Below are 57671 nucleotides of genomic sequence, written 5' to 3'. Positions count from 1 at the left end.
CAGGAGTAACTACTTCAACTTTGAAGTATGGCTCTAGTAAGCAAGGTTCTGCTTTTCTCATAGCTTCTTTAAACGCCATAGATGCTGCAACCTTGAACGCCATTTCTGAAGAGTCAACTTCATGGTAAGATCCATCGTATAGCTCAACTCTAACGTCAACAACTGGATATCCTGCTACAACCCCAGCTTCCATAGCACCTTGGATTCCCGCATCAACAGGTCCAATGTACTCTTTAGGTATAGCACCACCTACGATTTGGTTAACAAATTCATATCCAGCACCAGGTTCTTGAGGTATAACTCTGATCTTAACGTGACCGTATTGTCCTCTACCACCTGATTGTTTAGCATATTTGTACTCAACGTCAACTGGTTTAGTAATTGTCTCTCTATAAGCAACTTGAGGTGCTCCAACATTAGCTTCTACTTTGAACTCTCTTAATAGTCTGTCAACTATTATTTCAAGGTGAAGCTCACCCATACCAGATATAATAGTTTGTCCTGTTTCTTCATCTGTACGAACTCTGAAAGTTGGGTCTTCTTCAGCAAGTCTTTGAAGAGCTATACCCATCTTTTCTTGAGCTGCCTTAGATTTTGGCTCTATAGCAACAGATATAACTGGCTCTGGGAATTCCATTGACTCAAGTATTATAGGATTTGCAGGATCGCATAGAGTATCTCCAGTTGTAGTATCTTTTAATCCTACAGCTGCCGCTATATCTCCTGCGTAAACTTCTGTTATTTCTTCTCTAGCATTAGCATGCATTTGTAGTATACGTCCGATTCTTTCTTTTTTGTTCTTAGTAGCATTTAGAACGTAAGAACCAGAGTTTAAGATTCCTGAGTAAACTCTAAAGAACGCTAACTTACCTACGAATGGGTCTGCCATTATTTTGAATGCTAAAGCTGAGAATGGCTCTTCATCACTTGAGTGTCTTTCAGATTCTTCTCCATTTGGTAGTACACCTTTTATAGAAGGAATATCTATCGGAGCTGGCATGTAATCAACAACAGCATCTAAAAGAAGCTGAACACCTTTGTTTTTGTAAGCACTTCCGCAGAACACAGGGTTCATTTCGCAAGCTATAACTGCTTTTCTTATAGCTGCTTTTATCTCTTCTTTTGTTAATTCTTCTCCATCTAGATATTTCATCATTAATTCTTCATCAGCTTCAGCCGCAGCTTCAACTAATTTTTCTCTCCACTCTTGAGCTATCTCAAGCATATCAGAAGGTATTTCAGTAACTTCTATATCTTTTCCTAAATCATCTTTATATATTCTAGCATTCATTTCTATAAGATCTATTATTCCTACAAATGTCTCTTCCTTTCCTATAGGAAGCTGAACAGGAACAGCATTAGATCCTAATCTATCTTTCATCATTTGAACAACATTAAAGAAGTCTGCTCCTAGGATATCCATTTTGTTTACAAAAGCTATTCTAGGAACTCTATATTTATCTGCTTGTCTCCATACATTTTCTGATTGAGGCTCAACTCCACCTTTTGCACAGAAAACTGCAACAGCTCCATCAAGTACACGTAAAGATCTTTCAACTTCTACTGTAAAGTCTACGTGTCCAGGAGTATCTATGATGTTTATTCTGTGACCATTCCACTGACAAGTTGTAGCAGCAGAAGTTATAGTTATACCTCTTTCCTTCTCCTGCTCCATCCAGTCCATAGTAGCTCCACCTTCGTGTGTTTCTCCTATTTTGTGGTTAACTCCTGTATAGAAAAGAATTCTTTCAGTAGTAGTAGTCTTACCTGCATCTATATGAGCCATTATTCCTATGTTTCTAGTTTTTTCTAAAGGAAATTTTCTTGGCAATACAATCTCTCCTTTCTGATGTTAAACATCAGTTTCTGTATACTACCATCTGTAATGAGCAAATGCTTTATTAGCTTCTGCCATCTTATGAGTATCTTCTTTCTTCTTAACAGATGCTCCAGTGTTGTTTGCAGCATCCATTATTTCTCTAGCTAGCTTTTCAACCATTCCTTTTTCTCCACGAGCTCTAGAATAGTTAACAAGCCATCTTAATCCTAAAGTTTCTCTTCTTTCTGGTCTAACTTCTATTGGTACTTGATAGTTAGCTCCACCAACACGTCTAGCTCTAACTTCTAATACTGGCATTACATTGTTCATAGCCTTTTCAAATACTTCTAAAGCATCTTCGCCAGTTCTTTCTTTTATAAGTTCAAACGCACTGTAAACTATATTTTGCGCTTTTCCTTTTTTACCATCTATCATAAGGTTATTTATTAATTTTGTTACAACCTTGCTTCCATACACTGGATCTGGTAAAACTTCTCTCTTTGGAACATTTCCTTTTCTTGGCATTTCGCTTCCCTCCTTAATCTGTTTTTAGATCATCGGTACTCGACAACTAAGAATTGCCGTGATGCCTAAATATATCTATATATTTAAAGCACCGAACGATTAATTAATTATTTCTTAGCAGCCTTAGGTCTCTTAGCACCGTATTTAGATCTTCCTTGCATTCTCTTTTCTACTCCAGCTGTATCTAATGTACCTCTTACTATGTGATATCTAACCCCTGGAAGGTCCTTAACCCTTCCTCCTCTTATAAGAACAACACTGTGCTCTTGTAAGTTGTGTCCTTCTCCTGGAATATAAGCAGTTACTTCTATTCCATTAGTAAGTCTAACTCTGGCAACTTTTCTTAAAGCTGAGTTAGGCTTTTTAGGAGTTACAGTTTTAACTGAAGTACATACACCTCTTTTTTGAGGAGAACTCATTTCTATAGTTCTTTTGTTTAGTGAGTTAAAACCTTTTTGTAATGCTGGAGCAGTAGATTTAGTTTCTACAGCTTTTCTTCCTTTACGAACTAATTGGTTAATTGTTGGCACTACGTGCACCTCCTTCCAAAATTTTTAAATCTTATTCTTTTAATATTCCAGCTACAGCAGCTCCTACATCTATCGAGCAGGCTTTGCCAAGCTTTTTGACTGAATCAACATAAATTATATTTATGTTTTTTTGTTTTGAAATTTCTTCTACATTTCTTACTACATGTTTTTCTGCATCTTCTGCTATGAACACTACTTTAACCTTGTCCTCTTTTAAGGCTCTTGTTGTTTGTTTGGTGCCTACTACTTTTTTAGAAGTTTTTAATTCTTCTAAGCTCATAAAGTTTCCTCCTTATTAAATACAAGGGGAGATATCTCCCCGTGTATTCAATAGTCAACTTTTGATAAAATTACACACTTTTATATTTTATACTATACACTTTTTAGTGTCAATACATGTTTACTAAAGGTTAACTTTAAAGTTTATTCGCATTTTTCAACAGCTATATTCTTATATCTTCTCATTCCTGTACCAGCAGGAATAAGTTTACCAATAATTACATTTTCTTTTAATCCTATAAGCTCATCTTCTTTTCCTTTTATAGCTGCTTCTGTTAATACTCTTGTAGTTTCTTGGAATGATGCAGCTGATAAGAATGATTCTGTTGCTAAAGACGCTTTTGTTATTCCTAGTAAAACTCTCTTTGCAACAGCAGGTTTTCCACCTTCTTTTATTGCTTTTTCATTTTCTTTGTTAAACTCTAATATATCTACAAGACTACCTGGTAGTAAAAGTGTATCTCCTGATTCTTCTATTTTTACCTTTGACAGCATTTGTCTTACTATTACTTCTATGTGCTTGTCGTTTATATCAACACCTTGCATTCTATAAACTCTTTGTACTTCTTTTACTATATAGTCTTGTACTCCTAGTACTCCTTTAACATTTAATATATCATGAGGATTTATTGAACCTTCTGTTAAAGGATCTCCTGCTTCTACATACATTCCATCTCTTACTTTTAGTCTTGATCCATAAGGTATTGTATATGTTATTGATTCTCCATTTTCTTGAGTTACTATTACTTCTTTTCTTCTACCTGTTTCATCTACGCTAACTTTACCAGATATTTCTGTTATAACAGCTAATCCTTTTGGTTTTCTAGCTTCAAATAGCTCCTCTACCCTCGGAAGACCTTGGGTAATATCTCCACCTGCAACTCCTCCTGTATGGAACGTACGCATTGTAAGCTGAGTACCTGGTTCACCTATAGATTGAGCTGCTATTATTCCTACTGCTTCTCCTATATTTACTTCTTTTCCTGTAGCTAAGTTTCTTCCGTAACACTTAGAGCATACTCCATGAGCTGTTTTACAGTTAAGAACAGTTCTTATTCTAACTTTTTCAAGACCTGCTGCAATTATCTTTTCAGCATCTTCTTCTGTTATCATCTTGTCTGCTTCAACTATAACCTCTTTAGTGTTAGGATCAACTATTTCATCTAGAGTATATCTTCCAACTATTCTTTCACTTAATTCTTCTATTACTTCATTTCCATCTTTAAATGCGCTAACTACTAATGACTCTTTTGTTCCACAGTCAACTTCCCTTACTATAACATCTTGGCTGACATCAACAAGTCTTCTAGTAAGATATCCTGAGTCAGCAGTACGAAGAGCAGTATCTGCTAGACCTTTTCTTGCACCGTGAGAAGATATAAAGTATTCAAGAACTGAAAGTCCTTCACGGAAATTAGATTTAACTGGTATCTCAACTGTTTTACCAGCTGCATTTGCCATAAGACCACGCATTCCACCTAGCTGTCTTATTTGGTTTTTACTTCCCCTTGCTCCTGAGTGCGCCATTATAAATACATTGTTTAATCTTCCAAGACCACTCATTAAAGCTTCTGTTACACTTTCAGTAGTTTCAGTCCATATTTGAATAACTTTTTCGTATCTTTCATCATCAGAAATTAGTCCTCTTCTGAATGCTCTTTCATATTTTTCTACTTTTTCTTCAGCTTGAGCTATAAGTTCTTGTTTTTCTTTTGGTATTTCCATGTCTGAAACTGATATTGTTATAGCTCCTTTTGTAGAGAACTTAAATCCTAATTCTTTTATGTTATCTAGCATTTCTGCTGTTACTGTATTTCCATGTTTTCTAAAACATCTATCTATTATTTTTCCAAGTTGCTTTTTATCAACTAAAAAGTCTATCTCAAGAGAGTATTTATCCTTAGTTCTATCTACATAACCTAAGTCTTGAGGTATATTTTCATTAAATATAAATCTTCCTACAGTGCTTTCAACTAATTGTCCTTTATCGTCTGGAGTTAGTTTTCTTCTAACTTTTACTTTTGCATGAAGGCCTACTGATCCATTTTGATATGCAAGAAGCATTTCATTGTAATCTTTAAATACAGATCCTTCTCCTTTTTCTCCAGGTATATCTATTGTTAAGTAATAACTTCCTAATATCATGTCCTGAGTAGGCGTTGTTATAGAAGAACCATCTTTAGGTGCAAGGATGTTATTAGTTGATAACATTAAAAATCTCGCTTCTGCCTGTGCTTCTACTGATAGTGGTACGTGTACAGCCATTTGGTCTCCGTCAAAGTCTGCATTATATGCAGTACATACAAGAGGATGAAGCTTTATAGCTTTTCCTTCAACTAAAACCGGTTCAAATGCTTGTATACCTAGTCTGTGAAGAGTAGGAGCACGGTTTAGTAAAACAGGGTGTCCTTTTATAACTTCTTCTAAAACTCCCCAAACTTCAGGTTTTAATTTTTCAACCATTCTCTTTGCACTTTTTATATTGTGAACATAACCTTGTTCTACAAGTTTGTTCATTACAAATGGTTTAAATAGTTCTAATGCCATCTTCTTTGGAAGACCACATTGATAGAATTTAAGTTCAGGTCCAACTACTATAACAGAACGTCCTGAGTAGTCAACACGCTTTCCAAGCAAGTTTTGACGGAAACGACCTTGCTTTCCTTTAAGCATATCAGATAATGATTTTAAAGGTCTATTTCCAGGACCTGTAACTGGTCTTCCTCTTCTTCCATTGTCTATTAGTGCATCAACTGCTTCTTGAAGCATTCTTTTTTCATTTCTAACTATTATATCTGGTGCAGATAATTCTAAAAGTCTTTTAAGTCTGTTGTTTCTATTTATTACTCTTCTATATAAATCATTAAGATCTGATGTTGCAAATCTTCCTCCGTCTAACTGAACCATAGGTCTTAAATCTGGTGGAATTACTGGTATTACATCTAATATCATCCACTCCGGTCTGTTGTTAGATTGTCTAAATGCCTCTACAACTTCTAATCTTCTTATAGTTCTTATTTTCTTTTGTCCTGTACTATCTTTTAGTTTAGCTTTTAATTCTTTTGATAATTCATCAAGATCAAGTTTTGAAAGTATTTCCTTTATAGCTTCCGCACCCATTCCAGCCTTGAATGTATTTCCATATTTTTCGATAGCTTCTCTATATTCTTTTTCCGTTAGAAGCTGTCTTTCGCTTAGTCCTGTATCGCCTGGATCTATTACTATATAAGAAGCGAAGTATAATACTTTTTCAAGTGATCTTGGTGACATATCAAGTATAAGTCCCATTCTACTTGGTATTCCTTTGAAGTACCAAATGTGAGATACAGGGGCTGCAAGCTCTATATGCCCCATTCTCTCTCTTCTTACTTTAGATTTTGTAACTTCAACTCCACATCTGTCACAAACTACACCTTTATACCTAACCCTTCTATACTTTCCACAGTTACACTCCCAGTCTTTAGTTGGTCCAAATATTCTTTCACAGAATAGACCATCTTTTTCTGGTTTTAGTGTTCTGTAGTTTATAGTTTCAGGTTTTTTAACTTCACCTTTTGACCATTGTCTTATTTTCTCTGGAGATGCTAATCCAATCTTTATAGATTCAAAATTGTTCAGTTCAAACAAGGAGTCTCTCTCCCTTCTTATATAAATTTGATAAGCTTATATTAAAAATCTAAGTCATCGTCATCAAAAGCATCTTCTAGCTGTGTTTCATTAAAGTCTATATCAAAATCTTCTTCATCTATATCTTCTTCGATTTCATTGATTTCTTCTAGTTCCTCTATATCATCATCTGTTGGGATATATTCAAAAGTTTCTATCATTTCATCGTCATCATCTGATTCTCTTACTTCTATTTCTTCATCTTCCTCAGTTAAAACTTTTACATCAAGACATAAGCTTTGTAATTCTTTTATTAAAACTTTGAAAGATTCTGGTATTCCAGGCTCTGGTATGTTTTCTCCTTTTACTATAGCTTCATATGTTTTAACACGTCCTACAACATCGTCTGATTTAACAGTTAAGATTTCTTGAAGTGTATGAGCAGCACCATATGCTTCTAATGCCCAAACCTCCATTTCTCCGAATCTTTGTCCACCGAACTGCGCCTTTCCTCCTAGAGGTTGTTGAGTAACTAGTGAATACGGTCCTGTACTTCTTGCATGTATCTTGTCATCTACTAAGTGGTGAAGCTTTAACATATACATGTATCCTACAGTTACATCGTTATCAAAAGCTTCTCCCGTTCTTCCATCATAAAGTGTAAGCTTTCCGTTCTCTGGATATCCTGCTTGTTTTAAAGCTTCTCTTATATCACTTTCTCTTGCACCATCAAATACAGATGTAGCTACATGCCATCCAAGAGCTTTCGCAGCAAGTCCTAAGTGAACCTCAAGAACCTGTCCGATGTTCATACGAGAAGGAACCCCAAGCGGATTTAGGACTATTTCTATTGGTGTACCATCTGCCATAAATGGCATATCCTCTTCTGGTAGTACTCTAGAGATAACTCCTTTATTACCGTGACGACCAGCCATTTTATCTCCAACGCTTATTTTTCTCTTTTTAGCAATGTATACTCTTACAAGCTCATTAACTCCTGGAGAAAGTTCATCTCCATTTTCTCTAGTAAATACTTTTACATCTACTATTATTCCCGATTCTCCATGAGGAACTCTTAATGATGTATCTCTAACTTCTCTAGCCTTTTCTCCAAATATAGCACGAAGTAGTCTTTCCTCTGCTGTAAGCTCTGTTTCTCCTTTAGGAGTAACTTTACCTACTAGTATGTCTCCAGATTCAACTTCAGCTCCTATTCTTATTATTCCTCTTTCATCTAAGTCCTTAATAGCATCTTCACCTACATTTGGAATATCTCTTGTTATTTCTTCAGGTCCAAGTTTTGTATCTCTTGCTTCTGATTCATATTCTTCTATGTGTATAGTAGATAGTCTATCTTCTCTAACTAATCTTTCGTTTATTAGTATAGCGTCCTCATAGTTGTATCCTTCCCATGTCATAAACGCTATAAGACAGTTTCTTCCAAGAGCTATTTCTCCCATATCTGTAGATGGTCCATCAGCTATTACTTCTCCTTTTTCTACTTTGTCGCCTTTATTTATTATAGGAGTCTGATTTATACAAGTTCCTTGGTTAGATCTTTTAAATTTAAGAAGTTTGTATCTATCTTTGTTACCATCTTCTCTTCTTATTATAATTTCGTCTGCCGTTACTTTCTCTGCAATACCGGCATTTTTAGCTACCACAACTGCTCCAGAGTCTTTAGCGGCTCTATACTCAACTCCAGTTCCTATTACAGGAGCTTCTCTTCTAACAAGAGGTACTGCCTGACGTTGCATGTTTGAACCCATTAATGCACGGTTAGCATCGTCATTTTCAAGGAAAGGAATCATAGCAGTAGCAATAGAAACTACTTGTTTTGGAGAAACGTCCATATAGTCAACTTCGTGTGCTGGTGTTATTTGTATAACTCCATTTCTAGCTCTACAAGTAACTCTTTTGTTTACAAATCTTCCTTCTTCATCTAAAGGTTCATTTGCCTGTGCTCTTATATATAAATCTTCTTCATCTGCTGTTAGATAATGTATCTCATTTGTAACTACTCCTGTAGCTTTGTCAACTTTTCTATATGGTGATTCTATAAAACCATACTCATTTATTTTTGCATAAGAACTTAAAGAGTTTATAAGTCCTATGTTTGGTCCTTCAGGAGTTTCTATAGGACACATTCTACCATAGTGAGAATTATGAACGTCACGAACTTCAAACCCTGCTCTTTCACGTGAAAGACCTCCAGGTCCTAATGCTGATAGCCTTCTTTTGTGAGTTAATTCAGAAAGTGGGTTTGTTTGATCCATGAACTGAGATAATTGAGAACTTCCAAAGAATTCTTTTATAGCAGCTGCAACAGGTCTTATATTCATAAGAGCTTGTGGAGTAACAGCTTCTATATCTTGAATTGTCATTCTCTCTTTTATAACTCTTTCCATTCTTGAAAGACCTATTCTAAATTGGTTTTGAAGTAACTCTCCAACTGATCTTACTCTTCTGTTTCCAAGATGATCTATATCGTCTACATATCCTATTCCATTTAATAAATTGAATTGGTAACTTATAGAAGCTATAATGTCATCTAATATTATGTGTTTAGGAATAAGCTCCTTCATTCTATCTTTTATAGCTTCTTTGATTTCTGTTTCAGTATTGTAAGTGTCTAATATTTCTTTTAATACTGGATAATAAACTTTTTCTCTTATATTTAAGTCATCTATATCAAATTTTATGTGAGCCTTTATATCAACAAAGTTATTTCCTATAACTTTGACAACTTTTTCGTCTTCTGTATATATTTTAACTTCCTTTATTCCTGCATTTTGAATTTCAGTAGCTTTTTCTAAGGTAATCTTTTCACCTTTATTTACTAAAACTTCTCCTGTTTCAGTGTTAATTATATCTTCTGCTGCTACCTTATTCATTATTCTGTGTTGTAAAGATAATTTTTTGTTAAATTTATATCTACCTACTCTTGCAAGGTCATATCTTTTTGGATCAAAGAATAAAGAACTTAGTAAAGATGAAGCACTCTCAACAGTAGGTGGTTCACCTGGTCTTAACTTTTTATATATTTCTATTAATCCTTCTTCTGTAGTTTTAGTGTTATCTTTTTCTAATGTTGCAAGTAGTCTTTCATCTTCTCCTAAAAGCTCTAGAATTTGTGCATCTGTTCCAAATCCTAATGCTCTTAAAAGAGTTGTTATAGGTTGTTTTCTTGTTCTATCAACTCTTACAGATACTACATTATTAGAATCTGTTTCGTATTCAAGCCATGCTCCTCTGTTTGGAATTACAGTAGAGGATATCAATTTATTTCCTGATTTATCTATAGTTTGAGCAAAGTATACACCTGGAGATCTAACTAGCTGACTTACTATTACCCTTTCTGCTCCATTGATTATGAAAGTTCCTTTTTCTGTCATCAAAGGAAAATCTCCCATGAACACTTCTTGCTCTTTAACTTCTCCGGTCTCTTTGTTTATAAGTCTTACTTTTACTTTTAAAGGTGCTGCATATGTAGCATCTCTTTCTTTACATTCTTCTACTTCATATTTTGGTTTTTCATCTAGTGAATAGTCTACGAACTCTAAGATAAGATTGCCTGTATAGTCTTCTATAGGCGAAACATCTTCAAATACTTCCTTTAATCCTTCTTCTAAGAACCATTTGTAGGAATTGATTTGAAGTTCTATAAGATTAGGTAATTCTGCTGCTTCCTTGATTTTAGAAAAGCTCATTCTAGTTCTCTTACCTATTTGGACAGGATGTGGCATTAAATTTTCACCTCACATAATAAAATAAACCTTAAACTTTCCACTCTAACGCATTCAATAATTTTATCATATATAATAAAAATAGTCAATTATGTATTTAAATAAAAAAGATGTCTTTGCTTAGCAAAGACATCTTTTAAAAACTATTTTACTTCTACTGTAGCTCCAGCAGCTTCTAATTTTTCTTTTATTTGATCTGCTTCTTCTTTAGAAACTCCTTCTTTTAATGTTTTAGGAGCTCCGTCAACTAATTCTTTAGCTTCTTTTAATCCAAGTCCAGTTATTTCTCTAACTACTTTTATAACTCCTACTTTTGAAGATCCTGCGTTTGCTAATATTACATCAAACTCAGTTTTTTCTTCTGCAGCAGCAGCTCCAGCAGCAGCTCCAGCTACCATTACAGGAGCAGAAGCAGATACTCCGAATTTTTCCTCTGCAGCTTTAACTAATTCATTTAATTCTAAAACTTTCATATTCTCAATAGCTTCTAAAATTTGTTCTATTGTCATTTTAAGCACCTCCGAATTTAATTTTTTATAAATTAAGCTTGTTCTTCTTGCTTTTTAATTAAAGCATCTAGTAAGTATACAAAGTTTGACATTGGAGCTTTTAAGCTGCCAAGTAACTTAGCAATAAGCTCTTCTCTTGAAGGTATTTTAGATAATTCTTCAACTTTTGTTTTGTCGTAGAATTCTCCTTCAACTATACCCATTTTCAATTCTAGTTTTGGATGAGATTTCATAAATTCGCTTATGATTCTAGCTGGAGCAACTGGATCATCATATCCAAAAGCTATAGCATTTGGTCCAACTAATAACTCATCATTTAATTCATTTATTCCTGCTTGTTTAGCAGCTCTTCTTACTAAAGTGTTTTTATAAACTTTGTACTCTACTCCTGCTTCTCTGAATTTCTTTCTAAGTTCTGTAACTTCTTCAACTTTTAGTCCTCTGTAGTCAACAACTATAGCAGAAGCAGCTTTTTGAAGTTTTTCTGTTATTTCAGCAACTACTTGCTCTTTTAACTGAATTGCCTTAGACATCTAGGTGTCCACCTCCTTCACCTATTTCTATTCTCCGCCGTTAAACTAAAAGCCTTTGCATATCCGCATAGACATACAAAGGCTCTACTTTCTACACTATCTATAGAAAACCTCGGTAGGCAAATTTAAGCTTAACGCGCCTACTGTCTACGGCAAGATAATTCATTTTTAAACAACAATATTTATTTTATATCATTAAAACTTATATGTCAACATTTTTTATTCATTAACTTTAACTGGATTTATTTTGATTCCAGGTCCCATAGTGCTAGCAACTGTAACACTTCTTAAGTATTGTCCTTTAGCTGCTGCAGGTTTAGCTTTTATTATAGCTTCCATTAAAGTTGTAAAGTTATCAACTAACTTTTCTTTTCCAAAAGAAACTTTTCCTATAGGCGCATGAATTATATTTGTTTTATCTAATCTATACTCAACTTTACCTGCTTTGATTTCTTCGATAGCTCTAGCAACATCAAACGTAACTGTTCCTGATTTAGGGTTTGGCATTAATCCTTTAGGTCCTAAAACTCTACCTAATCTACCAACAAGCCCCATCATGTCTGGTGTAGCTACTACAACATCGAACTCAAACCAGTTTTCGTTTTGTATTTTGCTTACTAATTCTTCTGCACCTACAAAGTCAGCTCCTGCATTTTCAGCTTCTTTTGCTTTTTCCCCTTTAGCAAAAACTAGAACTCTTTTAACTTTTCCTGTTCCATGTGGTAAAACTACTGCACCTCTTACTTGTTGATCAGCATGTCTTGAGTCAACACCAAGTTTAACGTGAACTTCTACAGTTTCATCAAACTTAGCAGTAGCAGTTTTTGTTACAAGCTCTAAAGCTTCTGAAGCATCATATAGTCTGCTTCTGTCTATTAATTTAGAAGCTTCTACGTATTTTTTACCTTTTTTAGCCATATTACATTCCTCCTTGTGGTATTAACGGTTAGTGGTACCTCCCACTTTTGTTTGTATGAATTAGTCTTCTATAACTACACCCATACTTCTTGCTGTACCAGATATCATGCTTATAGCAGCTTCTAAAGAAGCAGCATTTAAATCTGGCATTTTAAGTTCTGCTATTTCTCTTATTTTTGCTGAAGATATTTTAGCTACCTTCTTTTTATTTGGTTCTCCTGAACCTGATTCTATTCCACATGCCTTTTTAATTAAAACAGCAGCAGGTGGTGTCTTAGTTATGAACGAGAATGATCTATCTTGATAAACTGTTATAACTACTGGAATTATTAATCCAGCTTGATCTGCAGTTTTAGCATTGAATTCTTTACAGAATCCCATTATGTTAACACCATGTTGTCCTAAAGCTGGACCTACTGGTGGTGCTGGTGTAGCTTTTCCTGCAGGTATTTGCAGCTTAACTTGTCCTATTACTTTTTTAGCCATTTTATTACACCTCCTTGTATGTTGTAATATATATATTTAAAATATAGCTTATTTTTAACTATATTTCTCTACTTGATCAAATGGTATCTCAGCTGGTGTTTCTCTTCCGAACATAGATATTAAAACCTTTAGAGATTGCTTTTCCATGTTTATCTCTTGAACTGTACCCATAAATCCTTTAAATGATCCAGATTTAATAGTTACAACTTCTCCAACTTCAATATCTATCTCTGGAATAGCTTCTTCAACACCCATAGCTTTTACTTCTTCATCTGATAAAGGTATTGGTTTAGACCCAGGGCCTACAAATCCTGTTACTCCCTTTGTGTTTCTAACCACATACCACGACTCATCAGTTATTATCATTTTAACAAGAACATATCCTGGGAATATTTTTCTTTGTCTTGTCTTTTTCTTTCCATTTTTTATTTCAACTACATCTTCTGTAGGAACGCGAAGCTCTAAAATATAGTCTTCCATCCCTCTGGTTTTGACCGCTTTTTCTATAGTGGCCTTAACCTTGTTTTCATGTCCTGAGTATGTATGCACTACATACCACTTAGCTTTTTCTAACTCTGACATGATGGCATATACCCTCCTTTAGGATTTTTCTATCTTAGTATGAGCTTTAATAAATATCCTATTCCTGAATCTATAGCCCATATCAATAAAGCCATCATTAGACATGAAGCAAGGACTACTGTCGTGTAATTTATTAATTCTTTCTTGTTAGGCCAGTGAACTTTTTTCAGTTCAGCTTTAGTACCTTTTAAGAAATTGCTAATACTTTTAGCATTTTCTTTATTTGTATTAACTTGGACAGACATTGCTGCTTCACATCCTTTTGTAAGCTATTTTGTTTCTTTATGAGCTGTATGCGTCTTACAGAATTTGCAGTATTTCTTTAACTCTATTCTGTCTGGGTTGTTCTTTTTATTTTTAGTTGTATTGTAATTTCTTTGTTTGCACTCGTTACAAGCCAAAGTGATTTTTACTCTCATTGCTACACCTCCTAGATATAAATAGCATTATATTTTATTAATCTATCTCCATACATAGATCGCCTTTATTATAAGTATCACCTTATAAAATCTATCACATTTCACACCTTATGTCAAACCTTTTTTGTGTCTATCATATGGATTATATTAGAAATTTTCATCTAGGAAAAAAAGAAGGGGTTTAACCCTTCTTTTTACAAAGTATTTATTATTCTATTATGCTAGCAACTACTCCTGCTCCTACTGTTCTTCCACCCTCACGGATAGCGAATCTTAATCCTTCTTCTATAGCTATTGGAGTAATTAATTCTACTGTCATTGTTATGTTATCTCCAGGCATTACCATCTCTACTCCATCTGGAAGTTTGATAGCTCCTGTTACGTCTGTTGTTCTAAAGTAGAATTGTGGTCTATATCCATCGAAGAATGGAGTATGTCTTCCTCCCTCTTCTTTCTTTAATACGTATACCTCTGCTTTGAATTTAGTGTGAGGTTTGATTGTTCCTGGTTTTGCAAGAACTTGTCCTCTTTCGATTTCGTCTCTTTGAACTCCTCTTAATAATGCTCCTATGTTATCTCCAGCTTGCGCTTGATCTAATAACTTTCTGAACATTTCTACTCCTGTTACTACTACTTTTCTTGGCTCATCTGTAAGTCCTACTATTTCTACTTCGTCTTGTACTTTTAAGATTCCTCTTTCTACTCTACCAGTTGCAACTGTTCCTCTTCCTGTGATTGAGAATACGTCTTCTACTGGCATTAGGAATGTTTTGTCTATATCTCTTTCTGGCTCTGGAATGTATGCATCTATTTGCTCGAATAATTCTACTATTTTGTCTCCCCATGGTCCCATTGGATCGTTAAGCGCTTGTAAAGCTGATCCTCTTACTATTGGAGTGTCATCTCCTGGGAACTCATATTGATTTAATAAGTCTCTTATTTCCATTTCAACAAGTTCTAATAACTCTTCGTCATCTACCATATCACATTTGTTTAAGAATACTACGATGTATGGAACACCAACTTGTCTTGATAATAGTATGTGCTCTCTTGTTTGTGGCATTGGTCCATCTACTGCCGAACAAACAAGTATCGCTCCATCCATTTGTGCTGCTCCTGTGATCATGTTTTTAACGTAGTCAGCATGTCCTGGGCAGTCAACGTGTGCATAGTGTCTGTTTGGTGTTTCGTACTCAACGTGTGCTGTTGATATTGTAATTCCTCTTTCTCTTTCTTCTGGAGCTTTATCTATGTTTTCAAAATCTACTGCTTCTCCAAGTCCATATCTTGCATGTAATGTCTTTGTTATAGCTGCTGTTAATGTTGTTTTACCGTGGTCAACGTGTCCTATTGTTCCAATGTTAACGTGTGGCTTAGTTCTTTCAAATTTAGCTTTTGCCATTTTAAACCCTCCTCTTTTATGTAGGAATCATGATAAATTTTGGAGCCCACGAGCGGACTCGAACCGCCGACCTCCGCCTTACCAAGGCGACGCTCTACCGACTGAGCCACATGGGCACTTAAAACTGCAAGTTTATTGTACTACTCATATAGGGTAAAGTCAATATGTTTTACCCTTTCCTACTTTCTAGATACTTTTCAAGTTTTCTTTTTACTCTTTGCAAAGCATTATCAATAGATTTTACGTGTCTATTCAGCTTGCAGGCTATTTCTTGGTATGATTTACCTTTTAAATAAAGGCCTAAAACTTCAAGTTCTAAACTACTAAGTATTTCATTTATTTTACTTTCTATATTTTTTATCTCTTCCCTACTGATCAAAAGCTCTTCTGGATCCGATACAATACTTCCTGTTATTATATCTAAAAGCGTTCTATCAGATTCTTCGTCATATATAGGTTTATTTAAAGATACATAAGAGTTTAAAGGTATATGTTTTTGTCTTGTAGCAGCTTTTATTGCTGTTATTATTTGTCTTGTTATACAAAGTTCTGCAAATGTTTTGAACGAAGAAGTTTTTTCTTCATTGTAATCTCTTATAGCTTTATATAAACCTATCATTCCTTCTTGCATTATATCTTCCTTATCTGCTCCTACTAAAAAGTAGGCTTTTGCCTTTGATCTTACAAAGTTTTTATACTTATTCATCAGATAATCTAAACTACGCTGATCCCCATTTTGAGCTCTTAAAACGATTTCTTCTACTCCGTTTTCATCATCAAGTATATATTTTTCTTTTGCTTGCAAAATTACCCCCCCTAATAAACTAAACCTCAACAATTCATATTATAGTTAATAAAATACTTCAAGTCAACTAATTTCAATGGTTTCTGCGTATTTTCTCAAGTTTCGACAAAGTATTTTTATCCAAAATAGAATCTAGTGTTGTTTTTTGTATTTTTGTCTCTTTTATCTTCTTAGATATCTTCTTTTGAGAAAGCTCTACATCAATTTTGAGTTCTCTAGCAGATACCCTAAAAGCACCGCTTCCCAAAACTATTTGTTGCTGAGCCCAATCATTAGTTGCAACTTTTATTATATGTTTTTTTCCTATTTCACTTATTATTTTTTCTATATATGTATCGGCTGTTTGATTTTCTTTTGTATATACAACCTTTATATTTTTCCCCCTTATTTCCTCATAATCTTTTCTAGGCCCCTTTACTAAATAAGCATCAAATACAACTATTACATAAAAACCTTTGTATGCTCCATATTCAGTCATTATATCTATCAGCTTATCTCTAGCCATCTCTAGATTTTCTTGACTTATTACTTTAAGGTCTTCCCAAGCATTTATTATGTTGTATCCATCAACAACAAGGTATTGCTTTTTATTCATATTTATCTACTCTTTTCTCTTTGCCTAAATATCTCATATAAAACAATAGAACAAGCTACTGATGCGTTTAGCGAAGATACATTCCCAACCATTGGTATTTTAACTATAAAGTCACAATTTTCTTTTACAAGTCTTGATATACCAAAACCTTCACTTCCTATGACTAAGCCAACTGCTCCAGTTAAATCCTTTTCGTAATGAATATCTCCATCCATATCTGTTCCTACTATCCAAACTCCATTTTCTTTTAACTTCTTTATAGCATTTACTATATTTGTAACCTTACATATAGGAACATATTCTGCAGCTCCTGCTGATGACTTTATAACTGTAGGAGTAATTGTAGCTGATCTTCTTTTAGGAATTATTATCCCATGAGCTCCTACAGCATCAGCTGTCCTTATTATAGATCCTAAATTATGAGGATCTGTTATTTCGTCTAGTATTATAAAAAATGGATCTTCATTTTTTTCTTTTGGTATTTGTAAAAGTTCATCAATATCAAAGTATTTATAATCACTCGCTATAGCTATAACTCCTTGATGAGAATGACTTTGGCTTATTTCGTTGAGTTTAACTTTATCTACGTATTGAACTACAATCCCTTTTTCTTTTGCCATTTTTACTATCTTGTTTATAGAGCCTTCCTTAGCTGAAGTAGACACCATTATTTTCTCTATATATCTATCACTTTTTAAAGCTTCTATAACAGGATTTCTACCTTCTATTTTAATCAAAAATACCACCGTTACAGAAAACTTATAAAACTTTATAAAGTTTTTATCAAACCTTATAAAAGTTTACGTTTCCTTCCTTGTTCATTGTGTCCAGTTTCGAAAAATCTACTCCTGTTTATTTAACACTCCGAAGGCTTAAATTCCCGACTAACGAATCGGTACATATCAATAACTGCTTTAGATGCTATGCTATTGATTTACCATAATTTTTTAGGTTTATACTTGCATTTAAGTCTCTATCTATCTCGTGCCCACATTCATCACATATAAATGTTCTTTCTGATAAAGAAAGTTTGTTTTTTAAAGCACCACATCTGCTACAAGTTTTAGATGAAGGATAGAATGTATCTGCAAGTATAAATTTAATATCATTTAAGGCACATTTATATTCCATTTGTCTTTTAAATTCGTAAAATAGCTGCTCTTGTATTGATTTTGATAATCTTTTATTTTTTAGCATCCCATAAGTATTTAAGTTTTCCATAACTACATACTCTGGCTTGGCTTTCACCAAAGATGTAGTTATCTGATGAATATAATTATGCCTTATGTTTTTAAGCCTTCTTCTCATTTTTAAAACAAGGAATTCTAACTTTTTTATATTGTTAGTTTTTCTATAACGGTATTCACCTCCGTTCATTTGAATTTTGTTTAATTCATATTTTTTAGATAGCCTTTTTTGTAATCTTTTTTGTCTTTTCTCAAGTTTTTTAATTTTACTTGTTTTATTTATGTTTTTGTACTTTTGTCCTGTACTTATTGTATCTTGATAAAAGCTTGGCTTACTTTTCTTTTTTAACTTAAACTTAGGAAAGTTTGCTCTACCTTCAAAGAAGTTTTTATATGCAATACAGGCATCTTTTATAGCTTGTTTTGTTATATTATTTGAGTAATTGTTAAGCCAAGTATATTCTTTTTGTTTCTTTAATTGTGTTAATCTTTTTCTAAGTTCACAATCATTTAAAAATTTACCACCATTTTTATAGTTTTCTTGCTGTGTTGCTAACGCAAAGTTATATGCCCATCTTGCGACTGAAGCACACTCGAATAGCTTTGTTCGTTGTTTATTGTTAGGTAAAAGCTTAACTTTATAAGTCTTAATCATCTTCTAATAGCACCTTAATCATTTTCTTAGCTTTGTTTGCTCTGTTTTTCCTATCAACTTAGCAAATTCACCTATACTATAATATTTCATTTCCATCACTTCATAATAATCATAACATTATGTTGTAAAAATTATAAGGTTTTTGCATGAATTTATAAATATTTTTCAACTGTTTACACGCCTCTTAAATATTTTTAAAATATTCCCTTATCTGATTTGCTTTCCCACAAGTCATATTCCCTTCTGGACATGCTCCTGTTAGACAGCTAGGACCTATATTTTTAAACACATTAGGAGCAACTTTTCTTACCTGCTTTAACATTTGTATTGCTAATTGTCTTATCTCCCATTGAGCTCTTTCACAACATCTATGTTTAAAGAAATTAAATAAAGTTCTAGCATTCATAGTAAACACTAGCTTAGTTTCGCATGCGTTAGGAAATACATATCTAGCATCTTCTATAGCCTTTTTTTGCGAAAGGAGTTTAGCTTCTTTTTCAGTTTTTCCATCTTTTATAAAATTATCGTAGTGTTTTTTTGTAAGAATCTGTACAAGTTCATCATAAGTTTTTTGATCATTTTCCATTGCCTTTATAAATTTTTCTTTAGCCTGAGGAATTGCTTCAATCTCTGGAGGAATTATATATTCAAACTGATCAAGTTTTACATATCTTTGACTTTGCTGAGAATAAGAAGCTATTCTATGTCTTACTATTTGATGTGAGCAACTTCTTGATATTCCTTCTACTGCAAATGTAAAATTTACATGTTCTATTGGACTTTCATGACCTAAATCTAAAAGCATATTTAAAAATTTTTCTATTTTTTCATCTGTAAGATTTTTTTCTATTTCTGATACTCCAACTGGAGAGTAGCAAAGTTTAGCAGCCATAGCTATTAATTTTTCTGGATTAGGTGTATATGATATAAGTTGTACTTTCATTTTTGATAACCTCCCCACTTTTATAATAAACTTTATTATACCACAAAATAAAGTCTTCCGTAGAAAGATTCTAAGGAAGACTTTTTAATATATAAATATTTTATATCTGTTCTATTATTTTTATAGATTTTTGAATTAAATACTCCATTCTTTCAATATCATTACTTAAATATAAATATCCTATTAAAGCTTCAAAGGCTGTAGCATACTTATAATCTATTACCTGAGCATTTTTAGGTATGGTATTTGATTTTTGATTCCTAGCTCTTTTAACTATAGACATTTCTTTATCTGTTAACTCATTTTCTAAATTTTTGACAATAATACACTGAGATTTTGCTTTTACAAATTGTGTAGCCTTTTTATGAAGCTCATTTACTTTTATATTGTTGTATTTTTCAACTAAATATTTTCTTACATATACTTCGTAAACAGAATCTCCTATATAAGCTAATACTAATGGCTGTTTCATATCAACGTCTTTAATTTCCATTTATACTCTTCTCCATTTTACTCCTTGTCTTGTATCTTCTAAAATAATTCCCATTTTTTTAAGATCATCTCTTATCTTGTCAGCTAATTCAAAGTTTTTCTCTTTCTTTGCCTTTTGTCTTTCTTGTATCATTTTTTCTATTTCTTCATCTAAAATATCATTTTTTTCTTTATTGGCTATATTTAAAACTCCTGTAAGCTCTTTGAATACCAAAAGAGCATCTTGTGCAATTTCTAAAGAACTATTTTCATTTATATTAGTATTTATATATCTAACAAGTTCAAATATAACACTTATAGCATCTGCTGTGTTTAGATCATCATCCATGCTTTCTTCAAACTTTTTCTTAAAATCATTTAACTCTTTCTTTATAGGCTGTTCGTTCTCTTTTATATCACCTTGTATGTTTTTAATTAAAAACTCAAGTTTTTCTTTGCAATTATAAAGTCTTTCAAGTCCTGATTTTGCTTGGTTTAAAAGTTCATCACTAAAATTTACAGGATTTCTATAGTGAGAAGAAAGCATAAAAAACCTTACAACCTCAAGATCTACTTCTTTTGATATATCTCTTACAGTAAAGAAATTTCCTTTTGACTTTGACATTTTCTCATTATTTATGTTTATATATCCATTGTGGAGCCAATATCTTGCAAATTGTTTTCCACTTTTTGCTTCACTTTGAGCTATTTCATTTTCGTGGTGTGGGAATGTAAGGTCTTGACCTCCAGCATGAATATCTATTGTATCTCCCAAGTATCTTGATGCCATAACCGAACATTCTATGTGCCAACCAGGTCTTCCTTCTCCCCAAGGGCTTTCCCATCCAGGCTCATTTTCTTTCTTAGCTTTCCAAAGAACAAAATCCATAGGATTTTTCTTTTTATCATTAACTTCTATCCTTGCACCAAGTTCTAGCTCTTTTATATTTTGTTTTGATAACTTTCCATAGTCTTCAAATTTTTTAGTGTCAAAGTAAACATCTCCATCTACTTCATAAGCATATCCTTTTTGTTGAAGATCCTTTATAAAATCGATTATCTCATTTATATTTTCTGTAACTCTTGGATGAACAGTTGCTCTTTTAATTCCTAGCGCATCCGCATCTTTAAAATATTCTTTTATATATTTGTTTGCAACTTCTTTTGCTGATATACCTTCTTCATTTGCTTTATTTATTATTTTATCATCAACATCTGTAAAATTTTGAACATATAAAACCTCATATCCTTTATATTCAAAGTATCTTCTAAGTACATCAAACATTATAAAAGGTCTTGCATTTCCTATATGAAAGTAGTTATACACAGTAGGTCCGCAAACATACATTTTAACTTTTCCTTCTTCTATAGGAACAAACTCTTCCTTTTGTCTTGTTAAAGTATTATAAAGTTTCACAAAATCACCTCTTTATAGTTTTTCATCTACTTTAATTCCATTTCTTTTCACAACTTTTGCAGGAATACCAACTACAGTGCAGTTAGGATCTACATCTTTTAAAACAACAGCATTAGCTCCTATTTTTGAATTGTCCCCTATATATATAGGCCCTAGCACTTTTGCACCTGCTGATATTATTACATTATTACCTATTGTAGGATGTCTTTTACCCTTATCTTTTCCTGTTCCTCCTAAAGTCACTCCATGATATATAGTTACATTATCACCTATTTCAGCTGTTTCTCCTATTACTATACCCATTCCATGATCTATAAAAAGACCCTTTCCTATTTTTGCTCCTGGATGTATCTCTATTCCTGTTAGAAACCTATTAATATTAGATATTATTCTAGCAATAAGAAAAAATTCCTTTTTATAAAAAAAGTGAGCAAACCTATGCATAATTATAGCATGAAGACCAGGATAATTAAGTATAATTTCTAAAGTATTTCTAGCAGCAGGATCATTTTTCTTAATAGCATTAATTTCATCTTTTATTTTCATATTGAACAAACCCCCTCTTTTAATCCCTATTAAACTTATATGAATTATATGCTTTAATATATCATAATGATAATAAAATTTAAAGCCCTGAATTTTAATTCAAGGCTTTAAGATTAACTATTCAAAAACTCTATTTTTTTAGAGGAATACTCTATAAATTCTTCTTTTGTTATTACATTTTCTGACTCTAATCTTTTTAAAATATTTGTAAATTGTTCACAAATACTTTTTAATTCTATTTTTACTTCTTCAAGCTCCTTGTTCACCTTTGGCAAACCTCCTTTGCAAAATAAGACTACAATACAATATATCCACATTTAATGCATAATATTCATGATTTATGTCATAATTTGATATTTGTCATAAATTTGTTAGGCTATATATAAATATATTATATTTTTTTCTAAAAATTCCTTTTTTTTAGAAACTTTTTATTTACCTTATTTTGCAAAAGAAGAAAATTTTTCTATGTGTTACAAAAATATTTTATTCATACAAATCTGTACTTAGATACCTTTCTCCATTATCAGGAGATATTACTACTATATTTTTTCCTTTTCCTAGTTCTTTTGCTAATTTATAAGCTGCAGCTATTGCAGCTCCTGATGAAATTCCTAAAAATAATCCCTCTTTTTTAGCTATATTTCTTGCCATTTCAAAAGATTCTTCATTTGAAATTTTGATAATTTTATCTATTATATTTCGATCTAAAACTTTAGGAATAAATCCTGCACCTATACCTTGTATTTTATGAGGTCCTGCTGTACCTCCAGACAATACAGGTGATGCTAATGGTTCTACAGCAACTATTTTTATATTTGGAATTTCTTTTTTTAAGACTTGGCCAACCCCTGTTATAGTTCCACCTGTACCAACTCCAGCAACAAATGCATCTATATTTTTACCAAAATCATTTAGTATTTCTACAGCTGTTGCTTTTCTATGAATATCAGGATTATCCATATTTTCAAATTGACTTAGCATAACATAATTTTCGTTTTTTGATACAAGCTCACAAGCTTTTTCTACAGCTCCTTTCATACCTTTACTACCTTCTGTTAAAACTAGCTTCGCACCGTATCCTGATAAAATTTTTCTTCTTTCTATACTCATAGTCTCAGGCATTACAAGTATAACATCATATCCTTTATAAGCACATACCATCGCAATACCTATGCCTGTATTACCACTTGTTGGCTCTACTATTGTGTATCCCTTTTTTAATATTCCTCTTTCTTCCATTTTTTCTATCATATTTAGTGCTATTCTATCTTTTACAGATCCTCCAGGGTTAAAAAATTCTAATTTTACATATATATTTGCCATATTATCATCAACTATATTATTTAATTTCACTATAGGAGTATTTCCTATAAGATTACCTATATTATTGTATATCATATACATTCCTCCATTTCATAGTATTCTTATCAGAATTATATAATATATGATAATATGCGCTAGATATGTTGTCAACAATTTTTTATCAAAATGATAAACACCTGCTGTGTGCAGGTGTTTACTTTTAATTATAATATATTTTCTTTTACATATTTTATTCTATTTAATACAGTTTCTTTTCCTAATATTTTAACTACTTGAGGAATTTCAGGTCCATGCATTTGGCCTGTAAGGATTATTCTTGTTCCCATAAATAAGTTCTTTCCTTTTATTCCATACTCTTTTTGTATTTCTTTAAATATTTCTTTTACTGCTTGTTCATCTATATTTTCTTTTTGTGATATTTTTTGCTCTAGAGCATCTATTAAGGTAGGTATGTGTTCAAGCTTTAAAAATTCTCTACATTCGTCATTTTCAAGCTCTACAGTATCACCAAAGAATATATTTACCTTATCTGTAATTTGTTTAACATATTGAAGGCTTTCTTTTACTACAGATACTATATCTTTTATCCATTCATATTTTTCATTTATATCTTCTTTGCTTATATATCCAGCTTCTATTAAAAATGGTATAGCAATATCTGTTAATACATTGTCATCACACTCTTTTATATAGTGTTGATTTATCCAATTTAATTTATCTGTGTCAAATACTCCTCCACTTTTTGATACTCTCTCTAGAGAAAAAACTTCCTCTAGTTCTTTTAAACTAAATATTTCTTTATTTTCTTCTGGAGACCAACCAACAAGTGATACATAATTTACTAGACCTTCTGGTAGATATCCTTTTTTCTTGAAATCTTCAACCGCTACATCTCCATGTCTTTTGCTTAATTTCTTTCTTTCTGAATTTAATATATTTGGAAGATGAACAAATGTAGGCGCTTTCCATCCAAATGCTTCGTATAAATAAATATGCTTTGGAGTTGATGAAAGCCACTCTTCACCTCTTATTACATGGGTAATTTTCATTAGATGATCATCAACTACCACTGCAAAATGATATGTTGGAAATCCATCTGACTTCATAAGAACTTGATCATCTAAGTCATTTGTATTTATAGAAACGACTCCTCTTACTATATCATCAAATTTTATTTCTGTATTTGCAGGCAACTTCAATCTTATAACATAACTTTGCCCAGATTCTATTTTTTGCTTTACTTCTTCTTCAGAAAGCCCCTTACAGAATCCATCATATCTAGGTATTTTTCCTTCTGCTTTTTGTATTTCTCTAACTTTGTCTAATCTTTCTTTAGAACAAAAACAATAATAAGCATGTCCCTTATCTAAAAGCTCTTTTATGTATTTTTTGTATATATCCAGCCTTTCAGACTGTATATAAGGTCCATACTCTCCGCTTTGGTATAAGTTTTTGTTTTCATCTATAAATACACCTTCATCATGTTTAATTCCTGCCCAATCCATAGATTCAAGCATTCCTTCTATAGCGCCTTCTACAAATCTACTTTGGTCAGTATCTTCTACTCTCAAAATATACTTTCCACCCATTTTTTTTGCAAATAAATAGTTGTATAAAGCTGTTCTTAAGCTTCCTATATGAACAAATCCTGTTGGGCTTGGAGCAAATCTAACTCTAACGCTCATCAAATAACCTCCTAGTACAAATTTATCTTTATGATTATATTATATTATTCTAAAGATGTAAATGTAGTTATATCTTCTTTAATTGATACGTTGCCTATTCTATCTTTTACTTCTATAAGATTATTTTCTATTTCTTTTCCAACTACAATTATCTTAGGAATACCTATAAGCTCACTATCTTTAAACTTAAATCCTATTCTTTCTTTTCTATCGTCTAAAAGTACATTATATCCTTTATCTTTTAAATTGTTATAAATATTAAGTGAGACTTTTACTTCATTTTCATTTTTTATATTTCCTATTATAACGTGATAATCAAAGTAACTTACATCTTTAGGCCACTTAATTCCATATTCATCTTTATTTTCTTCAACTATTATAGAAAATAATCTATCTAAATAAAACTTTACTTTGATATTATATAAATTTTCTTCTTTGCCTTGACTATTCAGATGAGTATACTTTGTCTTTATAACATCTATATCTATAAAACTTGTTCCGTTTTCTAATTTTAATTGACTAGAGCAGTTTATACATTTTTCATTTTCAGATGCTAGTTTAAAGTTTCCTATATCATCTACTGTAAAGTCCTTATTATAATTTACATTTTTTATATGATAATCAGTTTTATTAGCTCCTACTACTGCATTTTTTATATACAAAACTTCTTCATCTGCAAGGACTTTATCAACTTTTATACCTATTGGACCTGCAAACCCAACTTTAGCATTAGTAGCTTTTTTTATATCTTCTTCATCTGCCATAGTTATTTTTTCTTTAGGTAAGTTTAAAAACTCAGATAATAAATTTATATTTAAAGCTCTATCCCCTCTTAGTAAAACTGCTATTATTTTTTCTTCACATTTAAAGATTAATGTCTTTATAAGTTTAGTAGATGATATATCTAAAAACTTTTCAAGTTCATCTATACTACCTATGTTTGGAGTGTAGATATACTCTTTTTCTTTTATCTGCTCTGTGGATAACTCTTTTTCTGGACAAGATTTTGCTTTTATTTTATAGTCATTATATCCACAGTTTTCACACGAAATTATTTCTTTTAGTGGATAACTGGTTTTATAAAAGTATTTAGTTTTATAGTTTTTATTATCACTTTTTATAAATTTTATATTAAGATGCGATAAAATTTGATCTACATTTTCTTTTATTGTTTTTATTTTAAAATCTATATCCTCACCATTTCCTATATCTATTAGATTTAATACATTATCAACTTTAGGATTTAATAAGCCATCTTTAAACTTATACTCATCATTTTTCAAAAAAGATTTATATGCTAGTTTTACTGGAAGCTCTTTATAAGATTTAATTTCATTATTAAATACATTTTCAGGATTACAGATAGTATGGCTTACGCTTATATCTTTATAATCTTTGAATTTTTCTTTTATAAAATTCTCTAATTCTTTAAAAAATAAATTTCCTAGTATAGTGTACACATAACTTCCATCTTCTAAATATTTTAAAAAGCCTGATCTATATAAAAGATTTAAACTTTCTACTTGTGTATCTAAAGGACTTTGCTTGTACGTTTTTATATATATATCATTTAATTTCATGTTTTATCCCCCTTAGAAATAAGGCAGTTCTTAAGAACTGCCTCAATTTTAGTAAGCTTTAGCAAAATAAACCATTTTAGTTGCTTGTTTATCACAACATATACACTTATCTGATATATTTTCTTGTTCAAATGGTATACATCTTATAGTAGCTCCTGTTTCTTCTTTTATTTTTTCTTCACACTTTTCATCTCCACACCACATAGCCTTTATAAATCCTGGAGTATTTTCTATTATATTTTTAAATTCATCTAAATTTGTAGCTGTGTAAGTTTTCTTTTCTCTCATTTCAAGAGCTTTTGATAATAATGTATTGTGAATATTATCTAGTAAATCCTCTATTGTTTCTTTTAAATTATCCATAGATACTTTTTGTTTTTCTAATGTATCTCTTCTAAATATTACTACTTGATTGTTTTCTATATCTTTAGGACCTATTTCTATTCTTATTGGAACACCTTTCATTTCCCACTCATTAAACTTCCATCCTGGAGAGTAGTTTGCTCTATCATCTACTTCTACTCTTATTGAAGATTTTAGTTCATTGTACAATTCATCTACTTTTTCCATAACATTTCCTTTATGAGCTGCTATCGGAACAATAACTACTTGTATTGGAGCAACTCTAGGCGGAAGAACTAATCCCCTATTATCTCCATGAACCATTATAAGTCCACCAATAAGTCTTGTTGAAACTCCCCATGATGTATGATATGGATAAGCTAACTTTCCTTCTCTATCAGAATATTGAATATCAAACGCTTTAGTAAAGTGCTGGCCTAGGAAGTGACTAGTTCCTGATTGAAGTGCTTTTCCATCGTGCATTAAAGCCTCTATTGTATACGTCGCTTCAGCTCCAGCAAATTTTTCTCTATCACTTTTTCTTCCTGTTACAACTGGAATTGCTAGTAAGTTTTCGCACATTTCTTTATATATATTTAACATTTGCAAAGTCTCTTCTTGAGCTTCTTCATATGTTTCATGAAGAGTATGACCTTCTTGCCATAAAAATTCTGATGTTCTTAAGAAAGGTCTTGTACTTTTTTCCCATCTTACAACTGAACACCATTGATTATATAAATAAGGTAAATCTCTATAAGATTTTAACCATTTAGAATACATAGAACAAATAATTGTCTCTGATGTTGGTCTTACACATAATCTTTCAGAAAGCTCATTTTTACCTCCATGAGTTACCCATGCAACCTCTGGAGCAAAACCTTCAACGTGTTCAGCTTCTTTATTCAATAAGCTTTCAGGAATTAAAAGAGGAAAATAGCAGTTTTTATGCCCTGTTTCTTTGAATTTTTTATCTAGGTATGATTGAATATTTTCCCATATAGCATATCCATATGGTTTTATTACCATAAATCCTTTTACAGGTGAATAGTCAACTAAATCAGTTTTTAATATTACATCTGTATACCACTGTGGAAAATCAACTTCCATAGGAGTAATTTCTTCAACAAATTGTTTTTCATTCTTTCCCATAACTTCATCTCCTTTACATAAATTTTTCTAAAAAAAAATCCTTCGCCTCTATTTCTAGAGACGAAAGATATTCCTTCCGCGGTACCACTCTAGTAAGCATTGTGCTCACTCTTATAATCTAACGGTTTTACCCGTAAAGACATACTCAAATTTCAGTCTTTAAGCTCCGAGACTGGTTCAAAATACTAAGCTTAGGAATCTCTCAGCAACAATTCCCTCTCTGTAAAGCATCGTACTTTTACTATTTCTCATCATAGCTTCTTTCTTTATAAAATTTTTAACATATTTTAAATCAAAAACTATATTTTGTCAATAGATACTATTGCATGTGCTGATATTCCTTCTTCTCTTCCTTCAAATCCTAATTTTTCTGTTGTAGTAGCCTTTACGTTTACATCATCTATATCTATTTCTAATGCTTTAGCTATATTTTCTCTCATTTGATGGATATAAGGTGCCATTTTAGGCTTTTGTGCAACGATTATACAATCTACATTATTACATTTATATCCCTTATTTTTTAATTTATCATTGACTTGTTTAAGCAAAAATAAACTACTAACTCCTTTATATTTATCATCAGTATCTGGAAAATGCCTTCCTATATCTCCTAAAGCTGCAGCTCCTAAAAGTGCATCTTTTATAGCGTGAAGTAACACATCTGCATCTGAATGTCCTAAAAGACCTTTTTCATAAGGAATCTTTACTCCACCTATATACAAATCTCTTCCTTCAACTAATTTATGAACATCGTATCCTATTCCCACTCTCATATTTATCTCCTTCTTTTTAGTATTTCTTCTCCTATATACAAATCTTCTTCAGTAGTTATTTTTATATTTTCATAACTTCCAAGTATCATTTTTACTTTATAACTACATCTTTCAACAATCATAGAATCATCAGTACCATAATAATTGTCTTTATAAGCTTTTTTATAAGACTCTTTAAGTATATCTACATCAAATGCTTGAGGAGTTTGAACAGCCCATAAAAATTTTCTTTCAGGGGTTGTTTTTATATAATTTTTTTCATCTATAACCTTTATAGTATCTTTTACAGGAACTCCAACTACAACTGCCTTATGCTCTTTTGTTTCCCGTATAACAGAATCTATTATATTATTATCTATAAACGGTCTTGCTCCATCATGTATTAATACTATCTTACACATTTTATCTAAAGCCTTTATACCACTTAAAACAGAGTCTTGCCTTTCCTTTCCTCCAAACACCACTTTTATACTTTTAGTGAAATTGTATTTATTTAATATGTTTTCATAAAAATAATCTTTTTCATTTTCAGATATAACTACTATTATTTCATCTATATTTTCATTTTTATCAAAAGCTGAAATAGTATAATAAATTATCTCTTTATCTAAAAGCTTTATATACTGCTTATTAATATCTTTGTTCATACGCTTTCCTTTTCCTGCTGCAACTATTATTACACTATTCACAAATATCACCTCAAAATGATTATACTACTAAAATACATCTACTAAAAGAGAATATCCGTTAAATACTTTTACTCTAGCTTTTAGCTTGCTTGTTCTTGCCATATCCTCAAATGTCTTTCCTGTGTTTTCACGAACAAAAAATCTATCTAAGTTATAACTTAAGAATGCTCCTTTTAATGTTACATTTTCTTTTCCAGATTCAAAGTCCCAAATTGGATACTCATATCTACAATTTAAAAACAATTTACCCTTTGGTTTTTCAAACGTCACATAATCAACATCATAAAACTGGCCATCTTTTTTAACAACAGCATAAAGCTTTTTTCCTCTAAATTTATACCAATTGTCTTCTGTAGCGTTTATAAATTCTTCAGGTAGTTTTTCTATTTCTACTTGATTTATCTTATAGTTTAATACAACATAATCTCCTCTGAATACATCTTTTGGATCATAAGGCTCTGTTTGAATTAATATTTCATATCCCTTAAAATATGTTATCAAAGGAAGTATAGTCATACATATAAGTATTGTAACTGGAAAAATACTAGATAAAATATATTTTTTAAAATTACTCAACTAAATCTCCCCCTTTCTTTATTTGTTTTTCAAAGTAAATTCCAAATGCAAGTAATATAACTCCACCTATTATGAAAAATACAGATTTAGGTAAAAAATCATATAGTGTGTCAAAATAATACCTTAATATAGTCGCACATATAAATACCACTGATAATAAACTTCCACTCTTAGCAAGTATTAGCATAAACGCTACAAACAAAATTGAAAATACTATACTTACTAACTCACCATTTGAGAATATATTAAATTTTGACCATATATAAGGATTAGTAAGAGCAAGGCCACTTATACCAATGACTATCATTCCTTGAAGTTTAAATATAAATCTGTTTAATTTCAAAGGAGTATAGTACATAATTAGACCTATTAAAAAGAATATCCATGCTACATATAAATCTTTTACATTATTCTTTACAAGAAAATATAAAATAGAGTTTAAAAGTATAAGATTATTAAAAAATGTACCTATCTTAAAGTTATCAAAATACCTGTTTAGGTAATACATTAAAGGAACTATACCTATGATAAAATAAGGCATATCATAAAAATTAAAATGTCCATTTAGATAAACAAGGAGTAAAACATGAGAAAATATAAATATAATCTCTTCTCTAAAAATTACTGAACACGGTAATATACCTATACCCCATAATAAAAAGGCATTTGTAAAATCTCCACCATAGTTAAATATTTGGCCTATTAAAAATATACCTGCACCATATATAATAACTCCTAGATAAAGTAAACTTTTGCTTGTTTTAGGATATTTTATAGATAACCCGAAACTTGATGTATTTACTGCTACATATAAGATTAATATCACTAAAAATTTACTCATTTTGCTTATTTTATCCCAGTTACTTGCTATAAAACTCAATACTCCAAGTCCTATAAGAACAGCTCCTATAACTAAAACTATCTTTACAAAATTTATCTTTTGTAGTGTGTATTCTTCTAATATCGCATTTTTTTGCTCAACAGTTATAATATTTTTATTTTTACAATAATCTAACTCTTCTTCTAAAAAATTAAGTTGACTTTTACTTACTAATCTTTTTTTCATGTTATCACTCCCTATTATTTTCTCTAATTAATAAATTAAACTTATTTTCTATATACTCTTTATCAAACGAACTAAACCATCTATTATTTTTGTCATCTATTATTCTATAGTGATTACTTATAATATTTTGCTGTATTTTAAACATACCTTCGCTTTTTATCTCTTTCCACCATACTCTTCCCCCCATTGTTTTATTTTTAGGAAAATATATTTTACCTAAAGCCACTATTTGTATGAACTTAACTGGATCTTCTCCAAAAGTCATCCTAAGTATTTCGCTATCTCTAAACAAAGTACATAAAGCTATGCATGCAGTCCAAGACAATTCAACTCTTTCTTTTTCTACCTGTATTAGTGTTTTTTTAGATATTCCTAAAAGCTCTGATAGTTTCTCCTGAGAATATCCATATTCACATCTTACAAGCTTTAATTTTCTAGATATAATACTAGTTACTTGCTCTTTATTCATATAACCACTCCGATATTTATATAGTTTATAGTGTAATTTTACACTATATATTGATTTATTTCAATTTATATTTATTATTATACTCAAACCAAAAAAACTGCCGATAACATATCGACAGTTTTAGATAGATTTTTCTGTTGCTAATTTAGGCTTTGCAAATATCATTCTTCCTGCTGCTGTTTGAAGAACGGAAGTTACTAATACATCTATTGTATCTCCTATATATTTTCTTCCTCCATCTACTACAATCATTGTTCCATCATCTAGATAGGCTATTCCCTGCCCTGATTCTTTTCCATCTTTTATTATTTGAACTACCATTTCTTCTCCAGGAATAACTACTGGCTTTATTGCGTTTGCAAGCTCATTTATATTTAGAACATCTACGCCATGAAACTGAGCTACTTTATTTAGATTATAATCATTTGTTACAACTTTTCCTTCTAATAATTGAGCTAGTTTGAGAAGTTTACTATCTACTTCTGATATATCTTCAAAGTCTTTTTCATAAATTTCAACTTCAATATCAAGCTCTTTTTGTATTTTATTTAATATATCAAGCCCTCGTCTGCCTCTTACTCTTTTTAGATCATCAGCAGAATCGGCTATATGTCTTAATTCTTCTAATACAAAGTTAGGTATAACTAGTTTGCCTTCTATAAATCCAGTTTTACATATGTCTGCTATTCTTCCATCTATTATTACACTTGTATCTAATATTTTAGGAGATGACATAGAAGTCTTTTTTATCGTTTTTTCTTTCTGAGTTGATAATTTTGAAATAAGATTAAAATTAAACAGTTCTTCTCTATTTTTTATAGCTAAGTGAACTCCTATATACCCCATAAATATATATACTACTATTGATATAGTTGTTCCAACTATTGGTACTGGTATTTGGATTAAAAGCTGACTTATAAGATAAGCTATAAACAATCCTAAAGCAAGCCCTATTGATCCTATCAATATTTCTATAGGTGGTACTTTGGATAGTTCCTTATCAACCCAACTAGCCATATTTTTACCTTCTTTTAAAAGCCATGGAGAAATTAAATAAAATACAAGTCCTGTTATAAGTCCTGAAAATATTGATCCTAAAGCTTTATATGCTACTGGTAGATGCCAAAGTCCTGGGAATATCTTTACAAAATAAAAATATAAAGCAACTCCAATAGTTATTCCTACTAAAGCCATAAGAGCCTTAATAATTTTATTTATCATTTCTTCACCCCCTTTTATACTATTATTATCCAAATTTATTTATCTAATCATTATTTACCCATTTTTCTATAAGTTCTTTCATCTGTGTAAAATCTTTATCTAAAACTAATGCTAACTCGCTTGATATCATATCTTTAGCTTCAGTTAACATCTTTTTTTCTCCTGTAGAAAGTGGTTTTTTTCTCTCTTGCATTGATAACATTTTTATAACTAAACATATTTCATATATATCGCCAGTTTTAATTTTATCTAAATTGTCTCTATACCTTTTATTCCACTTTTCCTCTATTTGACTTTGTGCATTTTTTAGTATAGATATTACTTCATCAACCTGGCTTTTTTCTATGATATATCTTATTCCTAATTTACATATTCTGTCAACAGGAATCATTATATCTATGTTAGATACTATCATATTCATAATATAATATTTTTTTCTCTCATTTAAAACTTCTTTTTCTTCTATAGAACTTATTACTCCTGCACCATACATAGGATATACTATTTTATCTCCAATACTAAACATATATCTCCCCCCTAAATTACACTATTTCAGTATATATTAATTTTTTATCTAAGTCAAATCTAAAATTTTTATTTTATCATATATATTTAAAATATGTCAATGAAATTTATAGTTTACAAAGCTTTCTATATTTATTTGAATTGACTATAAAACATTTTCCTATTATAATTATTTATGAGGTGATACAATGTCTTTCGATATTTCTAAGTTTAAAAGTGTAGTAAACGAGTCTTTAATAAGACATAAAAGTATATTAGATGTATTAACAAAACTGCAAGAAACTAATTCAAGAATAAATAGAGCTGTAATCAAATCCGTAACTAGTTGTGGTTGTATACAGATAGATTGCAAAAAGCAAGATTTACCTAAGGATATAACTTTTGGTGAGCTTTCTGAATATATGGATAGTCATATTAGAGGCGATTTATGTGATGTTTGTAAAGAAAAAATAGAACAAGAATTAGGAGATCATATGTTTTATATAACTGCTTTGTGCAATTTATTAAACATGGATCTTGAGGATATCCTAAAAGATGAATATAAGAAAATAACTACTTTAGGAAAATATAGTTTATTTTAAAAGGGCAATTAATTGCCCTTTTATTATATATGTCTATCTAGTAATACTTGTTCTTGTCTTCTTCTTAATCCATCTCTTATATACCTTGCTCTTATCTCCCCTATTCCCTCTACTTCATCTAGCTGTTCTATGGAAGCTTTTAATATATGCTGAAATTTTTCAAAATGTTGTACTAAATTTTCTATTATGTGAACTGGGAGTCTAGGGATTTGATTCAGTATTCTATATCCACTTGGATGAACAGAGTATTCTAAGTTATGTATACTTCCAAAGTATCCTAACAATCTGACTATATTATTTAAATCTAAAAGTTCTTCTGATGTAAAGTTTCTTAGAGATTTTTTAAATTCTTCATAATCTATGTTTTCGTTTATATTGTAGTCTTTAAATACCCATATTTCATCTTCTTTTATATTCCCAACTAACTCTTCAAGCTGCATACTTATAAGTCTTCCTTCATTTCCAAGTTCTATTATGTACTTTTCTACTTCATTTACTATTCTAAGTACCATTTCTATTCTCTGAATAACTGTAGCTACATCGTAGAGAGTAACTAAATCTTCGAATTCTAAAGCACTTAAATTTATCATTGCTTGATCTAAAACTGCCTTGTATTTTTCTAGAGTTTGAATAGCTTGATTTGCCTTTGCTAATATTTTTGATGTTTCTTGTAGTACGTATTTACTGTATCCTTTATATAAGGTTATTATATTTCTTCTTTGTGATATCGATATAACCATCTCTCCCGTTTGTTTTGCAACTCTTTCTGCTGTTCTATGTCTAATACCAGTTTCAAAACAAGGTATCATAGGATCAGGTATTAACTGAGTATTTGCATAAAGTATTCTTTTTGCATCACTACTTAAGATTATAGCTCCATCCATTTTAGCCAGCTCATATAAATAAGCTGGAGAAAATTCACTGTTTATATTAAATCCCCCATCTACTATACTCATTACTTCTTCACTGTTTCCAATTACTATTAACGCTCCTGTTTTAGCTCTTAATACATTTTCAAGCCCCTCTCTTAAAGGTGTTCCAGGAGCTAACATTTTTAGATCATTCATATTGTCAAACTTTTTTGTTAGATCATACACCATAACTACCTCCTAATACCGATTCTAGAGCCTCTTTTATATTCTTTACTCCAATAATTTCTATTCCCTGTACTTTTTCTGTTCCTGACAAGTTGTTTTTAGGTATAACTATGCGTTTAAATCCTAGCTTTTTGCTTTCTATTATCCTTTTTTCTATAAAACTTACTCCTCTTACCTCTCCCGTAAGTCCTATTTCTCCTGCTACAACTGTATCTTGCCTTATTTCTATATTTCTAAACCCTGATGCTATTGATAGTGCTATTCCTAAATCTGCCGCAGGCTCACTTATCCTTATTCCTCCTACAACATTTATGTAAACATCTTGATTTTGAATTTGCATTCCTACTCTTTTTTCTAGTACAGCTATTAGTAAATTAACTCTATTTTGATCAAATCCTGTGGCCATCCTTCTTGGTATTCCAAAACTTGTAGGAGATACTAATGCTTGTAGTTCAACAAGCATAGGTCTTGTCCCTTCTATTGTTGATACTATAACAGATCCTGAAACTCCTTTTGGCCTTTCTGAAATAAGAATCTTAGATGGATTTTCTATTTCTACTAATCCTAAGTCTCTCATTTCAAAAACTCCAAGTTCATTTGTTGATCCAAACCTATTTTTAACTGCTCTTATCATTCTGTAGGTGTTGTATCTTTCACCTTCAAAATATATAACAGTATCAACCATGTGCTCTAATATCTTTGGTCCTGCTAAAGATCCTTCTTTCGTAACATGTCCAACTATAAAGGTTGTTATTCCTAAATTTTTGGATATTTTCATAAATTTTGAAGTTCCTTCTTTTATCTGACTTACACTTCCCGGAGCTGATGTTATGTCTGGACTAAATACTGTTTGTATAGAATCTACTATCATAATATCAGGCTTTAATGTATCTATTTGTTTTTCTATAATTTTGAGATTGTTTTCTGCAAATATATATAAATTATCACTATTTATATTTAATCTCTTACCCCTCATTTTAATCTGTTGAGCGGACTCTTCTCCTGATATATATAATACTTTCATTCCTTGTTTTGCTATCTCATTTGATACTTGTATTAATAATGTAGATTTTCCTATTCCAGGATCTCCTCCTACAAGTATTAATGATCCTTTTACTACTCCTCCACCTAAAACTCTATCTAATTCTTTAATATTGGTTGAAAATCTATATTCTTCTACAGCTTCAACAGAATTTATGGGTATTGGTTTATTGTCTTTTTTATCATTTAATACAAATAAGTCATGTTTTGTTTTTTGATCATATACTTCTTCTACAAAACTATTCCATCTATCACACTCAGGACATTTTCCCATCCATTTTAATGACTCATATCCACAGTTTTGACATATATGTTTAGTTTTAATCTTACTCATATAATCACCTTTTTTGTTTAATATGTATATATTTTACCATAATCAACTGAAAAATAGACATCTTTTGATAAATCTGGGAAAAAACAAAAAAGGTGATTATATCACCTTTTTTCTTTAAGAGCTAGTAGTACTTTTTCTGCTAAATGAGGTGGGACTTCTTCATATCTTTCAAACTCTATATCAAAATATCCTTTAGCTTGAGTCATTGATCTTAAGTCTATTCCGTATCTAAAAATTTCCGCCTGAGGAACATGTGCATATATAGCTTGTTTTTTATTTCCAATTGGCTCCATTCCTAATATCTTTCCTCTTCTTTTATTTATATCTCCAATAATATCTCCCATATATTCTTCATCAACTATAACCTTTAATTTATATATAGGCTCTAATAAAACTGGATTTGCATTTTCCATTCCTTTTTTAAATGCTATAGATGCTGCTATCTTAAATGCCATTTCAGATGAATCTACATCATGATAAGATCCATCATATAATGTTGCCTTTATATTAGTTACAGGAAATCCAGCTAAAACTCCGCTTTGTAAACACTCTTTAAGTCCTTTTTCTACAGCTGGTATATATTGTTTTGGAACAGATCCTCCAAATATCTTTTCTTCAAATATGAACTCTTGTTCACATGGTTCAAATATTATTCTTACATCTGCATACTGACCATGCCCTCCTGTTTGCTTTTTATGTTTTCCTTGAACATCCGATCTTCCTTTTATAGTTTCTCTATAAGGAACTTTAGGATCTTTTAAATTTACTTCTACTCCAAATCTTTCTTTTAATTTTTCTTTTATATAATTTATGTGTATTTCACCTTGACCTCCTACTAAGATTTCTTTTGTTTCAAAATTTCTTACTATCTGTATTGAAGGATCTTCTTCTATAATTTTATTTAGGCCTAAACTAATCTTTTCTTCATCTCCTTTAGCAGATGTCTCTATAGCTAAGTAAATTTGTGGTTTTGGAAAATCTATTTTGCTGTAGACACTGCGTGAGTTATCAGTAGATAAAGTATCTCCCGTTTGAGCATATGTAAGTTTTGTAAGTGCTACAATATCTCCTGCCTGGGCCTTTTGAATTTGTATACTTTGATTATTTCTCATCGTATACAAATTTCCTATTTTCTCTTTGCAACTTCTGTTTATATTATAAATTTCTGTATCTGGATACAAGGTTCCACTATTAACTTTTACTAAAGATATTTTGCCTACAAATGGATCTATAAAAGTCTTAAACACTATTCCTGAGAAAGCGTCACTTTCGGTAGTATTTCCTATATCGTTAATAGAAGGCATATATTTATATATCATATCTAAAATAAAACTAGTTCCTATATTTTCAGCTGTAGATCCAAATACAACAGGTATTATATCAGATGATAAAATTGCCTTTTTAAGACCTTCACAAAACTCTTTTTCAGTAAATTCTTCACCTGAAAAATATTTATCTAAAAGCTGTTCATCAGTTTCTGCAACAGCTTCCATAAGTACTTGCTTTAAAGAACTTATGTATTCATCATTTTCATAATCTTTATCATCTAAAACGTCTATTATTTTTATTTTACCTTTATCATTTATAGGTACATTAAATAATGCTATTTTGTTTTGGTATCTGTTTTTTAATTGATCTAAAACTTTTTTATAGTCTGCCTTTTCGCTATCTATTTTGTTTACAAATATGATCTTAGGAATATTGTATTGATCTGTTATTTCAAATGCTTTATCTGTTCCTACTTGTATATCTGTTGTAGCATCTACTACTATTATAGCTCCTAAAGCTGCATTAACAGCCGATACTACATCAGCATAAAAGTCAAAATATCCAGGAGTATCTATTATGTTGTATTTATAATTATTCCATTCTATACAAGATAAATTTAAACTTGTAGTCATATTTGTTTTATCACTAGGTCTAGTTATTCTGTTTACCAAATTATTTGTAAAATAAATTGCCTCTAACAAGTTTGTCTTTCCTGCCCCTCCATGTCCTAATACAACAACATTCCTTATTCTATCACTTTCATAAAACTTCATGAAAAAGGCCCCCCTTTAATTTCATAAGAGAAAAGATATTTTAGGTTTTGTTTTAATCTTATGTTAAATTTATGTAATTATGATATAATTAATTTGACTAAATATTTAAAATTTTTTATGTGAAGGGGGATTTATATGAATTTTCTATTTAGAAAAGAATTAAATGACCTGGTTCCTTATAAACCTGGTAAACCTATTGAGTATGTAATGAAAGAATTTGGATTAACTAATGTTATAAAACTTGCATCTAATGAAAATCCTTTAGGATGTTCTGAAAAAGTAAAGCAGGCATTAACAAAAGCTCTAGATAATCTACATATATATCCAGATGGCAATTCTACTGATTTAAGGCAAGCCCTAGGTAGAAAATTTAATATAGATGTATCTAAAGTAATTACTTCTAGTGGTTCTGATGAGATGGTAGATATACTTGCTAAAGTATTTATAAATCATGGTGATGAAGTTATAATGGCAGATTTAACATTTCCTAGATACATAACTACAACTAAAATGATGGGGGGAGTACCTGTTATTGTACCTCTTAAAAACTTTACTCATGATATAAAAGGTATGCAAAATGCAGTTACAGAAAAGACTAAAATGATATGGGTATGTAATCCTAATAACCCTACTGGAACTATGGTTCCTACATCAGAAATAATTGATCTTTTGGAAAACGTTTCTGAGGATATAATTGTTGTTTTAGATGAAGCCTATAGAGAATATGTTACGAGAGATGATTATATGTTAGATAGCGAAAGACTACTAGATAAGTATCCAAACTTAGTTATTTTAAGAACTTTCTCTAAAGCTTATGGAATTGCAGCATTAAGAGTTGGATACACTCTAGCTCATGAAGATATCATATCTAACATAAATAAAGTAAGAGGTCCTTTTAATGTAAATTCTCTTGCACAAGTAGCTGCTTTAGCTGCTTTAGAAGATCAAGACTTTATAAAAGAAAGCTTTAATGTAAATAAATCAGGAAAGGAATACCTATATAAAGAATTTGACTCTATGGGATTAGAATATGCTCTATCTGAAACTAACCATATATATGTCAATGTAAATAAGGATGCTTTTGAAGTATTTGATAAATTACAAAGAGAAGGAGTGATAATAAGACCTATAAAAGATACATTTATAAGAGTATCAATAGGAACAATGGAGGAGAATAAGATATTTATTGAAAAGCTAAGAAAAGTATTAAATATATAATTAACTAAAAATAATAGGCCTTAATGGCCTATTATTTTTAGTATATCTAGTAAAGTATCTTTACAATACTCTCCTTTTTTATATTTTCTCTTAGCTACTATTATTTCTGGTTGATTCCCTCTTGAAATTATATCTTTTAGTATTCCTGGTATCTCTATAAATGAACCCATTTCATTAAATTCATCATCCATAATTATAAATGTTGGTATTTTAGGCTTTCCATTTACCTTGTATCTACTTAAAAATTCTTCATTTCCATCTCTAGAAACTATTGATAACTTTATATTTTCGTTTAAAGTTGTAAGTATATAAACAGCAGGTAAATTGATTTGACAATCTGGACACCATGCCTCTGCAAATGCCAGTATGTTTATACTTTTATTTATACTTTCTATACTCTGTTTTATTTTGTTTTCAATTTTTATATTATCTAATATTTCTTTCATTTTATTTTTATAAGTCTCGTCACTTTCTTCTAAAAACTCTATAAACTTCTTTCCTGCCCTAAATAAATCTTCAAAAGTCATATACTTTCCCCCCAAAGTTTAGATTCTAAGTAGTATTATATCATACTGAGGAAAAATAAAAAAGATTATGTGGCTACGTCCTACTCTCCCAGGAGGCTTCCCTCCAAGTACCATCGGCGCAAAGGAGCTTAACTTCTGTGTTCGGAATGGGAACAGGTGTATCCTCCTTGCTATAGTAACCACATAATCTTTTAATTTACTTTGTACTTTTATATTAGCACATTCAAAACTGCATAGCATTTTTGGTCAAGTCCTCGACCTATTAGTACTCATAAGCTAAACACATTACTGCGCTTACACCTTGAGCCTATCAACCAAGTAGTCTTCTTGGGGTCTTACCTTAAAAAGTGGGAAATCTTATCTTGAGGGTGGCTTCGCGCTTAGATGCTTTCAGCGCTTATCCAGTCCATACATAGCTACCCAGCTGTGCCACTGGCGTGACAACTGGTGCACCAGAGGTATGTCCATCCCGGTCCTCTCGTACTAAGGACAGCTCCTCTCAAATTTCCTACGCCTGCGACGGATAGGGACCGAACTGTCTCACGACGTTCTGAACCCAGCTCGCGTACCACTTTAATGGGCGAACAGCCCAACCCTTGGGACCTACTACAGCCCCAGGATGTGATGAGCCGACATCGAGGTGCCAAACCTCCCCGTCGATGTGGACTCTTGGGGGAGATCAGCCTGTTATCCCCAGGGTAGCTTTTATCCGTTGAGCGATGGCCCTTCCACTCGGTACCACCGGATCACTAAGCCCGACTTTCGTCCTTGCTCGACCTGTATGTCTTGCAATCAAGCTCCCTTTTGCCTTTACACTCTATGCACGATTTCCGACCGTGCTGAGGGAACCTTTGGGCGCCTCCGTTACTTTTTAGGAGGCGACCGCCCCAGTCAAACTGCCCACCTGACAGTGTCCCAAGACCGGATTCACGGCCTGTGGTTAGAATCCCAATACTACAAGGGTGGTATCCCAAGGATGGCTCCACCGAAACTGGCGTCCCGGCTTCTTGGCCTCCCACCTATCCTGTACATGTAGTATCAAGATCCAATGTCAAGCTACAGTAAAGCTCCATGGGGTCTTTCCGTCCTGTCGCAGGTATCCAGCATCTTCACTGGAATTACAATTTCACCGAGTCCCTTGTTGAGACAGTGCCCAAATCGTTACGCCTTTCGTGCGGGTCGGAACTTACCCGACAAGGAATTTCGCTACCTTAGGACCGTTATAGTTACGGCCGCCGTTTACTGGGGCTTAAGTTCAGTGCTTCGCAAAAGCTAACACATCCCCTTAACCTTCCAGCACCGGGCAGGCGTCAGCCCCTATACATCATCTTTCGATTTAGCAGAGACCTGTGTTTTTGGTAAACAGTCGCTTGGGCCTATTCTCTGCGGCCTCCTCGGGCATACACCCTAACGAGGCACCCCTTCTCCCGAAGTTACGGGGTCATTTTGCCGAGTTCCTTAACAAGGGTTCTCTCGCTGGCCTTAGGATTCTCTCCTCACCTACCTGTGTCGGTTTGCGGTACGGGCACCTCTTACCTCGGTAGAGACTTTTCTTGGCAGCATGAAATCAGCTACTTCGCTACTTAAATTCGCTCCCCATCACACCTTAGGATATGTTAAGACGGATTTGCCTATCTTAACTCCCTTGATGCTTGGACCTACGCGACCAGCGGTAGGATAACCTATCCTTCTGCGTCATCCCATCCCTCAAACGGTAATTGGTGGTACAGGAATCTCAACCTGTTGTCCATCGCCTACGCCAATTGGCCTCGGCTTAGGTCCCGACTAACCCTGAGCGGACGAACCTTCCTCAGGAAACCTTAGGTTTTCGGCCCGTGGGATTCTCACCCACGTCTCGCTACTCATGCCAACATTCTCTCTTCTCTAAAGTCCACTAATCCTTACGGTTTAGCTTCAGCCCTTAGAGAATGCTCCCCTACCCATCCTTACGGATGCCGTAGCTTCGGTGATGAGTTTTAGCCCCGGTAATTTTCGGCGCAGGATCACTCGACCAGTGAGCTATTACGCACTCTTTAAATGAATGGCTGCTTCTAAGCCAACATCCTGGTTGTCTGTGCAATCCCACATCCTTTTCCACTTAACTCATACTTAGGGACCTTAGCTGACGGTCTGGGCTGTTTCCCTCTTGACTATGAATCTTATCACCCATAGTCTGACTCCCGAGCAAAAGAATAAGGCATTCGGAGTTTGATAGTCTTCGGTAACCCAAAGGGCCCCTAGGACAGTCAGTGCTCTACCTCCTTTTCTCTAAGCTCGAGGCTAGCCCTAAAGCTATTTCGGGGAGAACCAGCTATCTCCAAGCTCGATTGGAATTTCACCGCTACCCACAGCTCATCCCCGCACTTTTCAACGTGCGTGGGTTCGGACCTCCACGAAATTTTACTTTCGCTTCATCCTGTCCATGGGTAGGTCGCCTGGTTTCGGGTCTACGGCAAGTAACTAAAACGCCCATTTAAGACTCGCTTTCGCTGCGGCTCCAGACCTTAAGTCCTTAACCTTGCTACTTACCGTAACTCGTTGGCCCGTTCTACAAAAAGTACGCGGTCACACTAAAAATGTGCTTCCACAGCTTGTAGGCACAGGGTTTCAGGTTCTATTTCACTCCCCTCCCGGGGTTCTTTTCACCTTTCCCTCACGGTACTATGCGCTATCGGTCACCAAGTAGTATTTAGCCTTGGGGGGTGGTCCCCCCTGCTTCCCACAGGGTTTCACGTGTCCCGTGGTACTCTGGAGTATGCTCAAAAGGTTTCGTGTTTAATCTACAGGACTGTTACCTTCTGTGGTGGGCCTTTCCAGACCTCTTCGACTACACTACTAACTTTCTAAAGAGCATATCCGCAACCCCTACAAAGCGAAGCTTTATAGGTTTGGGCTAATCCCCTTTCGCTCGCCGCTACTTAGGGAATCGAATTTTCTTTCTCTTCCTCAGGGTACTTAGATGTTTCAGTTCCCCTGGTTCCCCTCCTTAGACTATGTATTCATCTAAGGATACCTAGACATTACTCTAGGTGGGTTTCCCCATTCGGAAATCTCCGGATCAAAGGTTGCTTGCACCTCCCCGAAGCTTATCGCAGCTTACCACGTCCTTCATCGGCTCTTGGTGCCAAGGCATCCGCCCTGCGCCCTTAATAACTTGACCAGCTATAATGCTATGCAATTTTCAAAGTGCTAAAGCACTTTAACTAAGTGCTAATTGGTGGAGATGAGGAGGATCGAACTCCTGACCCCCTGCGTGCAAGGCAGGTGCTCTCCCAGCTGAGCTACATCCCCACGTTTTCAGCAATGAACGCTGAAAACTAAACAGCAGGTAAAACTCCTTAGAAAGGAGGTGATCCAGCCGCACCTTCCGATACGGCTACCTTGTTACGACTTCACCCCAGTCATCGATTTCACCTTCGGCAGCCCCCTCCTTGCGGTTAGGTAGCTGACTTCGGGTGCCCCCGACTCCCATGGTGTGACGGGCGGTGTGTACAAGACCCGGGAACGTATTCACCGCGGCATTCTGATCCGCGATTACTAGCAACTCCAGCTTCATGCAGGCGAGTTTCAGCCTGCAATCCGAACTGAGACCAGCTTTAAGGGATTAGCTCAGCCTCACGACCTTGCAGCCCTCTGTACTGGCCATTGTAGCACGTGTGTAGCCCTAGGCATAAGGGGCATGATGATTTGACGTCATCCCCACCTTCCTCCGAGTTATCCTCGGCAGTCCCTTTAGAGTGCCCAACTTAATGCTGGCAACTAAAAGTAAGGGTTGCGCTCGTTGCGGGACTTAACCCAACATCTCACGACACGAGCTGACGACAACCATGCACCACCTGTCACCTCAGTCCCCGAAGGGAAGGCTCCGATTAAGGAGCTGTCCGAGGGATGTCAAGCCTAGGTAAGGTTCTTCGCGTTGCTTCGAATTAAACCACATGCTCCGCTGCTTGTGCGGGTCCCCGTCAATTCCTTTGAGTTTCACTCTTGCGAGCGTACTCCCCAGGCGGAGTGCTTAATGCGTTAACTACGGCACCGAGAGGGGTAACTCCCGACACCTAGCACTCATCGTTTACGGCGTGGACTACCAGGGTATCTAATCCTGTTTGCTCCCCACGCTTTCGTGCCTCAGCGTCAGTTGCAGTCCAGAGAGCCGCCTTCGCAACTGGTGTTCCTCCCAATATCTACGCATTTCACCGCTACACTGGGAATTCCACTCTCCTCTCCTGCACTCAAGCCCAACAGTTTCAAAGGCTTACTACGGTTGAGCCGTAGCCTTTCACCTCTGACTTGAAGGGCCGCCTACGCACCCTTTACGCCCAGTAATTCCGGATAACGCTAGCCCCCTACGTATTACCGCGGCTGCTGGCACGTAGTTAGCCGGGGCTTCCTCCTTGAGTACCGTCAGAATTCTTCCTCAAGGACAGAACTTTACGACCCGAAGGCCTTCATCGTTCACGCGGCGTTGCTGCATCAGGCTTTCGCCCATTGTGCAATATTCCCCACTGCTGCCTCCCGTAGGAGTCTGGACCGTGTCTCAGTTCCAGTGTGGCCGATCACCCTCTCAGGTCGGCTACCCATCGTCGCCTTGGTAGGCCGTTACCCCACCAACTAGCTAATGGGACGCGGGCCCATCCTGTACCGCAAAAGCTTTGATCAAAAGAAGATGCCTTCCTTTGATATCATCTTGTATTAGCACACCTTTCGGTGTGTTATCCAAGTGTACAGGGCAGGTTACCCACGCGTTACTCACCCGTCCGCCGCTGAGAAATATTAGCAAGCTAATATTTCTCCGCTCGACTTGCATGTGTTAGGCACGCCGCCAGCGTTCATCCTGAGCCAGGATCAAACTCTCAAATATAACTTTTATATTTAGTAACTGGCTTAATTACCTGCTGTTTAATTTTCAAAGTTCATTTTGACTTGTCTTAGCGACAAGTAATAATATATCACCTTTTAAAGTATGCGTCAACACTTTTTTTGTTTTTTTTATTATTTTTTTTGATAAGTAGAATATTATATCTGTTTACTTCAAAAAATAAGCATAAATTCAAATATGAATGGAGTGCTTTATATGAGGGATAAGTTTAATTATATCAAACAGTTGTACGAAGATGGATATAGATGTATATACTACGACTGCAATGAAGATGACGTATTTACTATTTATCTTAAGAATTTTGATAATGAAAAAAGCGAGACAGTACAGATATGTGATTGTACTGAATTTAATCAATTTAAGTCCTATATAGACGGACTTAGTCAAAACAGTTTATTTTAAAGTTTAAAAAAACAAAGCAAGCGAAATCTTGCTTTGTTTTTTATATACAACAAAGACTTCATCTATAATATTTTTTCTGCCTCTTTCTTCATGACCTTTATAACTTTAGATAAAAGCCTTTTAAGAGCTTTTCTTTCTTCATTTTCTCTAGTTTTTCTTGATACATATTCATCTATATATATAACTTTTCTATCTTTCATTAAATATCACATCCCTAAATTAATATTTAATGATATATTTTCTATATCAAAGTTATATTTCCTTCTTTAAAATCATCAATCTTTATTATGATTTTTTATACAAATATAAAAAGATTATGTGGCTACGTCCTACTCTCCCAGGAGGCTTCCCTCCAAGTACCATCGGCGCAAAGGAGCTTAACTTCTGTGTTCGGAATGGGAACAGGTGTATCCTCCTTGCTATAGTAACCACATAATCTTTTAATTTACTTTGTACTTTTATATTAGCACATTCAAAACTGCATAGCATTTTTGGTCAAGTCCTCGACCTATTAGTACTCATAAGCTAAACACATTACTGCGCTTACACCTTGAGCCTATCAACCAAGTAGTCTTCTTGGGGTCTTACCTTAAAAAGTGGGAAATCTTATCTTGAGGGTGGCTTCGCGCTTAGATGCTTTCAGCGCTTATCCAGTCCATACATAGCTACCCAGCTGTGCCACTGGCGTGACAACTGGTGCACCAGAGGTATGTCCATCCCGGTCCTCTCGTACTAAGGACAGCTCCTCTCAAATTTCCTACGCCTGCGACGGATAGGGACCGAACTGTCTCACGACGTTCTGAACCCAGCTCGCGTACCACTTTAATGGGCGAACAGCCCAACCCTTGGGACCTACTACAGCCCCAGGATGTGATGAGCCGACATCGAGGTGCCAAACCTCCCCGTCGATGTGGACTCTTGGGGGAGATCAGCCTGTTATCCCCAGGGTAGCTTTTATCCGTTGAGCGATGGCCCTTCCACTCGGTACCACCGGATCACTAAGCCCGACTTTCGTCCTTGCTCGACCTGTATGTCTTGCAATCAAGCTCCCTTTTGCCTTTACACTCTATGCACGATTTCCGACCGTGCTGAGGGAACCTTTGGGCGCCTCCGTTACTTTTTAGGAGGCGACCGCCCCAGTCAAACTGCCCACCTGACAGTGTCCCAAGACCGGATTCACGGCCTGTGGTTAGAATCCCAATACTACAAGGGTGGTATCCCAAGGATGGCTCCACCGAAACTGGCGTCCCGGCTTCTTGGCCTCCCACCTATCCTGTACATGTAGTATCAAGATCCAATGTCAAGCTACAGTAAAGCTCCATGGGGTCTTTCCGTCCTGTCGCAGGTATCCAGCATCTTCACTGGAATTACAATTTCACCGAGTCCCTTGTTGAGACAGTGCCCAAATCGTTACGCCTTTCGTGCGGGTCGGAACTTACCCGACAAGGAATTTCGCTACCTTAGGACCGTTATAGTTACGGCCGCCGTTTACTGGGGCTTAAGTTCAGTGCTTCGCAAAAGCTAACACATCCCCTTAACCTTCCAGCACCGGGCAGGCGTCAGCCCCTATACATCATCTTTCGATTTAGCAGAGACCTGTGTTTTTGGTAAACAGTCGCTTGGGCCTATTCTCTGCGGCCTCCTCGGGCATACACCCTAACGAGGCACCCCTTCTCCCGAAGTTACGGGGTCATTTTGCCGAGTTCCTTAACAAGGGTTCTCTCGCTGGCCTTAGGATTCTCTCCTCACCTACCTGTGTCGGTTTGCGGTACGGGCACCTCTTACCTCGGTAGAGACTTTTCTTGGCAGCATGAAATCAGCTACTTCGCTACTTAAATTCGCTCCCCATCACACCTTAGGATATGTTAAGACGGATTTGCCTATCTTAACTCCCTTGATGCTTGGACCTACGCGACCAGCGGTAGGATAACCTATCCTTCTGCGTCATCCCATCCCTCAAACGGTAATTGGTGGTACAGGAATCTCAACCTGTTGTCCATCGCCTACGCCAATTGGCCTCGGCTTAGGTCCCGACTAACCCTGAGCGGACGAACCTTCCTCAGGAAACCTTAGGTTTTCGGCCCGTGGGATTCTCACCCACGTCTCGCTACTCATGCCAACATTCTCTCTTCTCTAAAGTCCACTAATCCTTACGGTTTAGCTTCAGCCCTTAGAGAATGCTCCCCTACCCATCCTTACGGATGCCGTAGCTTCGGTGATGAGTTTTAGCCCCGGTAATTTTCGGCGCAGGATCACTCGACCAGTGAGCTATTACGCACTCTTTAAATGAATGGCTGCTTCTAAGCCAACATCCTGGTTGTCTGTGCAATCCCACATCCTTTTCCACTTAACTCATACTTAGGGACCTTAGCTGACGGTCTGGGCTGTTTCCCTCTTGACTATGAATCTTATCACCCATAGTCTGACTCCCGAGCAAAAGAATAAGGCATTCGGAGTTTGATAGTCTTCGGTAACCCAAAGGGCCCCTAGGACAGTCAGTGCTCTACCTCCTTTTCTCTAAGCTCGAGGCTAGCCCTAAAGCTATTTCGGGGAGAACCAGCTATCTCCAAGCTCGATTGGAATTTCACCGCTACCCACAGCTCATCCCCGCACTTTTCAACGTGCGTGGGTTCGGACCTCCACGAAATTTTACTTTCGCTTCATCCTGTCCATGGGTAGGTCGCCTGGTTTCGGGTCTACGGCAAGTAACTAAAACGCCCATTTAAGACTCGCTTTCGCTGCGGCTCCAGACCTTAAGTCCTTAACCTTGCTACTTACCGTAACTCGTTGGCCCGTTCTACAAAAAGTACGCGGTCACACTAAAAATGTGCTTCCACAGCTTGTAGGCACAGGGTTTCAGGTTCTATTTCACTCCCCTCCCGGGGTTCTTTTCACCTTTCCCTCACGGTACTATGCGCTATCGGTCACCAAGTAGTATTTAGCCTTGGGGGGTGGTCCCCCCTGCTTCCCACAGGGTTTCACGTGTCCCGTGGTACTCTGGAGTATGCTCAAAAGGTTTCGTGTTTAATCTACAGGACTGTTACCTTCTGTGGTGGGCCTTTCCAGACCTCTTCGACTACACTACTAACTTTCTAAAGAGCATATCCGCAACCCCTACAAAGCGAAGCTTTATAGGTTTGGGCTAATCCCCTTTCGCTCGCCGCTACTTAGGGAATCGAATTTTCTTTCTCTTCCTCAGGGTACTTAGATGTTTCAGTTCCCCTGGTTCCCCTCCTTAGACTATGTATTCATCTAAGGATACCTAGACATTACTCTAGGTGGGTTTCCCCATTCGGAAATCTCCGGATCAAAGGTTGCTTGCACCTCCCCGAAGCTTATCGCAGCTTACCACGTCCTTCATCGGCTCTTGGTGCCAAGGCATCCGCCCTGCGCCCTTAATAACTTGACCAGCTATAATGCTATGCAATTTTCAAAGTGCTAAAGCACTTTAACTAAGTGCTAATTGGTGGAGATGAGGAGGATCGAACTCCTGACCCCCTGCGTGCAAGGCAGGTGCTCTCCCAGCTGAGCTACATCCCCACGTTTTCAGCAATGAACGCTGAAAACTAAACAGCAGGTAAAACTCCTTAGAAAGGAGGTGATCCAGCCGCACCTTCCGATACGGCTACCTTGTTACGACTTCACCCCAGTCATCGATTTCACCTTCGGCAGCCCCCTCCTTGCGGTTAGGTAGCTGACTTCGGGTGCCCCCGACTCCCATGGTGTGACGGGCGGTGTGTACAAGACCCGGGAACGTATTCACCGCGGCATTCTGATCCGCGATTACTAGCAACTCCAGCTTCATGCAGGCGAGTTTCAGCCTGCAATCCGAACTGAGACCAGCTTTAAGGGATTAGCTCAGCCTCACGACCTTGCAGCCCTCTGTACTGGCCATTGTAGCACGTGTGTAGCCCTAGGCATAAGGGGCATGATGATTTGACGTCATCCCCACCTTCCTCCGAGTTATCCTCGGCAGTCCCTTTAGAGTGCCCAACTTAATGCTGGCAACTAAAAGTAAGGGTTGCGCTCGTTGCGGGACTTAACCCAACATCTCACGACACGAGCTGACGACAACCATGCACCACCTGTCACCTCAGTCCCCGAAGGGAAGGCTCCGATTAAGGAGCTGTCCGAGGGATGTCAAGCCTAGGTAAGGTTCTTCGCGTTGCTTCGAATTAAACCACATGCTCCGCTGCTTGTGCGGGTCCCCGTCAATTCCTTTGAGTTTCACTCTTGCGAGCGTACTCCCCAGGCGGAGTGCTTAATGCGTTAACTACGGCACCGAGAGGGGTAACTCCCGACACCTAGCACTCATCGTTTACGGCGTGGACTACCAGGGTATCTAATCCTGTTTGCTCCCCACGCTTTCGTGCCTCAGCGTCAGTTGCAGTCCAGAGAGCCGCCTTCGCAACTGGTGTTCCTCCCAATATCTACGCATTTCACCGCTACACTGGGAATTCCACTCTCCTCTCCTGCACTCAAGCCCAACAGTTTCAAAGGCTTACTACGGTTGAGCCGTAGCCTTTCACCTCTGACTTGAAGGGCCGCCTACGCACCCTTTACGCCCAGTAATTCCGGATAACGCTAGCCCCCTACGTATTACCGCGGCTGCTGGCACGTAGTTAGCCGGGGCTTCCTCCTTGAGTACCGTCAGAATTCTTCCTCAAGGACAGAACTTTACGACCCGAAGGCCTTCATCGTTCACGCGGCGTTGCTGCATCAGGCTTTCGCCCATTGTGCAATATTCCCCACTGCTGCCTCCCGTAGGAGTCTGGACCGTGTCTCAGTTCCAGTGTGGCCGATCACCCTCTCAGGTCGGCTACCCATCGTCGCCTTGGTAGGCCGTTACCCCACCAACTAGCTAATGGGACGCGGGCCCATCCTGTACCGCAAAAGCTTTGATCAAAAGAAGATGCCTTCCTTTGATATCATCTTGTATTAGCACACCTTTCGGTGTGTTATCCAAGTGTACAGGGCAGGTTACCCACGCGTTACTCACCCGTCCGCCGCTGAGAAATATTAGCAAGCTAATATTTCTCCGCTCGACTTGCATGTGTTAGGCACGCCGCCAGCGTTCATCCTGAGCCAGGATCAAACTCTCAAATATAACTTTTATATTTAGTAACTGGCTTAATTACCTGCTGTTTAATTTTCAAAGTTCATTTAAGACTATGTTGTTTATTATAAATCATTTTTCTGCATCTGTCAACATTTTTTTATTTTGTTTTTGTCTCTCTCATCAAGGACAAGTAATAATATATCATCTATTTGTTATTGAGTCAATACTTTTTTATATATTTTTTTATACTGCTATCTAAAATATAGGTTGTGCAATTGCACAACCTTTTATTCATCCGGAGTTTCTATATATGTTTTTGGATAATTTACAGAAGCTACTATAGTGTTGTAATCTTCGAGTATTTCTACTCCTTGTGGTGATGGAAGATCTCCTATAGTTATATACTCTCCATGACTAAGTCTAGATATATCTACATCTATTTCTTTAGGATTATTATGTGCTTGATATTTTACTTCTATATCTCTTACTTGCTGCTGAACTACTAATCCCTGTCTTTCCAACTCTTCTTTATTTACAAGAACAACTGGTATATGTGTACTTATTGTATCGTGTTTATTTACTTTATGTAAATCGAAATGAATTATTTGATTATCTACACCATGCTTTTGAATATCTTGAATGTGTACTGTATAGCGCTTATTTTCTAATGTAATATCCGCGACATTGGATTCTCTGTTATTTTTATAGAATTCTTGCAATTCTTTTTTATCTGCAACAACACAAATAGGATCTAGGTCTTTTCCATATAATACTCCTGGTATAAGCCCTTGTTTTCTTAATTTTTTGTTGTTCATATTATTATAAAAGCTCCTTAATGTCAAGTTCATAATTATACCTCCTAAAAATTTTATAAATTCTAAAAGGTATTATTGACAGTAAAGAGCTCTTTAATACAAATTTTTATACTATTATACCAACTTTAATAATCTGTTTAATACATCTCTTAACTTAGCATGTCCTAAACTTTTATGAGACATAACAAATACTGTTTTTATACTATTTTCTACCTCATCATACCTGTATGAATACGCTGTAGATATAGAATCTTTAGGCATAAATTCTTCAAGATCTATAGCAAAACCATCTGCTAGATCCATATACTCAGTAATAATATCATCTATATCTTCATTTTCAATATCATAACCTTCTTCTTTTAATATTTCATTTAAAGTATCTACTTTTATAGATAAATCTGCTGCTACTATATCGTCTCGCTTTGATCTTGTACTTATATCTTTTACATCATCAAAACAGCTATTTTCTTTTATAATGTTCATTATATCTTTGCTGTCTATTATTTTATCATCAAATATAACATACATTTATTTGCTCTCCCTTCACAAAAAGACTTTGTTCCTATGTAAATTATAACTTTTTCATAATTTATTAAAGTATATAATTTACTATGTGTTATAAAAAAATAAGAAACCTTAATATTGGTTTCTACTCCAATTAATTATATATATATATGTATAATATGTAAATATTGCATTTTTAAACTATTAATAGCTTTATTACTACCATGGATAAAATTCCCACAATTCCTAAATATCCTGCTATAACTGATGTTATTATATTTATCCCAAAAGTTAAATTAATCCCTGTTAAAACTAGTATTTGATTTAATGTAAATAAACCAAGTCCACCCACACATACTTTAAAAATCATTTTTCCTAACGCCTTCAAAGGTCCCACAAGTAAAAGAAAGATTGTGTAAACACTTAATAAAGCCACTCCATAGATTAAAATCATTCTTATTTGCATTGTTGCATCCATCGGTATCCCCCTTACAAGTTATACACACTTTTACTCCTTATATTATTTTCCTTAGCTTTTTTTAAGAAATATGAATATCTTGATCTTGCTGCTTCTAATCTAAATACTGCATAATCTACTAGGTCAGGATCTTTAACACTTTCAAAAAATGATTCTGCAGATTTTAAATCCAAATATGCACTCTTTAGTTCGTTTATAAATTGTTCATCTTCATCTATCTCTTTTTTGAAAAAATTTATATAGTTCATTTCTATTCCTCCTTTATATTTTATATTCTAAATTTTAGACTTTTATTATCGAATATATACTACATATTTTAAACTTTTTCCTTATACAAAAAAAGCAGTGTCTCCACTGCTTTTTCTTACGAATTTTTTATTAAATGGTATAAAGTCATAACCCCTTCTCCTGTAGCTCCCTTAGGTATATAATCAAATTCTTTTTCACTCCAAGATGTTCCTGCTATATCCATGTGTATCCAAGGTCTATCCTTTACAAACTCTTCTATGAATACAGCGGCAGTTATGGTTCCTGCATATTTTCCACCAGTATTTTTCAAATCTGCAATATCTGATTTTATAAGCTCTTTATACTCTGGATAATTAGGTAGTCTCCATATTTTTTCTCCTGATATCTTGCTTGCTTTTTCTAGCTGCAAATAGAAATTGTCATTATTTGAAACTACAGCTGTTGTAATAGTTCCTAGTGCTACTAAAGCTGCACCTGTTAAAGTAGCTATATCTAAAACCTTACTTACATTTTCCTTTTCTATAACATAATTTACAGCATCAACTAATGTCAATCTTCCTTCTGCATCTGTATTTAAAACTTCTATAGTCTTCCCTGCCATAGACTCTATTATATCTCCTGGTTTATAAGCATTTGAGGATATCATATTTTCACAAGCTGCTATAACTCCAATTACATTTACTTTTAAATTCATTTTTGCTATAGCACTTATTGTTCCTATAACAGCCCCAGCTCCAGCCATATCAGATTTCATTTCAACCATACTATCTGTCATCTTCAAAGATAAACCTCCACTATCATATGTAAGTCCTTTGCCCACAAGACCTAATATATTATCTTTATTTTCTATGTCTTTCATGTATTTCATAACTATAAGTCTTGGTGGATTACTAGCTCCTTTTGCAACCTCTAGGTAAGCTTTCATTCCTAAATTCTCTATTTGTTTTTCATCATAAATCTCAACTAAAAAATTACTCTCTTTTCCTATTTCTACTACTTTGTTTGCAAGGTCTATTGGAGTAAGTTTATTAGCTGGTTCATTTACTAAATCTCTGCATAAATTTGTAGCACTTGCTAGTATATTAGCTTCATTAACTAGATGATTAATTTCTTCTTTGTTAACTTTACAATTTATACATATACTATCTATATTAGTTTCTCTTTTAGAAGTTTTGTACTTTTCAAACTTATAAACAGATAAAATAATTCCTTCACATATGTAGTTTATATATTTCTTAACAAAATCATCGCTCATATTATCAAGTATAAATTGTATATTTTTAGAGCATAGTTTTTCACACTCTTTTACTGCCCTTGCTACTGCACCCCTTACTCTTTGACCTGTAAGAGTTTCTTTATCTCCTAATCCTAACAATATTATATTTTTTAGATTATTATCTAAATATAAGGTAATAACTTTTATTTCTTTATACTCTCCCTTGAACTGTTTTGATTTAATCAAGTAGTCTATGCTATTTAATACATCTTCATCTACTCCTTCAAATAAGCCTTCTAGAGTATCCAAATAAGCTAATATTACTGTGTCACAATTGTCTTTGATTTTTTCATTAACTTTTATAATCAATGTAGATCCTCCTTTGTTTAAATTTTGATTTATCATTATATTACCCTTTTGGAGTATTTATTAAAAGTATATATACAATCTTTAATTTAACGGATAATAGAATAGCAAAAATATGTCAATATATAAATATTAGGAACACTAAAAATATATAGTACGGAGGGTATATGAAAAATAATAAGTTCAAATTAGGAGATATGTTGGTATCAGTTGGAAAAATAACTAATAATCAATTGCAAGAAGCTTTAAAAGAACAAAGAATATCAGGAAAGAAATTAGGAGAAATACTTGTAGAAAAAGGATTTGTAGATGAACTTCAAATAATAGAAATATTGGAATTTCAACTAGGTATACCTCATATAGATTTGAATAAATACTATATAGATCCTAACACAGTTAAACTAATACCTGAGTATTTAGCTAGAAAACATATTCTAATTCCTATATCTAAAAAGAATGGAAAATTAACAGTAGCAATGGCAGATCCATTGAATATTTTTGCTATAGATGATATTAGAATATACTCTGGTTTTGATATTGAACCTGTTATATCTACTAAAGCTAGCATCCTTAAAACTATAGATATATATTACGGAAAAGAAATAGCACAAAAAGCAGTTGAAGATTTTAAAAAAGAACAAACTAAAAATATTAATAACGAAATTAAAAGTGATTCTTTAGAAAATGTAAATACTGCTCCGATAGTTAGGCTAGTAAACTCTATATTTGAAGAAGCTGTAAATATAGGTGCAAGTGATATACATATTGAACCTTTTGAAAATAATGTAAGAATACGATATAGAGTTGATGGAAGTTTAATAGAGGGAATGAACTTGATAAAAGAAACTCATTTATCCTTAGTTAATAGAATAAAAATTATGGGCAAAATGAATATAGCAGAAAAAAGAATACCTCAAGATGGAAGAATAGAAATAAATATAAATGATAAACCATTAGATCTTCGTATATCTATAATACCCACAGTATTTGGAGAAAAAGTGGTAATAAGGCTTTTAGTTAGAAATGGATTTTTCTTTTCAAGAAATGACCTAGGACTAATAGATGAAAACATAGAAAGATTTGATAAAGTAGTCAAAAACCCTAGCGGTATAATATTAATTACAGGACCTACAGGAAGTGGAAAAACAACAACACTATATACTTTACTAAAAGAATTGAATAGTATAGACAAAAACATAATATCTATAGAAGATCCTGTTGAATATAAAATTGAAGGTATAAATCAAATTCAGATAAATAATAAAGCAGGACTTACATTTGCAAATGGTCTTAGATCTATATTAAGACAAGATCCTGATATCATAATGGTTGGTGAAATAAGAGATAAAGAAACAGCTCAAATATCTATAAGAGCAGCTACAACAGGACATTTAGTTATAAGTACTATGCATACTAATGATGCTCCTTCTACTATTTCAAGACTTTTAGATATGGAAATAGAACCTTACCTTATCTCATCTTCACTAGTAGGGGTAGTAGCTCAAAGGTTAGTTAGAAAGATATGTCCAGAATGCATACAGCATTATACTCCTAGTATAGAAGAAATGAAGATTCTAAATATTAATGAGGATACAAAACTATATAAAGGAAAGGGATGTCTTAATTGTAGTAATACAGGATATAAAGGAAGAAGAGCAATCCATGAAATAATGATAATAGACAAAGAGTCTAAGAGTATGATAAATTCAAAATTTAATCTAGAAGATTTAAGAGAACATGCACTTAAAAATGGTATGATTTCACTAAAAGAAAACTGTAAAAAACTAGTATTAAGCGGAGTAACTACTTTTGATGAGATGATAAAAGCTACATACACTTACGAGTAGGTGATAATTTATGAATATGTACGATTTGCTTCAAAAAACAAGGCAATTAAATGCTTCAGATCTTCATATAACTGTTGGACACCCTCCTGTTATGAGAATAAATGGAGTATTAACTAAATATACCGATCAAGTACTTCTACCAGAAGATAACCTAAGACTTGTAAAAGAAATATTAGATACTACTCAATTTAATAAACTTGAGGAATACGGAGAAATAGATACCTCGGTTTCATATAGTAAGCTAGGTAGATTTAGAGTAAATGTGTTTAAACAAAGAAATACTTATGGTATTGCTATAAGATGCATTCATGTAGATGTTCCTACTATAGAAGAACTAGGTTTGCCATCAGTGATTAAAGATTTAACTAAAAAACAAAGAGGCCTTATACTTGTAACAGGTCCAACTGGAAGTGGAAAATCTACTACTCTTGCAGCTATGATAGATTGTATAAACAAAGAAAGAAGTTGCCATATACTAACTTTAGAAGACCCTATAGAATATCTTCATAAACACAAAAAAAGTATAATAAACCAAAGAGAAATAGGAACAGATTCTAAATCATTTTCTCAAGCTTTAAGATCTGCTCTAAGACAAGATCCAGATGTAATATTAGTAGGTGAAATGAGAGATCTTGAAACTATGTCAATAGCACTTACTGCAGCCGAAACAGGTCATTTAGTACTATCTACCCTTCACACAATAGGAGCAGCTAAAACTATAGATAGAATTATAGACTCTTTTCCTTCACATCATAAACAACAAATAATAATTCAACTATCTACAATACTAGAAGGAGTTATATCCCAACAACTTCTACCGACATTAGATGGAAAAAAAAGAGTTGCAGCACTAGAAATAATGATTGCAACACCGGCAATAAGAAATCTTATAAGAGAAAATAAAACACACCAGATCCAAACCGCTATACAAACAGGAGCAAAATTTGGTATGAAAAGCATGGATGCAAGTTTAAGTGAGCTTTATATGAAAGGATATATAAGTAAAGAAACAATGATTAATCACGCTGTAGATAAAGATATGATAGAGCGATATATTTAACTTTAAATAAGAAAGGTGTTAGATATGCCTGTATATAAATATATGGTAGTAAATGAAGCAGGAGAAAAAATTAAAAGTGTTATTCACGCAAATAATGAAAATGAAGTGTTAAGTATATTAAGAAAATACAACTACTATCCTATAGAAATAAAAGAAATTAAAAAAAATCCAAAATAAAAGATCTATTATATATAAATAAAGTAAAGACAAAAGATATAGCAATATTTTGTAGACAATTTTATACGCTTTTAAATTCAGGAATAACAATATTGACTTGTTTAGATATATTAAAGTCTCAAACAGAAAATAAAAATCTTAAATCATCACTCAATCAGTGTTATGAAGATGTTCAAAGAGGAATGTCATTTTCAGAATCTCTAAAGAAAAATAATGATGTATTTCCAAGTCTACTTATAAGCATGATAGAAGTTGGAGAAGTAAGTGGTAATCTAGACATAATAATGAACAGGATGGCTACATATTATGAAAAAGAAAACAAGATATATACAAAGGTAAAGGGGGCTATGACTTATCCTATTATACTAAGTATAGTTTCAGCTGTAGTAGTTACATTTTTACTTGCAT

51 protein-coding genes, 3 tRNA genes, 6 rRNA genes and 2 other annotated features (1 of these 62 running past the window's edge) are annotated in these 57671 nt (G+C 33.9%); of the genes, 7 read left to right on the top strand and 53 right to left on the bottom strand.

Features of this window, described 5'->3' with window-relative positions:
- The 35 genes from fusA to JWYL7_RS00120 all read right to left on the bottom strand — a co-directional run.
- Window positions 1–1831 carry the 5' portion of an elongation factor G gene (gene fusA, locus JWYL7_RS00285; protein WP_066067323.1) on the bottom strand. 239 nt of this gene lie to the left of the window's left edge, so 1831 of the gene's 2070 nt are visible here — the first part of the coding sequence; the start codon lies at window positions 1829–1831; its stop codon lies off the left edge, out of view.
- A 42-nt stretch (window positions 1832–1873) separates the two neighbouring features.
- Window positions 1874–2344, bottom strand: a complete 471-nt coding sequence (gene rpsG, locus JWYL7_RS00280) for a 30S ribosomal protein S7 (protein ID WP_066067321.1) — start codon at window positions 2342–2344, stop codon at window positions 1874–1876.
- 107 nt (window positions 2345–2451) lie between these two features.
- Window positions 2452–2874: a 30S ribosomal protein S12 gene (gene rpsL, locus JWYL7_RS00275; RefSeq protein ID WP_066067318.1), complete on the bottom strand. Its 423-nt coding sequence runs from the start codon at window positions 2872–2874 to the stop codon at window positions 2452–2454.
- A gap of 31 nt (window positions 2875–2905) precedes the next feature.
- On the bottom strand, window positions 2906–3154 hold the full coding sequence (locus tag JWYL7_RS00270; RefSeq protein WP_066067314.1) for a ribosomal L7Ae/L30e/S12e/Gadd45 family protein: 249 nt from the start codon (window positions 3152–3154) through the stop codon (window positions 2906–2908).
- A gap of 143 nt (window positions 3155–3297) precedes the next feature.
- A complete protein-coding gene (gene rpoC, locus JWYL7_RS00265) occupies window positions 3298–6780 on the bottom strand; it encodes a DNA-directed RNA polymerase subunit beta' (RefSeq protein WP_066067311.1) in 3483 nt (1160 codons plus the stop codon).
- 41 nt (window positions 6781–6821) lie between these two features.
- Window positions 6822–10505 (bottom strand): DNA-directed RNA polymerase subunit beta, encoded by a 3684-nt coding sequence (gene rpoB, locus JWYL7_RS00260; protein ID WP_066067308.1) that lies wholly within the window; start codon window positions 10503–10505, stop codon window positions 6822–6824.
- 143 nt (window positions 10506–10648) lie between these two features.
- Window positions 10649–11014, bottom strand: a complete 366-nt coding sequence (gene rplL, locus JWYL7_RS00255) for a 50S ribosomal protein L7/L12 (protein WP_066067305.1) — start codon at window positions 11012–11014, stop codon at window positions 10649–10651.
- A 32-nt stretch (window positions 11015–11046) separates the two neighbouring features.
- A complete protein-coding gene (gene rplJ / locus JWYL7_RS00250) occupies window positions 11047–11547 on the bottom strand; it encodes a 50S ribosomal protein L10 (protein ID WP_066067302.1) in 501 nt (166 codons plus the stop codon).
- Between the two features lie 36 nt (window positions 11548–11583).
- Window positions 11584–11718, bottom strand: a sequence feature (ribosomal protein L10 leader region).
- 48 nt (window positions 11719–11766) lie between these two features.
- Window positions 11767–12465 carry a 50S ribosomal protein L1 gene (gene rplA, locus JWYL7_RS00245; RefSeq protein ID WP_066067299.1) on the bottom strand — a complete coding sequence of 233 codons (699 nt, stop codon included), beginning with the start codon at window positions 12463–12465 and terminating at the stop codon, window positions 11767–11769.
- 60 nt (window positions 12466–12525) lie between these two features.
- On the bottom strand, window positions 12526–12951 hold the full coding sequence (gene rplK, locus JWYL7_RS00240; RefSeq protein WP_066067297.1) for a 50S ribosomal protein L11: 426 nt from the start codon (window positions 12949–12951) through the stop codon (window positions 12526–12528).
- Between the two features lie 54 nt (window positions 12952–13005).
- Window positions 13006–13533, bottom strand: a complete 528-nt coding sequence (gene nusG / locus JWYL7_RS00235; protein ID WP_066067294.1) for a transcription termination/antitermination protein NusG — start codon at window positions 13531–13533, stop codon at window positions 13006–13008.
- A 29-nt stretch (window positions 13534–13562) separates the two neighbouring features.
- Window positions 13563–13778 carry a preprotein translocase subunit SecE gene (gene secE / locus JWYL7_RS00230; protein WP_066067292.1) on the bottom strand — a complete coding sequence of 72 codons (216 nt, stop codon included), beginning with the start codon at window positions 13776–13778 and terminating at the stop codon, window positions 13563–13565.
- A gap of 24 nt (window positions 13779–13802) precedes the next feature.
- Window positions 13803–13952, bottom strand: coding sequence for a 50S ribosomal protein L33 (rpmG, locus tag JWYL7_RS00225; RefSeq protein ID WP_066067289.1), 150 nt, complete (start codon window positions 13950–13952; stop codon window positions 13803–13805).
- A 208-nt stretch (window positions 13953–14160) separates the two neighbouring features.
- A complete protein-coding gene (gene tuf / locus JWYL7_RS00220; protein ID WP_066067286.1) occupies window positions 14161–15354 on the bottom strand; it encodes an elongation factor Tu in 1194 nt (397 codons plus the stop codon).
- 40 nt (window positions 15355–15394) lie between these two features.
- Window positions 15395–15470: transfer RNA gene (locus JWYL7_RS00215), tRNA-Thr, on the bottom strand.
- Between the two features lie 53 nt (window positions 15471–15523).
- The gene (gene sigH, locus JWYL7_RS00210) at window positions 15524–16162 is read right to left on the bottom strand and encodes an RNA polymerase sporulation sigma factor SigH (RefSeq protein WP_066072251.1); all 639 of its coding nucleotides are present in this window, start codon (window positions 16160–16162) and stop codon (window positions 15524–15526) included.
- Window positions 16163–16232: 70 nt separating this feature from the next.
- Complete coding sequence (locus JWYL7_RS00205) at window positions 16233–16754, bottom strand: NYN domain-containing protein (RefSeq protein WP_066067283.1); 522 nt, start codon at window positions 16752–16754, stop codon at window positions 16233–16235.
- Window positions 16755–16756: 2 nt separating this feature from the next.
- Complete coding sequence (gene rlmB / locus JWYL7_RS00200; protein WP_066067280.1) at window positions 16757–17491, bottom strand: 23S rRNA (guanosine(2251)-2'-O)-methyltransferase RlmB; 735 nt, start codon at window positions 17489–17491, stop codon at window positions 16757–16759.
- Between the two features lie 184 nt (window positions 17492–17675).
- The gene (locus JWYL7_RS00195) at window positions 17676–18596 is read right to left on the bottom strand and encodes an RNA-guided endonuclease InsQ/TnpB family protein (protein WP_066067277.1); all 921 of its coding nucleotides are present in this window, start codon (window positions 18594–18596) and stop codon (window positions 17676–17678) included.
- Window positions 18597–18780: 184 nt separating this feature from the next.
- A complete protein-coding gene (gene thyX / locus JWYL7_RS00190) occupies window positions 18781–19539 on the bottom strand; it encodes an FAD-dependent thymidylate synthase (protein WP_066067274.1) in 759 nt (252 codons plus the stop codon).
- A gap of 100 nt (window positions 19540–19639) precedes the next feature.
- On the bottom strand, window positions 19640–20032 hold the full coding sequence (locus tag JWYL7_RS00185) for a Mini-ribonuclease 3 (protein ID WP_066067272.1): 393 nt from the start codon (window positions 20030–20032) through the stop codon (window positions 19640–19642).
- Window positions 20033–21427, bottom strand: coding sequence for a cysteine--tRNA ligase (gene cysS / locus JWYL7_RS00180; protein WP_066067269.1), 1395 nt, complete (start codon window positions 21425–21427; stop codon window positions 20033–20035).
- 12 nt (window positions 21428–21439) lie between these two features.
- Window positions 21440–21973 carry a serine O-acetyltransferase EpsC gene (epsC, locus tag JWYL7_RS00175; protein WP_149683766.1) on the bottom strand — a complete coding sequence of 178 codons (534 nt, stop codon included), beginning with the start codon at window positions 21971–21973 and terminating at the stop codon, window positions 21440–21442.
- 113 nt (window positions 21974–22086) lie between these two features.
- Window positions 22087–22239: a hypothetical protein gene (locus tag JWYL7_RS10450; RefSeq protein WP_161937470.1), complete on the bottom strand. Its 153-nt coding sequence runs from the start codon at window positions 22237–22239 to the stop codon at window positions 22087–22089.
- A 220-nt stretch (window positions 22240–22459) separates the two neighbouring features.
- Window positions 22460–23374, bottom strand: a complete 915-nt coding sequence (gene cysK, locus JWYL7_RS00170; protein WP_083528218.1) for a cysteine synthase A — start codon at window positions 23372–23374, stop codon at window positions 22460–22462.
- A gap of 128 nt (window positions 23375–23502) precedes the next feature.
- Entirely contained in the window at window positions 23503–24984 is a 1482-nt protein-coding gene (gltX, locus tag JWYL7_RS00165) for a glutamate--tRNA ligase (RefSeq protein WP_066067260.1), read from the bottom strand.
- Between the two features lie 44 nt (window positions 24985–25028).
- Complete coding sequence (locus JWYL7_RS00160) at window positions 25029–26564, bottom strand: YbaK/EbsC family protein (protein ID WP_066067258.1); 1536 nt, start codon at window positions 26562–26564, stop codon at window positions 25029–25031.
- A gap of 48 nt (window positions 26565–26612) precedes the next feature.
- The gene (gene proS / locus JWYL7_RS00155) at window positions 26613–28055 is read right to left on the bottom strand and encodes a proline--tRNA ligase (RefSeq protein ID WP_066067256.1); all 1443 of its coding nucleotides are present in this window, start codon (window positions 28053–28055) and stop codon (window positions 26613–26615) included.
- Window positions 28056–28108: 53 nt separating this feature from the next.
- Window positions 28109–28319 (bottom strand) — a binding site (T-box leader).
- A gap of 35 nt (window positions 28320–28354) precedes the next feature.
- Window positions 28355–28828 (bottom strand): 2-C-methyl-D-erythritol 2,4-cyclodiphosphate synthase, encoded by a 474-nt coding sequence (ispF, locus tag JWYL7_RS00150; protein WP_066067253.1) that lies wholly within the window; start codon window positions 28826–28828, stop codon window positions 28355–28357.
- Window positions 28829–28830: 2 nt separating this feature from the next.
- Window positions 28831–29517 (bottom strand): 2-C-methyl-D-erythritol 4-phosphate cytidylyltransferase, encoded by a 687-nt coding sequence (gene ispD, locus JWYL7_RS00145; RefSeq protein ID WP_149683765.1) that lies wholly within the window; start codon window positions 29515–29517, stop codon window positions 28831–28833.
- A gap of 27 nt (window positions 29518–29544) precedes the next feature.
- Complete coding sequence (locus JWYL7_RS00140; RefSeq protein WP_066067250.1) at window positions 29545–30093, bottom strand: GDYXXLXY domain-containing protein; 549 nt, start codon at window positions 30091–30093, stop codon at window positions 29545–29547.
- Window positions 30086–31159, bottom strand: a complete 1074-nt coding sequence (locus JWYL7_RS00135; protein WP_066067246.1) for a DUF2157 domain-containing protein — start codon at window positions 31157–31159, stop codon at window positions 30086–30088. Before JWYL7_RS00135 ends, JWYL7_RS00140 begins: the two co-directional genes overlap by 8 nt.
- 4 nt (window positions 31160–31163) lie before the next feature.
- Window positions 31164–31628, bottom strand: coding sequence for a helix-turn-helix transcriptional regulator (locus tag JWYL7_RS00130; protein WP_066067242.1), 465 nt, complete (start codon window positions 31626–31628; stop codon window positions 31164–31166).
- Between the two features lie 120 nt (window positions 31629–31748).
- Window positions 31749–32849, bottom strand: coding sequence for a PIN/TRAM domain-containing protein (locus JWYL7_RS00125; RefSeq protein WP_066067240.1), 1101 nt, complete (start codon window positions 32847–32849; stop codon window positions 31749–31751).
- Between the two features lie 43 nt (window positions 32850–32892).
- Window positions 32893–33375 (bottom strand): CarD family transcriptional regulator, encoded by a 483-nt coding sequence (locus JWYL7_RS00120; protein WP_066067237.1) that lies wholly within the window; start codon window positions 33373–33375, stop codon window positions 32893–32895.
- Between the two features lie 187 nt (window positions 33376–33562).
- Here JWYL7_RS00120 and JWYL7_RS00115 point away from each other — a divergent pair, with 187 nt between their 5' ends.
- Window positions 33563–33955, top strand: a complete 393-nt coding sequence (locus JWYL7_RS00115; protein ID WP_066067234.1) for a nucleoside triphosphate pyrophosphohydrolase family protein — start codon at window positions 33563–33565, stop codon at window positions 33953–33955.
- 23 nt (window positions 33956–33978) lie between these two features.
- Here the strand turns inward: JWYL7_RS00115 and disA are convergent, their stop codons facing one another.
- The 3 genes from disA to JWYL7_RS00100 all read right to left on the bottom strand — a co-directional run bounded on the left by disA (window position 33979) and on the right by JWYL7_RS00100 (window position 38469).
- Entirely contained in the window at window positions 33979–35055 is a 1077-nt protein-coding gene (gene disA / locus JWYL7_RS00110; RefSeq protein ID WP_066067232.1) for a DNA integrity scanning diadenylate cyclase DisA, read from the bottom strand.
- A complete protein-coding gene (gene radA / locus JWYL7_RS00105) occupies window positions 35045–36427 on the bottom strand; it encodes a DNA repair protein RadA (protein ID WP_066067229.1) in 1383 nt (460 codons plus the stop codon). Before radA ends, disA begins: the two co-directional genes overlap by 11 nt.
- Before the next feature lie 101 nt (window positions 36428–36528).
- The gene (locus JWYL7_RS00100) at window positions 36529–38469 is read right to left on the bottom strand and encodes an elongation factor G (protein WP_066067226.1); all 1941 of its coding nucleotides are present in this window, start codon (window positions 38467–38469) and stop codon (window positions 36529–36531) included.
- A 135-nt stretch (window positions 38470–38604) separates the two neighbouring features.
- On the opposite strand from JWYL7_RS00100, the gene hisC reads away from it, so the two are divergent.
- Window positions 38605–39687, top strand: a complete 1083-nt coding sequence (gene hisC, locus JWYL7_RS00095; protein WP_066067222.1) for a histidinol-phosphate transaminase — start codon at window positions 38605–38607, stop codon at window positions 39685–39687.
- A gap of 20 nt (window positions 39688–39707) precedes the next feature.
- Here hisC and JWYL7_RS00090 read toward each other — a convergent pair whose 3' ends face one another.
- The 5 genes from JWYL7_RS00090 to JWYL7_RS00070 all read right to left on the bottom strand — a co-directional run bounded on the left by JWYL7_RS00090 (window position 39708) and on the right by JWYL7_RS00070 (window position 45072).
- The gene (locus tag JWYL7_RS00090; protein ID WP_066067219.1) at window positions 39708–40214 is read right to left on the bottom strand and encodes a thioredoxin family protein; all 507 of its coding nucleotides are present in this window, start codon (window positions 40212–40214) and stop codon (window positions 39708–39710) included.
- Window positions 40215–40281: 67 nt separating this feature from the next.
- A 5S ribosomal RNA gene (rrf, locus tag JWYL7_RS00085) occupies window positions 40282–40398 on the bottom strand.
- A 58-nt stretch (window positions 40399–40456) separates the two neighbouring features.
- Window positions 40457–43374 (bottom strand): 23S ribosomal RNA (locus JWYL7_RS00080).
- Between the two features lie 55 nt (window positions 43375–43429).
- Window positions 43430–43505, bottom strand: a tRNA-Ala gene (locus JWYL7_RS00075).
- Window positions 43506–43556: 51 nt separating this feature from the next.
- Window positions 43557–45072, bottom strand: a 16S ribosomal RNA gene (locus JWYL7_RS00070).
- 213 nt (window positions 45073–45285) lie between these two features.
- Here JWYL7_RS00070 and JWYL7_RS00065 point away from each other — a divergent pair.
- Window positions 45286–45492 (top strand): hypothetical protein, encoded by a 207-nt coding sequence (locus tag JWYL7_RS00065; RefSeq protein WP_066067215.1) that lies wholly within the window; start codon window positions 45286–45288, stop codon window positions 45490–45492.
- A gap of 62 nt (window positions 45493–45554) precedes the next feature.
- Here JWYL7_RS00065 and JWYL7_RS10445 read toward each other — a convergent pair whose 3' ends face one another.
- From JWYL7_RS10445 to JWYL7_RS00020, 10 genes are all read right to left on the bottom strand, one after another.
- The gene (locus JWYL7_RS10445) at window positions 45555–45692 is read right to left on the bottom strand and encodes a hypothetical protein (RefSeq protein ID WP_161937469.1); all 138 of its coding nucleotides are present in this window, start codon (window positions 45690–45692) and stop codon (window positions 45555–45557) included.
- Window positions 45693–45808: 116 nt separating this feature from the next.
- A 5S ribosomal RNA gene (rrf, locus tag JWYL7_RS00060) occupies window positions 45809–45925 on the bottom strand.
- A gap of 58 nt (window positions 45926–45983) precedes the next feature.
- Window positions 45984–48901: ribosomal RNA gene (locus tag JWYL7_RS00055) — 23S ribosomal RNA — on the bottom strand.
- Between the two features lie 55 nt (window positions 48902–48956).
- Window positions 48957–49032: transfer RNA gene (locus JWYL7_RS00050), tRNA-Ala, on the bottom strand.
- Between the two features lie 51 nt (window positions 49033–49083).
- Window positions 49084–50599, bottom strand: a 16S ribosomal RNA gene (locus JWYL7_RS00045).
- Together the 16S, 23S and 5S rRNA genes with 2 tRNA genes alongside form the textbook arrangement of a ribosomal RNA operon.
- Before the next feature lie 239 nt (window positions 50600–50838).
- Window positions 50839–51399, bottom strand: coding sequence for a 50S ribosomal protein L25 (locus JWYL7_RS00040; protein ID WP_066067212.1), 561 nt, complete (start codon window positions 51397–51399; stop codon window positions 50839–50841).
- An 81-nt stretch (window positions 51400–51480) separates the two neighbouring features.
- Window positions 51481–51894 (bottom strand): hypothetical protein, encoded by a 414-nt coding sequence (locus JWYL7_RS00035; RefSeq protein WP_066067209.1) that lies wholly within the window; start codon window positions 51892–51894, stop codon window positions 51481–51483.
- Window positions 51895–52066: 172 nt separating this feature from the next.
- Entirely contained in the window at window positions 52067–52348 is a 282-nt protein-coding gene (locus tag JWYL7_RS00030) for a pro-sigmaK processing inhibitor BofA family protein (protein ID WP_066067205.1), read from the bottom strand.
- A gap of 11 nt (window positions 52349–52359) precedes the next feature.
- The gene (locus JWYL7_RS00025) at window positions 52360–52596 is read right to left on the bottom strand and encodes a DUF2508 family protein (RefSeq protein WP_066067202.1); all 237 of its coding nucleotides are present in this window, start codon (window positions 52594–52596) and stop codon (window positions 52360–52362) included.
- A gap of 116 nt (window positions 52597–52712) precedes the next feature.
- Window positions 52713–54182, bottom strand: coding sequence for a leucyl aminopeptidase (locus tag JWYL7_RS00020; RefSeq protein ID WP_072280224.1), 1470 nt, complete (start codon window positions 54180–54182; stop codon window positions 52713–52715).
- Window positions 54183–54346: 164 nt separating this feature from the next.
- Here JWYL7_RS00020 and JWYL7_RS00015 point away from each other — a divergent pair, with 164 nt between their 5' ends.
- The 4 genes from JWYL7_RS00015 to JWYL7_RS00005 form a co-directional block, all read left to right on the top strand.
- Window positions 54347–56026 carry a GspE/PulE family protein gene (locus JWYL7_RS00015; RefSeq protein WP_066067199.1) on the top strand — a complete coding sequence of 560 codons (1680 nt, stop codon included), beginning with the start codon at window positions 54347–54349 and terminating at the stop codon, window positions 56024–56026.
- A 10-nt stretch (window positions 56027–56036) separates the two neighbouring features.
- Window positions 56037–57086, top strand: a complete 1050-nt coding sequence (locus JWYL7_RS00010) for a type IV pilus twitching motility protein PilT (protein WP_066067192.1) — start codon at window positions 56037–56039, stop codon at window positions 57084–57086.
- A 24-nt stretch (window positions 57087–57110) separates the two neighbouring features.
- Complete coding sequence (locus JWYL7_RS10705) at window positions 57111–57263, top strand: hypothetical protein (RefSeq protein ID WP_489752597.1); 153 nt, start codon at window positions 57111–57113, stop codon at window positions 57261–57263.
- 92 nt (window positions 57264–57355) lie between these two features.
- The coding region (locus JWYL7_RS00005; RefSeq protein ID WP_331722094.1) for a type II secretion system F family protein at window positions 57356–57671 on the top strand (316 nt) is incomplete at its 3' end.

The organism is Alkalithermobacter thermoalcaliphilus JW-YL-7 = DSM 7308 (assembly GCA_001584565.1).
GTDB lineage: Bacteria > Bacillota > Clostridia > Peptostreptococcales > Peptostreptococcaceae > Alkalithermobacter > Alkalithermobacter thermoalcaliphilus.
Note: the sequence above shows the minus strand (reverse complement) of the source record. Positions and strands in the feature narration are given on the sequence as shown.

Excerpts from the sequence above, each read along its gene's own strand:
- rpsG (WP_066067321.1), bottom strand. The coding sequence starts at position 2,344 with ATGCCAAGAAAAGGAAATGTTCCAAAGAGAGAAGTTTTACCAGATCCA.
- JWYL7_RS00270 (WP_066067314.1), bottom strand. The coding sequence starts at position 3,154 with ATGAGCTTAGAAGAATTAAAAACTTCTAAAAAAGTAGTAGGCACCAAA.
- rpoB (WP_066067308.1), bottom strand. The coding sequence starts at position 10,505 with ATGCCACATCCTGTCCAAATAGGTAAGAGAACTAGAATGAGCTTTTCT.
- rplL (WP_066067305.1), bottom strand. The coding sequence starts at position 11,014 with ATGACAATAGAACAAATTTTAGAAGCTATTGAGAATATGAAAGTTTTA.
- rplJ (WP_066067302.1), bottom strand. The coding sequence starts at position 11,547 with ATGTCTAAGGCAATTCAGTTAAAAGAGCAAGTAGTTGCTGAAATAACA.
- rplA (WP_066067299.1), bottom strand. The coding sequence starts at position 12,465 with ATGGCTAAAAAAGGTAAAAAATACGTAGAAGCTTCTAAATTAATAGAC.
- rplK (WP_066067297.1), bottom strand. The coding sequence starts at position 12,951 with ATGGCTAAAAAAGTAATAGGACAAGTTAAGCTGCAAATACCTGCAGGA.
- nusG (WP_066067294.1), bottom strand. The coding sequence starts at position 13,533 with ATGTCAGAGTTAGAAAAAGCTAAGTGGTATGTAGTGCATACATACTCA.
- secE (WP_066067292.1), bottom strand. The coding sequence starts at position 13,778 with ATGTCTGTCCAAGTTAATACAAATAAAGAAAATGCTAAAAGTATTAGC.
- rpmG (WP_066067289.1), bottom strand. The coding sequence starts at position 13,952 with ATGAGAGTAAAAATCACTTTGGCTTGTAACGAGTGCAAACAAAGAAAT.
- tuf (WP_066067286.1), bottom strand. The coding sequence starts at position 15,354 with ATGGCAAAAGCTAAATTTGAAAGAACTAAGCCACACGTTAACATTGGA.
- JWYL7_RS00205 (WP_066067283.1), bottom strand. The coding sequence starts at position 16,754 with ATGAATAAAAAGCAATACCTTGTTGTTGATGGATACAACATAATAAAT.
- JWYL7_RS00195 (WP_066067277.1), bottom strand. The coding sequence starts at position 18,596 with ATGATTAAGACTTATAAAGTTAAGCTTTTACCTAACAATAAACAACGA.
- thyX (WP_066067274.1), bottom strand. The coding sequence starts at position 19,539 with ATGAAAGTACAACTTATATCATATACACCTAATCCAGAAAAATTAATA.
- JWYL7_RS00185 (WP_066067272.1), bottom strand. The coding sequence starts at position 20,032 with ATGGAAATTAAAGACGTTGATATGAAACAGCCATTAGTATTAGCTTAT.
- epsC (WP_149683766.1), bottom strand. The coding sequence starts at position 21,973 with ATGAAAATAAAAGATGAAATTAATGCTATTAAGAAAAATGATCCTGCT.
- cysK (WP_083528218.1), bottom strand. The coding sequence starts at position 23,374 with ATGATATACAATAATATAGGTAATCTTATAGGAAATACTCCTATAGTG.
- gltX (WP_066067260.1), bottom strand. The coding sequence starts at position 24,984 with ATGAGCGTTAGAGTTAGATTTGCTCCAAGCCCAACAGGATTTGTTCAT.
- JWYL7_RS00160 (WP_066067258.1), bottom strand. The coding sequence starts at position 26,564 with ATGAAATTAAATGATATATATATAAAAACGTACAAGCAAAGTCCTTTA.
- proS (WP_066067256.1), bottom strand. The coding sequence starts at position 28,055 with ATGGGAAAGAATGAAAAACAATTTGTTGAAGAAATTACTCCTATGGAA.
- ispF (WP_066067253.1), bottom strand. The coding sequence starts at position 28,828 with ATGAGAGTGGGAATAGGATACGATGTTCATAAATTAGTTGAAGGAAGA.
- JWYL7_RS00135 (WP_066067246.1), bottom strand. The coding sequence starts at position 31,159 with ATGAAAAAAAGATTAGTAAGTAAAAGTCAACTTAATTTTTTAGAAGAA.
- JWYL7_RS00130 (WP_066067242.1), bottom strand. The coding sequence starts at position 31,628 with ATGAATAAAGAGCAAGTAACTAGTATTATATCTAGAAAATTAAAGCTT.
- JWYL7_RS00125 (WP_066067240.1), bottom strand. The coding sequence starts at position 32,849 with ATGATAAATAAAATTATTAAGGCTCTTATGGCTTTAGTAGGAATAACT.
- JWYL7_RS00120 (WP_066067237.1), bottom strand. The coding sequence starts at position 33,375 with ATGTTTAGTATTGGAGATAAAATAGTATATCCTATGTATGGTGCAGGA.
- JWYL7_RS00115 (WP_066067234.1), top strand. The coding sequence starts at position 33,563 with ATGTCTTTCGATATTTCTAAGTTTAAAAGTGTAGTAAACGAGTCTTTA.
- disA (WP_066067232.1), bottom strand. The coding sequence starts at position 35,055 with ATGGTGTATGATCTAACAAAAAAGTTTGACAATATGAATGATCTAAAA.
- radA (WP_066067229.1), bottom strand. The coding sequence starts at position 36,427 with ATGAGTAAGATTAAAACTAAACATATATGTCAAAACTGTGGATATGAG.
- JWYL7_RS00100 (WP_066067226.1), bottom strand. The coding sequence starts at position 38,469 with ATGAAGTTTTATGAAAGTGATAGAATAAGGAATGTTGTTGTATTAGGA.
- hisC (WP_066067222.1), top strand. The coding sequence starts at position 38,605 with ATGAATTTTCTATTTAGAAAAGAATTAAATGACCTGGTTCCTTATAAA.
- JWYL7_RS00090 (WP_066067219.1), bottom strand. The coding sequence starts at position 40,214 with ATGACTTTTGAAGATTTATTTAGGGCAGGAAAGAAGTTTATAGAGTTT.
- JWYL7_RS00065 (WP_066067215.1), top strand. The coding sequence starts at position 45,286 with ATGAGGGATAAGTTTAATTATATCAAACAGTTGTACGAAGATGGATAT.
- JWYL7_RS10445 (WP_161937469.1), bottom strand. The coding sequence starts at position 45,692 with ATGAAAGATAGAAAAGTTATATATATAGATGAATATGTATCAAGAAAA.
- JWYL7_RS00040 (WP_066067212.1), bottom strand. The coding sequence starts at position 51,399 with ATGAACTTGACATTAAGGAGCTTTTATAATAATATGAACAACAAAAAA.
- JWYL7_RS00035 (WP_066067209.1), bottom strand. The coding sequence starts at position 51,894 with ATGTATGTTATATTTGATGATAAAATAATAGACAGCAAAGATATAATG.
- JWYL7_RS00030 (WP_066067205.1), bottom strand. The coding sequence starts at position 52,348 with ATGGATGCAACAATGCAAATAAGAATGATTTTAATCTATGGAGTGGCT.
- JWYL7_RS00025 (WP_066067202.1), bottom strand. The coding sequence starts at position 52,596 with ATGAACTATATAAATTTTTTCAAAAAAGAGATAGATGAAGATGAACAA.
- JWYL7_RS00015 (WP_066067199.1), top strand. The coding sequence starts at position 54,347 with ATGAAAAATAATAAGTTCAAATTAGGAGATATGTTGGTATCAGTTGGA.
- JWYL7_RS00010 (WP_066067192.1), top strand. The coding sequence starts at position 56,037 with ATGAATATGTACGATTTGCTTCAAAAAACAAGGCAATTAAATGCTTCA.
- JWYL7_RS10705 (WP_489752597.1), top strand. The coding sequence starts at position 57,111 with ATGCCTGTATATAAATATATGGTAGTAAATGAAGCAGGAGAAAAAATT.